The organism is Paraburkholderia sp. BCC1884 (genome assembly GCF_900996225.1).
In the GTDB taxonomy this organism is placed as follows: domain Bacteria; phylum Pseudomonadota; class Gammaproteobacteria; order Burkholderiales; family Burkholderiaceae; genus Paraburkholderia.
In genome coordinates, this window is sequence record NZ_CAAJGL010000068.1 from 284,106 (window position 1) to 341,202 (window position 57,097).

50 protein-coding genes and 2 pseudogenes (2 of these 52 only partly in view) are annotated in these 57,097 nt (G+C 62.2%); 17 read left to right on the forward strand and 35 right to left on the reverse strand.

The genetic code is table 11. The features are described from left to right. From FQ705_RS08210 to FQ705_RS08255, 9 genes are all read right to left on the reverse strand, one after another. On the reverse strand, positions 1 to 92 hold the 5' portion of the coding sequence (locus FQ705_RS08210) for a GNAT family N-acetyltransferase (protein WP_144139433.1). It extends 394 nt beyond the left edge of the window; 92 of the gene's 486 nt are visible here — the first part of the coding sequence; its start codon is at positions 90 to 92; its stop codon lies beyond the left edge, outside the window. Between the two features lie 527 nt (positions 93 to 619). Then, positions 620 to 1,351 carry an Asp/Glu/hydantoin racemase gene (locus FQ705_RS08220; RefSeq protein ID WP_144139436.1) on the reverse strand — a complete coding sequence of 244 codons (732 nt, stop codon included), beginning with the start codon at positions 1,349 to 1,351 and terminating at the stop codon, positions 620 to 622. Between the two features lie 13 nt (positions 1,352 to 1,364). Then, entirely contained in the window at positions 1,365 to 2,750 is a 1,386-nt protein-coding gene (locus FQ705_RS08225; RefSeq protein WP_144139439.1) for an amidohydrolase family protein, read from the reverse strand. Between the two features lie 96 nt (positions 2,751 to 2,846). After that, entirely contained in the window at positions 2,847 to 4,187 is a 1,341-nt protein-coding gene (locus FQ705_RS08230) for a nucleobase:cation symporter-2 family protein (RefSeq protein WP_144139442.1), read from the reverse strand. A gap of 88 nt (positions 4,188 to 4,275) precedes the next feature. Further along, on the reverse strand, positions 4,276 to 5,388 hold the full coding sequence (locus tag FQ705_RS08235; RefSeq protein WP_144139445.1) for a CobW family GTP-binding protein: 1,113 nt from the start codon (positions 5,386 to 5,388) through the stop codon (positions 4,276 to 4,278). 40 nt (positions 5,389 to 5,428) lie between these two features. Beyond that, the gene (locus tag FQ705_RS08240; protein WP_144139448.1) at positions 5,429 to 6,037 is read right to left on the reverse strand and encodes a UbiX family flavin prenyltransferase; all 609 of its coding nucleotides are present in this window, start codon (positions 6,035 to 6,037) and stop codon (positions 5,429 to 5,431) included. Next, positions 6,034 to 7,431 carry a UbiD family decarboxylase gene (locus FQ705_RS08245; RefSeq protein WP_144139451.1) on the reverse strand — a complete coding sequence of 466 codons (1,398 nt, stop codon included), beginning with the start codon at positions 7,429 to 7,431 and terminating at the stop codon, positions 6,034 to 6,036. Before FQ705_RS08245 ends, FQ705_RS08240 begins: the two co-directional genes overlap by 4 nt. Before the next feature lie 108 nt (positions 7,432 to 7,539). Further along, complete coding sequence (locus tag FQ705_RS08250; protein WP_012428924.1) at positions 7,540 to 8,466, reverse strand: amidohydrolase family protein; 927 nt, start codon at positions 8,464 to 8,466, stop codon at positions 7,540 to 7,542. After that, positions 8,466 to 9,422, reverse strand: coding sequence for an amidohydrolase family protein (locus FQ705_RS08255; RefSeq protein ID WP_144139453.1), 957 nt, complete (start codon positions 9,420 to 9,422; stop codon positions 8,466 to 8,468). The genes FQ705_RS08250 and FQ705_RS08255 overlap by 1 nt, the downstream gene beginning before the upstream one ends. A 242-nt stretch (positions 9,423 to 9,664) precedes the next feature. Between FQ705_RS08255 and FQ705_RS08260 the strand changes: the two genes are divergently transcribed. Continuing rightward, positions 9,665 to 10,552 carry a LysR substrate-binding domain-containing protein gene (locus FQ705_RS08260; RefSeq protein WP_144139456.1) on the forward strand — a complete coding sequence of 296 codons (888 nt, stop codon included), beginning with the start codon at positions 9,665 to 9,667 and terminating at the stop codon, positions 10,550 to 10,552. Here the strand turns inward: FQ705_RS08260 and FQ705_RS08265 are convergent. Next, positions 10,549 to 11,445, reverse strand: coding sequence for a LysR substrate-binding domain-containing protein (locus FQ705_RS08265; protein WP_144139459.1), 897 nt, complete (start codon positions 11,443 to 11,445; stop codon positions 10,549 to 10,551). The genes FQ705_RS08260 and FQ705_RS08265 overlap by 4 nt on opposite strands. Before the next feature lie 147 nt (positions 11,446 to 11,592). Between FQ705_RS08265 and FQ705_RS08270 the strand changes: the two genes are divergently transcribed. Together FQ705_RS08270 and FQ705_RS08275 are read left to right on the forward strand one after the other, a co-directional pair. Further along, a complete protein-coding gene (locus tag FQ705_RS08270; protein WP_144139462.1) occupies positions 11,593 to 12,120 on the forward strand; it encodes a (2Fe-2S)-binding protein in 528 nt (175 codons plus the stop codon). After that, a complete protein-coding gene (locus tag FQ705_RS08275; protein ID WP_144139465.1) occupies positions 12,121 to 14,418 on the forward strand; it encodes a xanthine dehydrogenase family protein molybdopterin-binding subunit in 2,298 nt (765 codons plus the stop codon). Here FQ705_RS08275 and FQ705_RS08280 read toward each other — a convergent pair. Beyond that, positions 14,401 to 15,615, reverse strand: a complete 1,215-nt coding sequence (locus FQ705_RS08280) for a mechanosensitive ion channel family protein (protein ID WP_144139468.1) — start codon at positions 15,613 to 15,615, stop codon at positions 14,401 to 14,403. The two genes, FQ705_RS08275 and FQ705_RS08280, sit on opposite strands and share 18 nt — an antisense overlap. A 249-nt stretch (positions 15,616 to 15,864) precedes the next feature. Here FQ705_RS08280 and FQ705_RS08285 point away from each other — a divergent pair, with 249 nt between their 5' ends. Together FQ705_RS08285 and FQ705_RS08290 are read left to right on the forward strand one after the other, a co-directional pair. Continuing rightward, the gene (locus tag FQ705_RS08285) at positions 15,865 to 16,575 is read left to right on the forward strand and encodes an SDR family NAD(P)-dependent oxidoreductase (protein WP_144139471.1); all 711 of its coding nucleotides are present in this window, start codon (positions 15,865 to 15,867) and stop codon (positions 16,573 to 16,575) included. A 68-nt stretch (positions 16,576 to 16,643) separates the two neighbouring features. Beyond that, a complete protein-coding gene (locus FQ705_RS08290) occupies positions 16,644 to 16,880 on the forward strand; it encodes a tautomerase family protein (protein ID WP_144139474.1) in 237 nt (78 codons plus the stop codon). 40 nt (positions 16,881 to 16,920) lie between these two features. Here the strand turns inward: FQ705_RS08290 and FQ705_RS08295 are convergent, their stop codons facing one another. After that, positions 16,921 to 18,021, reverse strand: a complete 1,101-nt coding sequence (locus tag FQ705_RS08295) for an NAD(P)H-dependent flavin oxidoreductase (protein ID WP_144139477.1) — start codon at positions 18,019 to 18,021, stop codon at positions 16,921 to 16,923. A gap of 85 nt (positions 18,022 to 18,106) precedes the next feature. Between FQ705_RS08295 and FQ705_RS08300 the strand changes: the two genes are divergently transcribed. Further along, a complete protein-coding gene (locus FQ705_RS08300; RefSeq protein ID WP_144139480.1) occupies positions 18,107 to 19,018 on the forward strand; it encodes a LysR family transcriptional regulator in 912 nt (303 codons plus the stop codon). 33 nt (positions 19,019 to 19,051) lie between these two features. Here the strand turns inward: FQ705_RS08300 and FQ705_RS08305 are convergent, their stop codons facing one another. After that, complete coding sequence (locus FQ705_RS08305) at positions 19,052 to 20,308, reverse strand: MFS transporter (protein WP_144139482.1); 1,257 nt, start codon at positions 20,306 to 20,308, stop codon at positions 19,052 to 19,054. A gap of 126 nt (positions 20,309 to 20,434) precedes the next feature. Then, a complete protein-coding gene (locus FQ705_RS08310) occupies positions 20,435 to 21,361 on the reverse strand; it encodes a LysR family transcriptional regulator (protein WP_144139485.1) in 927 nt (308 codons plus the stop codon). Between the two features lie 229 nt (positions 21,362 to 21,590). Between FQ705_RS08310 and FQ705_RS08315 the strand changes: the two genes are divergently transcribed. Beyond that, on the forward strand, positions 21,591 to 22,283 hold the full coding sequence (locus FQ705_RS08315; protein ID WP_144139488.1) for an NnrU family protein: 693 nt from the start codon (positions 21,591 to 21,593) through the stop codon (positions 22,281 to 22,283). Between the two features lie 164 nt (positions 22,284 to 22,447). On the opposite strand, the pseudogene FQ705_RS34790 reads toward FQ705_RS08315, so the two are convergent. The 4 genes and pseudogenes from FQ705_RS34790 to FQ705_RS08335 all read right to left on the reverse strand — a co-directional run. Then, a pseudogene (locus FQ705_RS34790) lies at positions 22,448 to 22,781 on the reverse strand (hypothetical protein); the annotation flags it as partial. Between the two features lie 86 nt (positions 22,782 to 22,867). Then, positions 22,868 to 24,382 (reverse strand): DHA2 family efflux MFS transporter permease subunit, encoded by a 1,515-nt coding sequence (locus tag FQ705_RS08325; RefSeq protein ID WP_144139491.1) that lies wholly within the window; start codon positions 24,380 to 24,382, stop codon positions 22,868 to 22,870. Positions 24,383 to 24,501: 119 nt separating this feature from the next. Continuing rightward, on the reverse strand, positions 24,502 to 25,179 hold the full coding sequence (locus FQ705_RS08330) for a glutathione S-transferase family protein (protein WP_144139494.1): 678 nt from the start codon (positions 25,177 to 25,179) through the stop codon (positions 24,502 to 24,504). 94 nt (positions 25,180 to 25,273) lie between these two features. Further along, positions 25,274 to 26,260, reverse strand: coding sequence for a zinc-dependent alcohol dehydrogenase family protein (locus tag FQ705_RS08335; protein WP_144139497.1), 987 nt, complete (start codon positions 26,258 to 26,260; stop codon positions 25,274 to 25,276). A 122-nt stretch (positions 26,261 to 26,382) separates the two neighbouring features. On the opposite strand from FQ705_RS08335, the gene FQ705_RS08340 reads away from it, so the two are divergent. After that, entirely contained in the window at positions 26,383 to 27,237 is an 855-nt protein-coding gene (locus FQ705_RS08340) for a LysR family transcriptional regulator (RefSeq protein WP_144139500.1), read from the forward strand. Between the two features lies 1 nt (position 27,238). On the opposite strand, the gene FQ705_RS08345 is transcribed toward FQ705_RS08340, so the two are convergent. From FQ705_RS08345 to FQ705_RS08380, 8 genes are all read right to left on the reverse strand, one after another. Next, positions 27,239 to 28,876 (reverse strand): AMP-binding protein, encoded by a 1,638-nt coding sequence (locus FQ705_RS08345; protein WP_144142267.1) that lies wholly within the window; start codon positions 28,874 to 28,876, stop codon positions 27,239 to 27,241. 108 nt (positions 28,877 to 28,984) lie between these two features. Beyond that, on the reverse strand, positions 28,985 to 29,380 hold the full coding sequence (locus FQ705_RS08350; RefSeq protein ID WP_144139501.1) for a RidA family protein: 396 nt from the start codon (positions 29,378 to 29,380) through the stop codon (positions 28,985 to 28,987). Further along, complete coding sequence (locus FQ705_RS08355) at positions 29,377 to 29,820, reverse strand: acyl-CoA thioesterase (RefSeq protein ID WP_144139504.1); 444 nt, start codon at positions 29,818 to 29,820, stop codon at positions 29,377 to 29,379. Before FQ705_RS08355 ends, FQ705_RS08350 begins: the two co-directional genes overlap by 4 nt. Continuing rightward, positions 29,817 to 31,031: an acyl-CoA dehydrogenase family protein gene (locus FQ705_RS08360; RefSeq protein WP_144139507.1), complete on the reverse strand. Its 1,215-nt coding sequence runs from the start codon at positions 31,029 to 31,031 to the stop codon at positions 29,817 to 29,819. The genes FQ705_RS08355 and FQ705_RS08360 overlap by 4 nt, the downstream gene beginning before the upstream one ends. A gap of 1 nt (position 31,032) precedes the next feature. Further along, entirely contained in the window at positions 31,033 to 31,884 is an 852-nt protein-coding gene (locus tag FQ705_RS08365; protein WP_144139509.1) for an enoyl-CoA hydratase family protein, read from the reverse strand. Between the two features lie 30 nt (positions 31,885 to 31,914). Further along, positions 31,915 to 32,472, reverse strand: a complete 558-nt coding sequence (locus FQ705_RS08370) for a MarR family winged helix-turn-helix transcriptional regulator (protein ID WP_144139512.1) — start codon at positions 32,470 to 32,472, stop codon at positions 31,915 to 31,917. Further along, complete coding sequence (locus tag FQ705_RS08375) at positions 32,469 to 33,242, reverse strand: SDR family NAD(P)-dependent oxidoreductase (RefSeq protein ID WP_144139515.1); 774 nt, start codon at positions 33,240 to 33,242, stop codon at positions 32,469 to 32,471. The genes FQ705_RS08370 and FQ705_RS08375 overlap by 4 nt, the downstream gene beginning before the upstream one ends. After that, positions 33,239 to 35,611 carry a bifunctional salicylyl-CoA 5-hydroxylase/oxidoreductase gene (locus tag FQ705_RS08380; RefSeq protein WP_144139518.1) on the reverse strand — a complete coding sequence of 791 codons (2,373 nt, stop codon included), beginning with the start codon at positions 35,609 to 35,611 and terminating at the stop codon, positions 33,239 to 33,241. The genes FQ705_RS08375 and FQ705_RS08380 overlap by 4 nt, the downstream gene beginning before the upstream one ends. Positions 35,612 to 35,738: 127 nt before the next feature. Here FQ705_RS08380 and FQ705_RS34440 point away from each other — a divergent pair. Continuing rightward, positions 35,739 to 35,885, forward strand: a pseudogene (locus FQ705_RS34440) (acyclic terpene utilization AtuA family protein); the annotation flags it as partial. 46 nt (positions 35,886 to 35,931) lie between these two features. On the opposite strand, the gene FQ705_RS08390 reads toward FQ705_RS34440, so the two are convergent. Beyond that, positions 35,932 to 36,780 carry an IclR family transcriptional regulator gene (locus tag FQ705_RS08390; RefSeq protein WP_260854415.1) on the reverse strand — a complete coding sequence of 283 codons (849 nt, stop codon included), beginning with the start codon at positions 36,778 to 36,780 and terminating at the stop codon, positions 35,932 to 35,934. Positions 36,781 to 36,921: 141 nt separating this feature from the next. Between FQ705_RS08390 and FQ705_RS08395 the strand changes: the two genes are divergently transcribed. The 3 genes from FQ705_RS08395 to FQ705_RS08405 all read left to right on the forward strand — a co-directional run bounded on the left by FQ705_RS08395 (position 36,922) and on the right by FQ705_RS08405 (position 41,825). Then, a complete protein-coding gene (locus FQ705_RS08395) occupies positions 36,922 to 38,130 on the forward strand; it encodes an acyl-CoA dehydrogenase family protein (RefSeq protein WP_144139521.1) in 1,209 nt (402 codons plus the stop codon). A 59-nt stretch (positions 38,131 to 38,189) separates the two neighbouring features. After that, the gene (locus FQ705_RS08400) at positions 38,190 to 40,343 is read left to right on the forward strand and encodes an acetate--CoA ligase family protein (RefSeq protein ID WP_260854416.1); all 2,154 of its coding nucleotides are present in this window, start codon (positions 38,190 to 38,192) and stop codon (positions 40,341 to 40,343) included. Positions 40,344 to 40,442: 99 nt separating this feature from the next. Then, positions 40,443 to 41,825: an MFS transporter gene (locus tag FQ705_RS08405; protein WP_144139527.1), complete on the forward strand. Its 1,383-nt coding sequence runs from the start codon at positions 40,443 to 40,445 to the stop codon at positions 41,823 to 41,825. 600 nt (positions 41,826 to 42,425) lie between these two features. Here the strand turns inward: FQ705_RS08405 and FQ705_RS08410 are convergent. From FQ705_RS08410 to FQ705_RS08435, 6 genes are all read right to left on the reverse strand, one after another. Then, the gene (locus tag FQ705_RS08410; protein WP_144139530.1) at positions 42,426 to 43,160 is read right to left on the reverse strand and encodes an ABC transporter substrate-binding protein; all 735 of its coding nucleotides are present in this window, start codon (positions 43,158 to 43,160) and stop codon (positions 42,426 to 42,428) included. Between the two features lie 167 nt (positions 43,161 to 43,327). Then, entirely contained in the window at positions 43,328 to 44,491 is a 1,164-nt protein-coding gene (locus FQ705_RS08415) for a porin (RefSeq protein WP_144142271.1), read from the reverse strand. Between the two features lie 144 nt (positions 44,492 to 44,635). Further along, the gene (locus tag FQ705_RS08420; RefSeq protein WP_144139532.1) at positions 44,636 to 45,925 is read right to left on the reverse strand and encodes an erythromycin esterase family protein; all 1,290 of its coding nucleotides are present in this window, start codon (positions 45,923 to 45,925) and stop codon (positions 44,636 to 44,638) included. A gap of 106 nt (positions 45,926 to 46,031) precedes the next feature. Further along, a complete protein-coding gene (locus FQ705_RS08425) occupies positions 46,032 to 46,823 on the reverse strand; it encodes an SDR family NAD(P)-dependent oxidoreductase (RefSeq protein WP_144139535.1) in 792 nt (263 codons plus the stop codon). An 82-nt stretch (positions 46,824 to 46,905) separates the two neighbouring features. Beyond that, on the reverse strand, positions 46,906 to 47,889 hold the full coding sequence (locus tag FQ705_RS08430) for a tripartite tricarboxylate transporter substrate binding protein (RefSeq protein ID WP_144139538.1): 984 nt from the start codon (positions 47,887 to 47,889) through the stop codon (positions 46,906 to 46,908). 13 nt (positions 47,890 to 47,902) lie between these two features. After that, positions 47,903 to 49,414, reverse strand: coding sequence for an MmgE/PrpD family protein (locus FQ705_RS08435; protein ID WP_144139541.1), 1,512 nt, complete (start codon positions 49,412 to 49,414; stop codon positions 47,903 to 47,905). A gap of 311 nt (positions 49,415 to 49,725) precedes the next feature. Here FQ705_RS08435 and FQ705_RS08440 point away from each other — a divergent pair, with 311 nt between their 5' ends. From FQ705_RS08440 to FQ705_RS08450, 3 genes are all read left to right on the forward strand, one after another. After that, positions 49,726 to 50,592 (forward strand): alpha/beta fold hydrolase, encoded by an 867-nt coding sequence (locus FQ705_RS08440; protein ID WP_144139544.1) that lies wholly within the window; start codon positions 49,726 to 49,728, stop codon positions 50,590 to 50,592. A 79-nt stretch (positions 50,593 to 50,671) separates the two neighbouring features. Next, positions 50,672 to 51,139 carry a tripartite tricarboxylate transporter TctB family protein gene (locus tag FQ705_RS08445; RefSeq protein ID WP_144139547.1) on the forward strand — a complete coding sequence of 156 codons (468 nt, stop codon included), beginning with the start codon at positions 50,672 to 50,674 and terminating at the stop codon, positions 51,137 to 51,139. Positions 51,140 to 51,142: 3 nt separating this feature from the next. After that, on the forward strand, positions 51,143 to 52,720 hold the full coding sequence (locus FQ705_RS08450; RefSeq protein WP_144139552.1) for a tripartite tricarboxylate transporter permease: 1,578 nt from the start codon (positions 51,143 to 51,145) through the stop codon (positions 52,718 to 52,720). A gap of 35 nt (positions 52,721 to 52,755) precedes the next feature. On the opposite strand, the gene FQ705_RS08455 is transcribed toward FQ705_RS08450, so the two are convergent. Continuing rightward, complete coding sequence (locus FQ705_RS08455) at positions 52,756 to 53,619, reverse strand: GntR family transcriptional regulator (RefSeq protein WP_144139555.1); 864 nt, start codon at positions 53,617 to 53,619, stop codon at positions 52,756 to 52,758. Between the two features lie 423 nt (positions 53,620 to 54,042). On the opposite strand from FQ705_RS08455, the gene FQ705_RS08460 reads away from it, so the two are divergent. Continuing rightward, positions 54,043 to 54,369 carry a hypothetical protein gene (locus FQ705_RS08460; RefSeq protein WP_144139558.1) on the forward strand — a complete coding sequence of 109 codons (327 nt, stop codon included), beginning with the start codon at positions 54,043 to 54,045 and terminating at the stop codon, positions 54,367 to 54,369. Between the two features lie 694 nt (positions 54,370 to 55,063). Here FQ705_RS08460 and FQ705_RS08465 read toward each other — a convergent pair. Further along, positions 55,064 to 55,951 carry a LysR family transcriptional regulator gene (locus FQ705_RS08465; protein WP_144139561.1) on the reverse strand — a complete coding sequence of 296 codons (888 nt, stop codon included), beginning with the start codon at positions 55,949 to 55,951 and terminating at the stop codon, positions 55,064 to 55,066. 207 nt (positions 55,952 to 56,158) lie between these two features. Here FQ705_RS08465 and FQ705_RS08470 point away from each other — a divergent pair, with 207 nt between their 5' ends. After that, positions 56,159 to 57,097, forward strand: partial view of an amidohydrolase gene (locus tag FQ705_RS08470; protein ID WP_260854417.1) — the 5' portion only. Its footprint extends 366 nt past the window's final position; the window shows 939 of its 1,305 coding nt (coding positions 1-939); its start codon is at positions 56,159 to 56,161; its stop codon lies beyond the right edge, outside the window.

The following is a 57,097-nucleotide window of genomic DNA, read 5'->3' on the forward strand; positions in this document are numbered from 1 at the left end:
TGCTCGGCCTTCTCGTACACCGCGAGTTCGGTGATGAAGCGAAGGATCAACGCGGCGTCGGCGGCAAGGGCGGGGCGAATGCGAATGGTCAAGGTAGGGGCTCGAAACGTGATTGGCGAATCGCAGTCTGGCAAAAGTCTCGCCGCAGGGCAAGCATGGCACGCGTCGCACGCATGTCATGCGTGCAGAGATTGCGACATGCGACACGCCGGCTTTCGTGAGATTCGCTCGCCGCAATTGCTGGCTCGGTCGCTATGGGAAAAGAGCGGTCATTGGGACAGTTCGGCGCCTGTCATCGCGATGAGCCGTCGGGTTCGCTACGCGGCCGGCCCTGCCTGCGGGTAGCGACGCAACGTGGGAGCGTGCCGAGAGCGCTTTGGCGAATGCCGCGTGTTCGGCCGGCATCGAGTTCGACGTGCATGGAGGCGAGGGCGCTTTTTACGGGCCCAAACTGGAGTTTCATCTGACGGACAGTCGCGCGCGAAGTTGGCAATGCGGCACGATCCAACCCGGTTTCATGTTGCCCGAGCGACTCGATGCGGCGTTCGTCAACGATTGGCGGCGCTGCCGCCGGCCATGCCGCCCAGGCAATGACGTATTGCCTGAACCAGGGGCCGCACTATCGCACGCTGTCGAACAGGCGGCCCCAACTGGCGAGCGGCGTCGTATCCACGTCAAGCATCCGCAGCGCCTTCCACAGCACGGTTGCCACGGTGTCGTAGGCGGGGATGTCGGTGGCGATTTCGAAAGCCCGCGCCAGATGCGCCGCTTGCAGATTCGTGCAGAACGTCGTCACGGCATCGGGCCTGGCGAATGCGGTCTCGCGCATCATGACGGCCAACTGCTTATCGGGTACGTCGGCGAAACTGAAATTGTCCTGCAGATTGAGGTGTCGTTCCGCCACACATTCGATCCCGAGTTGCTCGTAGTGACGCACGATCCGCTGTTGAACCTCGTCGACGTAGGGCGACACGAGGCCGAAGCGCCGCACGCCCGTCCTGTCGAAAATTTCGTTGAGCGCCAGCACCGACGTCGTCGCGGGAATTCCCGTCGCTTCGGTGATCTGGCGGCACAGCGCGCGATCGCGCTCGAACCCGAGCCAGCCTGCCGACGTGCCGCTCCAGCCGATGACGTCGACTCGCGCATCGGCCAGTTGACGCGCCGCCGTGAGAATCCGGCCGATGTCGAACTGGCCGAGCGCGCGCTCGGACAGGGCGATTTCCGTCACCGTGAAGCGGGCGAAGTGGGCGCTGACATGCGGCAGTTCGCTCAGCATCGCCGCCGTGATCGGCTCGAGCACGGTGTTGGAGGACGGCGTCAGGATGCCGAGCCGAATCCGTTTGCTTTGCATCGCTCGGCGTCCTTTAGTCGGCAAGCAGCAGCTTCACACCCTCGGCTGCCTGATAGCGGAGTTCTTCGAGATCGAGGCCGGGAATGATGCCGTTGTCCACCACGACCCGGCCGTTCACCACGTTGTAGCGTACGCGTGCAGGCTCGCCCGCTGTCACCGGCGCGACCGCCACATCGTGGAAACCGTTGAAGCGCAGATCGCCGACGTCGTACAGCACGAAGTCCGCCGCCTTGCCGACCTCAAGGGTGCCGACTGCGTCGAGACCGAGCACCCCGGCGCCGCCCGCGCTGCCCCAGTGGATCGTCTCTTCGACGGTGGTCGCCGACGCGCCTTGTGCCGCGCGATGCACGAGCCATGCGAAATGCGCTTCGTTGGTCATGCTGCCGGACTCGTTGGACGCGACACCATCCACGGCCAGCGACATCGGCACGCCCGCGGCCGCCATTTGCGGAGCCGGTGCGATGCCGCTGCCGAGCCGCGCATTGCTGACCGGGCAGTGCGAGCAGCCGCTGCCGGTTTCCGCGAGCATCGCGATCTCGCTCGCCTGCAGATGCACGAGGTGGGCGAACCACACGTCCGGTCCCAGCCATTCGTGATCCGCGACGAACTCGACGGGCAGCTTGTTGAAACGCTCCTTGCAGAAATCGACATAGCGGGTCGTTTCCGACAGATGGGTGTGCAGCCTCAAGCCCATGCGACGCGCGGCCCGCGCCACTTCGGGCAGCAACTCGGGCGGCAGCGAAAAGGTGGGCGTGGTAGGCGCGACGACCACGCGACGCATGGAAGCCGCGCCCGCGTCGTGATAACGCGACTTCAAACGCTCGATGTCGGCGAGCATCTGATCGAGCGTCTCGGGCTTGAGCGCGAGTGTCGAGAAGCCGGGATGATCGCCCGCTGCCTGCAATGCGCCACCCCGGCACAACACGAAACGCAGGCCGAACGAGGCCGCTTCGTCGAACAGCAGGTCGCCGGTTTCGGTGCTGCCTTCGGCATGATAGAGATAGTGATGGTCGGCGCAGGTCGTCACGCCCGACAGCAGCAACTCGGCCATGCCAAGCCGCGCGGCGACGCGCGCCAGGTCGGGCGTGAAGCGTCCGAGGCGCGGATAGGGCACCGCGGCCAGCCATTCCTGCAGGTCCGCGTTGATGCCGGACGGCACTGCCTTCAGCAGGTTCTGGAACAGATGATGATGGGTATTCACCCAGCCCGGATACACCACGCAGGATCGCGCGTCGATCACCCGCTCGTCAGCGCGCGGCGCCAGATTCGGCGCGATGGTTTCGATGCGGCCATGGCGAATTCGCAGATCGACCTGGCCGAGTCTCGCGTGATCGCCTTTGATTCCGCTCATCACCGCGACGGGATTCTTGATCAGCAAGGCTTCAGTTTGCATGCTCATGATTCAGTGTCCTTTCATTTGCTGCGGCGGCGTGCGCGATGCCGCCGTCAATCGCGGCTCAATCGCGGGCCAATCGCGCACGCGCCTCGCGACCGCTTATTCGCGGACCATGTTGTGCGCCGGCACGACGTCTTCTTCATGGGCGCCGTTGAGTACCGCGTTCAGCACGACGGAGACAAGGCAGGCCAGCACGACACCGCTATGCAGAAACGGCTGGGTCCAGTCGGGCATGTGCTTGAAGACCTGCGGCGCCATCACCGGAATCAAGGCCGTCGCGATCGTAAAGCCGACGATCAGCACGTTGTAGCGATTGCGCTCGAAGTCCACCTTCGCCAGCGTCTGTACGCCGGCTGCGACCACCACGCCGAACATGGCGATGCCGGCACCACCGAGCGCCGCAGACGGCGTCGAGGCCACCACCGCGCCGATCTTCGGCACCAGTGCCACCACGCACATCAGCACGCCGCTGATCGCCACGACCCAGCGACTGCGCACGCCGGTGAGGATCACGAGCCCGACGTTCTCCATGAACGCGATGAACGGGAAGGCCGCGAACATGCCGGCAATCGCGCTCGCCAGACCATTGGCGCGCATGCCGCGCACCACGTCTTCCTCGCTCACGTCCTTGTCGACGATGTCACCGATCGCGACGAACAGACCCATCGATTCGACCATCTGCACCACCATCACGACGATCATCGTCAACACCGGCACCACCGAGAACACGGGTGTGCCGAAGTGAAACGGCACGGGCATCGTGAACCACGGCGCCGCGCCCACGCTCGCGAAATTGCCCATGCCGAGCGAGCACGCCAGAACGCCGCCCGCAATCAGACCGATCAGCACCGACAGGTTGCGCAGGAACGGATTGGCGAAGCGGTTGATCGCGAGAATCACGAGAGCGACGAACAAAGTGACGCTGAGAAACGGCAATGCGCCGAACTGCTGTTGTGCGGCTTCGCCGCCGCCGGCCCACTGGTAGGCGACCGGGAACAGTTGCAAGCCGATCACCGTCACGATGCAGCCGGTCACCACGGGCGGGAAGAATCGCCTTAATCGGCCGACCAGCGGCGCGGCAAACATCGTGAAGAGACCCGCGCCGATCACCGCGCCGCACACGCCGGCAAAGCCGACGCCCGGACTCGTGCCGATCGCGATCACCGGTCCCACGCTACTGAAGGCGACGCCTTGCAGGATTGGCAGACGCACACCGAACTTCCAGATGCCGACGGTCTGCAGGATCGTCGAGATACCCGAGCAAAACAACGCGGTGCTGATGAGTACCGTGGTATCCGCCGGCGACATCTTCAGCGCCGACGCGACGATCAGTGGAACCGCGATGGCGCCGATATAAGCCACCAGCATGTGCTGCAAACCGAGCGTGATCATCTGGCGCTTCGGCAGAATCCGATCGACGGGGTGTATGGCGGTGTTCATGACGTGTCTCCTTATCTGGTTTTCGATCGGAGCGCGCCGCGCGGACGTAGCCGCACAGCATCACTTCGCGCGCCGACCGGCTCTCCCGTCAGGCCGCAACCGGCACGGCAAGACAGGCATGGAAGCGGTCGGTCAGCGCGGCGCGATCGAGATCGCGTCCGATGAATACGATGCGGCACGAGCGCGGCTCGCTGCCCCACACCTGGGCCGCGCGCAACTCGATCACGTTGTGCACGCCCTGCAGCACATAGCGGTGCGACTGGCCTTGCACGGCGAGAATGCCCTTCATGCGGAACAGGTTGGCGGCGTCCGAATCGCGAAGCTCGGCGAGCCAGTTCTGCAGGGCGTCGAGGTCGATATCGGCATCGACTTCGATACCGACCGAGGAGACGCTTTCGTCGTGCTGGTGGTCGTCGTGCGCGTCGTCGGAATGAGCGTGTGGCTGGCTGTGATCGTGATCGTTTTCGTGCGATTCGTCGTGATGCTCGTGAGCATGCGCATGCTCTTCTTCGTGGAGGCCGTCGGTCTCGACGAGAATCTGCGAGAACTCATTCGCTCCCACACCGAGAATCCGGTCGAGATCGATCTGTGCATAGCTCGATTCCACGATCTCGGCCGTCGCATTGAGCCCGCGAATGCGTTCGGTTAGCGAGGCGATATCGTCGCGACTCACCAGATCGATCTTGTTGATGACGATCCGGTCTGCGCATACGATCTGGTCGACCGCCTGATTGTCGCTACCGTCGAGTACCAGATCGTCCAGATGCGCAGCGATATGTCTGGCGTCCACCATCGTGACGACGGCATCCAACGTTACCTGTTTTGCGATCGGGTCGTCGAGGAAAAAAGTCTGCGCCACCGGATAGGGATCGGCGAGTCCGCTCGTTTCGACGATGATGTGATCGAGCCGGTCGGGCCGCTCCACGAGCATGCGCACGATTCTCACCAGATCTTCGCGCACCGCGCCGACACAGCACACACAGCCGTTCGTCATTTCGTAAATTTCTTCGGTCGATTCCAGCACGAGGCCACCGTCGATGCCAATTTCGCCGAACTCGTTTTCGATCACCGCGATCTTGCGCCCGTGCTTCTCGCGCAGGATGTAGTTGAGTAGCGTCGTTTTACCGGCGCCAAGAAAGCCGGTCAGCACCGTGACGGGGATTTTCTCGATTTCGTTGTGCGTGGTGTGAATGTGATTCATGGCTCGTCTCCGTTTCTTCGTTCGTACTGCGGTTCGGCTATCAGGCGATATGCGGTGCTGGTGCGTCTGCTCGTGTTTCTGTTTGCACTTCACGCCAGCGTTTGACGGTGCCCGCTTCGAGACCGAACAGATCGAGCACGCGCCCTAGCGTGTGATCGATCATCTGGTCGAGCGAAGCCGGGCGCGCGTAAAACGCCGGGACAGGCGGCGCGACGATCGCGCCCATTTCAGTGACCGCGATCATGTTGCGCAGGTGCGCGAGCGTGTAGGGCGTCTCGCGCGCCAGCAACACCAGCGGACGGCGTTCCTTCAGCGTGACGTCGGCAGCGCGCGAAATCAGGCTCGACGACATACCGCTGGCAACCTCTGCCAGCGTTTTCATCGAACAGGGCGCGACGATCATGCCCAGCGAACGGAACGAGCCGCTGGAAATCGCGGCGGCCATGTCGTCGCAGCGATACGTGACGTCGGCGAGCGCAGCGACGTCGGCGAACTTGTAGTCGGTTTCGTGGGTCATCGTCAGCAAGGCGCTGCGGGAAACGCTGAGATGCGTTTCGATATCGAGTCGGCGCAGCAGTTGCAGCAGACGCACGCCATATGCGAATCCCGACGCGCCGCTTATACCGACTACCATCCGCTGCGCGCTCATCGCCGTACCCCTGCCGCGACGCGGGCCAGAATGTCCGCGGCGCGTTGCGATGCCTGCTCGCTGATTTGCGCGCGGATGCCGTCGAATTGCGAGCCGCGTGTTGCGTCGATGCCCATGCGCGACGTCGTGCCCGCCGCCGAGGAAGACGGATCGAGCGGACTGCCCGGCAAGCCGTCCACGATGAACACATCCTGATGCGGCTGAAAATGCGTGGCGATGGCCCACAGCACTTGCGAGTCGTCGGTGATGTCGATGTCGCTATCCACCGCGACCACGTTCTTCAGATACGGGTCCCAGCCGAGCAGGGCGAGCATGATCTGGCGCGCTTCGCCGTCGCGAGTCTGATTCAGTGCGACGTAGCAGTGAAAGTGCGTGCCGGAGTTGGGATAGTGCAGCGCCGTGACGGAAGGGAAACGCGCCTTCAGCTTCTCGCTCATTTCCGCTTCGCGCGGCAGGCGAGCCAGCGTCAGATGTTCCGCGTACGGACCGCCGACCACGTCGACGAGCCACGCGTCGTTGCGGCGCATCATCGTGTCGACGCGCAACACGTTGTTGGTCGAACGATCCGATGAGTAGCCGGTGAACTCGCCGAATGGGCCTTCTTCGGCGTAAGCGTCGGGATCGATCGTGCCTTCCAGTACGAACTCGGCGGCAGCGGGCACGCCGATTCCATAACGCGGCGTGCGCACGAGCTCCAGCGGCGCGCCGAACAAGCCGCCTGCGATGGCGCGTTCATCGGTGCCGAACGGCACGCGCGCGGCGGCAGCCAGCATGAATAACGGATGCGCACCCACGACCATCGCGACCTTCAGGTTATCGCCGCGCGCCTTGGCGGTTTGCAGCATGCGCCATAGATGGCCGCGCGAATGCAGGCTGGTGGCGAGCGCGTTGCGCGCATGGCGCATCGAGCGGTGATAGCTGAGATTGGCCACACCCGTGACGGGATCTTCGGCGACGATCACCGCGTTGGTGATGTAGGGGCCACGGTCGGTGTCGAAGTGACGGATCATCGGCAACTGCGAAAGATCGACCGCGTCGCCTTCCGTGACCCGGTCGAGCACGGGACCATTCGATACGAACACCGGTGCAAGCGGCGCATTCGCACGCTGTTGATACGCATCGAACAGGCCGGTCGCGTCGACATCGAACAGCCGTCCGATGCGTGAGCGTGACGCGAAGAAATTGGTGGCCAGCGGCGTGGCGATTCCGTCGACCTGTTCGCAGATCAACATGGGATGTTGTCCACGGGTCGCAAGGTCCGCGACTACCGCCGTCACATCCTGATCGGCGGACAGCGGCTGCGATAGCGTCAGCACGTCGTCGGGATACTGCTCGCGATACGCAAGCGCGAAGCGGTGAAAATCCTGCGTGGCGCGGAAGAGGTTATCCGCCATAGTGAACTCCGTCGAAAGCGATAACGAAAGCGGACTGGTCGATGAAGCGAGCCAGCGAGAGGCGAGCGCGGCGTCGACCGCGGCCGCCTCTCCCAACATCAACGAGCCTTAAGCCGGTTGCGTGACGTCATTCACGTAAGTCGCCTTCAGACGCTTTTCCGCTTCGGCCAGGTCCTTCGGCGGTTTGGTCGGTTCGATGCCGACCAGACGGGCGATGTTGTTGCCCATGTAGTCTTCGAGTCCGTCTTCGTCGAGGTTCATGCCTTGCGGCGCCGGGCCGCACAGCATTTCGAGTTCGCGCAGCCACATGCCGGGTTCGTTCGGCGGCGAATCGGTGCCGAACACGATCTTGTTGCGCGGCAGTTCGCGAGCGAATTCGACGATGCGCGACTGATAGCACCAGCCCGATTCGCAGTACACGTTGGGCGTATCCATCGCCATCCAGAAGGCTTCGAACGAATAGTTGCCGCCCGTCTGAATCCCGAAGTGACCGATGATGAAATTCACCATCGGGAATTCGCGGATGATCGGATAGAACTGCGTCGGAATCGTGTACGGTCCATCGCCGGTATGGATCAGCACGACCACACCGAGTTCAGCGCACTTCTTCATCGCCGGACGCAGCCAGTCGAGCGCGCGATCCGGCCGGTAGCCGTGCATGTTCGCGTGCAGCTTGAGCATCTTGAAACCGTACTCCTTCACGTGGAATTCGAGTTCGGCGGCGCCGTTTTCCGGGCCCCAGCGCGGGTTGTACGTGAAGTTGCCGATGAAACGATCCGGGTACTTCTGCGTCAGCTCGGCGATGTACGACATGTAGTCGCGAATACCTTCGCGTCCGCGCCGATTGCCGTCGCGGTAGCCGGTGTTGCCCGGCGGCGGCTGGATGAAACCCATGTCGATACGGCGCGGCTTGCCGTTGATGATGTACGGACCGTCCATCATCTTCAGCAGACGTTCGCCGGTGAACGGCTCGCCGGTATGACGCCATGCTTCGTCGACGAGATTGGTGGGATGCAGATGGGTATCGATGATCATCAGCGTGCTCCTGCGAAGTCGGCTTGGGCGGCGGGTTGCTTCGACGCGCCGGCGTGGTGTTTCAGATAGGCTTGCGCTTCTTCGACGCTTCGCGGCGGCGCGCTCGGTTCGAGACCGATCATGCGGGCGAGATTGTTGCCGAGGTATTCCTCGAGCGTGTCTTCGTCGAGATTCAGGCCTTGCGGCGGTTCGTGGCACAACACTTCGAGCAGACGCAGCCACATGCCGGGCTCGTTCGGCGGCGTGTCGGAACCGTAGAGAATCTTGTGCGTCGGCAGCACCTTGGCGAATTCGACGATCCGCGATTGCAGGCACCAGCTCGACTCGCAATACACGTTCGGCGTATCGAGCGCCATCTGATACGGCTCGAAGCAATACACGCCGCCGGTCTGCACGCCGAAGTGCGCCATGATGAAATTGACCGACGGGAATTCGCGAATCAGCGGATACCACTCGCTCGGAATGCTGTACGGACCGTCACCGGTATGCAGCTTGACGAGCAGACCGAGGTCCGCGCATTTGCGCAAGGCAGGGCGCAGCCAGTCGAGCGCGCGGTCGGGACGGTACGCGTGCATGTTGGCCTGCAACTGCACCATCTTGAAGCCGTGTTCCTTCGCATAGAACTCGATGGCTTCCGCGCCGTTCTCGGGACCGCAACGCGGGTTGTAGACGAAGCAACCGATCAGGCGGTCCGGATACTTCTGCGTCATTTCGACGGTGTACGCCATGTAGTCGTCGATCGACTCGCGGCCCGAACGGTTGCCGTCGGTCCACGTATAGATGGTGTTGCCTTGCGGCGGTTGAATGAAGGCCTTGTCGATACGGCGCGGTTTGCCGTTGATGGTATAGGGACCGTCCATCACCTCGATCAGACGCTCGCCGGAAAATGGCTCGCCGTCATGGCGCCACGCGAGGTCGACCAGGTTGGTCGGGTAACAGCTGGTGTCGATGATCATGTACTCGATCTCCTTGAGAGGAACTGGTGTATCCAGTTGCCGGATCGCGGGCAGGCACATCGATGGAAACGAGCCCTGTTGGGCTAGCCCATGCGGCCCTTTGCAAGGCGCAGTACTTACGCGCCTTCCCCTCGCCGGCATCGAGTGTCACACTGATGTGCACTGCTGCTTGCGATGCAGTCTCACAAGATAAAAACGCTCTGTACAATATTTTTTAACCACGATCTTGATACGTTTGCGATATGGACATCCGGCTGTTGCGTTACTTCGCGGTGCTTGCCGACGAACTGCATTTCGGCCGGGCAGCCGCGCGGCTGCACATTTCGCAGCCGCCGTTGAGTCAGCAGATTCGCATCCTCGAAGAGGAGATGGGCACCGCGTTGTTTACGCGCTCGCAGCATCGTGTGGAGCTCACCGAGGCAGGGAAAACACTTAAGGAGCAGGTGCCGCTGATCTTCGCGCAGTTCGAGCGCGCGATCGACCTGACACGCTGCGCAGGTCGCGGCGAAGTAGGGAGTCTCGAGATCGGCATCATCAGTTCGGCGATGGTCGAGCCGATTCCGCGTGCGTTGCGGGTCTTCGCGCAGCAGCATCCGCAAGTGCGCTGGACGTTGCACGAGATGACCCCGGCCGCGCAGATTCTCGCGCTGAAAGAACGGCGGCTCGACGTATGTTTCTTCCGCGTCTCGCACGAGGACCCCGAGATTCGCAGCGAAGTGGTGATGCGTGAGTCGGCCGTGATCGCGTTGCCGTTAGGACACCGGCTCGCGGCGCGTGAGGCGATCGCGCTGCGCGAGTTGGAAGCGGAGCCTTTCGTGTCGTTCGGTTTGCGTCAATCGCAACTGGCGCGCTTCTTACAGGACTGTTGCGTCGAAGCAGGGTTTACACCGCGGATCGAGCAGGAGGTGGTCGAGGTGCATACGCTGCTGTGCCTCGTGCGCGAGGGCTTGGGGGTTGCATTGCTGCCTTCGTCGGCGCGGCAATTGTCGACCGGCGGGGTTGCGTTCGTGCCGGTCGCTGCGCCGCGACCCGAAGTGTCGCTGCATGCGCGCTATCGCGCGGAGCCGCCTTCTGCCGTGTTGACGCTGTTTCTGGAGACGGTGCGCGAGGTGGCCGCCAGTTTGAGCTAACCTGGCTTGACCGTTTGCGCGACCAGTTCGCGTATCGTTTCGATGAGCGGCGCTACTCGCTCCGCTTTCTCGCGCGGCCACACGGCGTAAAGGTTGTAGTGCGTTGGAATCTCCACTTGCGTCAGTTCGATCAGACGGCCTTCGCGGATCGCATCGGCGGCGAGCAGGCCGCGCGCGAGACCCGCGCCGACTCCCGCGCTGGCGGCGGCGATCAGACCCGCAGCGTTGTCGAACACCGCGATAGCCTCCGGCTCGAGGGCCGCCATGCCTGCAGCGGCGAGCCACGGAATCCACGAACGCTTCGTGTAGCCCAGTAAAGGCAAGGTCAGTAGTTGCTCCGGCGTAAGCGGCGCGCCAAGTCCCGTCGCCGCGAGCAAGCCAGGGGAGCCGACGGCCGTCAAGCGGTCACCGCAGATCAGCGCGTTGTCGAAACCGTCCCATTCTCCATACCCATACCGCAGCGCGATATCCGCGCGTTCGAACGCGCTGCGTTCATGACGCGGCGTCGATAGCACGGTCATCGACGTGCCGGTGAGCGCCGCGAGTAGCGCGGGCAAACGCGCCACCAGCCAGCTTTGGGCAAGTTCGGGGTCGACGTCGAGCGTGATCGACTGCCTGAGCGTGCGCTCCTTCACCGATGACAACGCACGATCGATCTGTTCGAAGCCGTCCGTCAACTGATTGGCGAACAGCGCACCCGCGTCGGTCAGCACCACGCGGCCACCTTCGCGAGTAAACAGCGGCTGCCCGACAAACTCTTCGAGCGTACGGATCTGCTGGCTGATCGCGCTATGCGTGAGGGACAACTGACGCGCCGCGCTTGAAAAACTGCCGCCGCGCGCTGCCTGCAAAAACGCTTGCATCGACTGAATGGAGGGATAGCGCTTCAGCATGGTGTTAGCCAAACTTACGGAGGGTGGAAGAAATCGTCGCTGGCGTCGGACTCAACGGCTTTCAATAATGGCCGCAAGCGCGCGGCTCGCGTCATGCAGTGAGTCAACCCTACGCCGCGCTGCGCAACATAATTCAGGAGACAGCGCATGATCGAGATCGTGGTCAACGACACGCCGCATTCGCTCGACAATGTACCGGAAGACATGCCCTTGTTGTGGGTGTTGCGCGACCGGCTCGCATTGACGGGCACGAAATTCGGCTGCGGTGGCGGCTTTTGCGGCGCGTGCACCGTGCATCTGGAAGGCGAGGCCGTGCGCTCGTGTCTGCTGCCGGTGGCCGCGGTGGCGGGCAAGCGCATCACGACGATCGAAGGTCTGTCCACGGACGGCAGGCATCCCTTGCAACTTGCGTGGGTCGCCGAAGATGTTCCGCAGTGCGGCTACTGTCAGTCAGGTCAGTTGATGCAGGCCGCTGCGTTTCTCAAGGACAAGCCCACCGTCAACGACGACACCATCGCGGCGGCGATGTCGGGCAATATCTGTCGCTGCGGGACGTATGGCCGGATTCGCAAGGCGATCCGTCGCGCTGCGTCCGGCGACCCCGCGCTGGCGGCTTCAGACTCGCCAGCTTGCACCTCCGCCTGCTCCTTTCACGCGTCCCAAGAGGAGGCCTGAATGCGCAACGATAAACAGGTACTAAGCGGCGCTCACGGCGCGGCGCGCCGCCGCTTCATCAAGCAGAGCTCGGCGTTGCTGGCCTCGGGTCTCGCGATCGGTTTTCAGCTACCAGAGGCGCTCGCCAAGGCTGAAAACGGTAGCGGCGATCCCCATCCGCAGCCCGGCGAATTCGAACCCAATGCGTGGGTGCGCGTGCTGCCCGACGACACGATCAAGCTGGTGGTCCATAAGCACGACTCGGGCACCGGCACTCGCACGGCATTGGCAGCGGTCGTCGCTGAAGAGCTGGATGTCGATCCGTTTCGTGTCGAGGTCATCACGCCGGAAAATCCGTTCTACGGCGACTACATTCACCCGCTGTGGAAAGTGTTCTCCACGGGTGGCAGCACGAGCGTGTCATTGGAGTACGAACGCTTGCGGCGGGCCGGCGCCACTGCGCGGTCGATGTTGATCGCCGCCGCAGCACAGCAATGGAACGTCGCGCCGTCGCTTCTGTCGACGGAAAACGGCTTCGTCGTCGATAAGGCGAGCGGCAAGCGTGCTAACTATGGCTCGCTCGCCAGGGACGCGGCGCAATTGCCCGCGCCAAAAGACGTGGCGTTGAAAGACCCGTCCGAGTTCAAATACATCGGCAAGTTGCAGAAGAAGCGCGACGCCGCGCAAAAGGCCCGAGGTGCGTTTCCGTACAGCATCGACGTGAAATTGCCGGGCATGCTGGTGGCCGTCGTCACGCGTGCCCCGGTGATCGACGCACGCGTGCGCAGCGTGGACGCAAAAGACGCGCTGGCAGTGCCGGGCGTTAGGCAGGTCGTGCAGATTCCGGGTCGTCCCGAGATTCTCGGCGGTAATCAGGCCGGTGTCGCCGTGCTGGCCGATGACTATTGGTCGGCGCACAAAGGACAGGCCGCATTGCGTGTCGAGTGGGACGACAGCGTGCTCGAGACCTTCGACAGCGCTACGTTGGCAGCGCGTCAGGCGGCATGGCTCGACGATCCCGCCGCGCGTGTGGTGCCGACGATCCAGAGCGGCGACGCCAAAACGGCATGGCCTGGCGCCGCCCGCGTGATCGAGGCCGCGTATTCGATGCCCTATAAGGCACAGAATCCGCTCGAGCCGGTCAACGTCACGGCGTGGGCCAAAGATGGCGGTATCGAGTATTGGGGCGGCCTGCAGGTGCCGTCCACCGTACAGGAGGCCGCGGAGGTAATCGGCGGTATTCCTGCGAACCGCGTGGTGTTGCATGAGCTGGTTTCGGGGGGCAGCTTTGGCTCGCGCGAGTCGAAGTACTGGCTGTTCGAAGTCACGTGGCTCGCGCTGAAAGCCGGCAAGCCGGTCAAATTGATGAACAGCCGCGAAGATGAAATGCGTGCGCTGTTTTATCACTCGGCGAGCTATCACCGTGCGAAGGCCGCGCTCGATGCTCACGGCAATCTGACCACGCTGCAATTGCGCGCGGTGATGCCGGCTTCGCCGGAGCAGTGGGAGCCCGGCTACTTCGATCGCCCCGACCGGATGGACTACAGCACCACCGAAGCGATCAGCAAGTATGAGTTCGCGTACGGTGCGCCGCATGTCGATATCGGTTGGGTGCGTCACGAGACCGGTGTGCCGACGGGGTGGTATCGAGCGGTGAGTTACATTCCGAACGTCTTTGCCGTCGAGTCATTCATGGATGAAGCCGCGCACGCTGGGCACCGCGATCCCGTCGATTTCCGGCTTGCCCATATGAAGGATCCGCGCCACCAGGCGGTGTTGCGCGAAGCTGCGGCGCGCGCGGGCTGGGGCGAACCGCTGCCGCCCGGCACGGCGCTCGGCATCGCGACGAACCAGGCGTATAGCAGTTACGTGGCGGTGGTTGCGCGGGTCGCGCGCAAGGGCGATGGTGTCGTGATCGAGAAGCTGACCTGCGTGGCGGACTGCGGCCTCGCGGTTTCGCCGGGCGGCGTCGAAGAACAGCTGTACGGCGGTTTGATGTGGGGCTTGGGGCACGCGACGGCCGATCGCATCGACATTCGTCACGGGCAGGTCGAGCAGAAGAATTTCGACACGTATCGCGTGATGCGGATGAGCGATATGCCCGACATCGATATTCAGATCGTGCAGGGCGACGTGACCAAACCGGGCGGCGTGGGCGAGTTGTCGAGCCCTTCGGTCGCGCCGGCGGTGGCGAATGCGGTGTTCAGGCTGACCGGCAAGCGGTTACGCGATACGCCGTTCGATCTTGAGAAAGTGGCAGCGCAGCCTGACCCGACATCATCGAAAGCAACGCACCCGACGCTAGGACTGCGGGGTTGACGGACACTGCGGCTGCCAGCAGCGCAATCCAAACAGCGGCACGAGCCCATAAGCGTGGTCGAGCATATCCGACAGCAGGTTTTCGTACGCTTCCCAGCCTGTTTTGTCGAGGTAAAGGTAGATTTCCAGCGCGACCACAGGCTGGCTGGATTGCAATTGCCGGATCAGCATCGGCATGTCGTGGCGCACGGCGGGATGATCGCGGAAATGCGCCGTCAGATAGAGACGATATAGGCCGAGGTTCGTGTGCCGCCCGGCGTGCCCGGACGCCAACGCGGCGACCGGCAAATCGATCTCGCGACGCAATTGCTCAAGCAGCGCTTCATCGGGAAAGCGCACGGTATCGACGTCGAAATGAATCGCATGCTTGACGCGGCGGCCGCCCGACTCGGTCATGCCGCGCCAGTTCTTCACGCTGTTCGTCAGCAGGACATAGCTCGGCAGCATGACGATCGAGTTGTCGAAGTTCTGCACCTTGATCGTATTCAGCGCAATGTCGATCACCTCGCCGTCGGCGACATAGCCGGGCACTTCGATCCAGTCGCCCACGCGCAGCATGTCGTAAGCGGTGAGCTGGATACTGGCCACGAAACCGAGCAGCGAGTCGCGAAAGATGATGATGAAGAGCGCCGTCATGGCGCTGACGCCGGTGAGGAAGTAAGCCGGCGAGCGCTCCAGCAGCACGGAGACCACGGCGATCAGCGCAATCACGTAGAACAGGATCGTGGCGATTTGCAGGAAGCTCTTGATCGGCCGCTCGTTTGACACGGGGAAGTGACTGTAGCGCTCGCTGACGCTTTCGAGAAACGCCAGTGCGGCGCGCAGCAAGGTGTACACCATGTAGCAGGCCGCGAGCAGCGCCAGCGGATGTCCGAGCGCCGCGATCATGGGGAACGTAAGCGAGGACAGCAGCGGACCGGCCGCATAGAGGATGGCAGCGGGCACGAGCGGCGCGAGGCGGTGGAACACCTTGTGGCGTTCGGCGGCGCGCAGCCATTTATGCTGTTCCTGGCGGGCAAAGCGGCCGACGATCATCAGCATGATCCGGCGCGTGACGTAGTAGCAGATCGCACTCGCGAACAGGATCGCAAGCAGCAGTGCAACGACGATCAGTACCGCGACGAACTCGCTGTCCGTATAGACGTGGAAGTGATGCCAGTCCGGCCCGCCCTCGATACGTAGCGCCTTGTCGAACATAGACTCTCCCGTTGCCGGTGAAGCTCGCACGACGGCTATTGTAGCGGCGTCCCGGCGAACGATCACTTCGCAGAACAGGAACCCGCCGTTCGCGCCGGCAGCGGGCGGGGCGCATTTGTACCTGGCACGCACGACTGTTTCTCCATGACGGGTATTTGTGTTTGGCGCCAATGCGCCTAGATTTCATACCCATCGGCGCCGCTGGCCCGATCAGCATATGAACCTGAACACATTACCCAGAGGTCAATCATGAGCACGTCACAGAAAGTCGTCGTCGTCACCGGTGCATCGCAAGGCATTGGCGCCGAACTGGTCAAAGCGTTCCGCAAGCTCGACTACCGCGTGGTCGCCACCGCGCGGGCCGTGGTGCCTTCGGACGACCCGAACATCGCCACGGTCGCGGGCGATATCGCCGACCCGGCCACCGCGCAGCGCGTGATTGCCGAGGCCCTCGCGCGCTTCGGCCGCGTCGATACACTGGTCAACAACGCGGGTATCTTCATCGCCAAGCCTTTCACGAATTACACCGCCGAAGACTATGCCGCCTTCATCGGCGTGAACGTTTCCGGCTTCTTTTACATCACGCAACTGGCGATTGCCGAGATGGAAAAGCAGGCGAGCGGTCACGTGGTCACCATCACCACTACGCTGGCGGATCGCGCGATCGAGGGCGTGCCTTCGGTGCTGGCGTCGCTGACCAAGGGTGGCCTGAATGCGGCTACGCGGTCGCTGGCCATCGAATATGCGAAGAAAGGCATCCGTGCCAACGCCGTTTCGCCGGGCATCATCAAGTCGCCGATGCATGCACCGGAAACCCATGCCGCGCTCGGCTCGCTGCATCCAATGGGTCATATGGGCGAGATGGGCGATATCGTGGGCGCTGTGCTATATCTGGACAGCGCGCCGTTCGTGACGGGCGAAATCCTGCATGTAGACGGTGGCCAGAGCGCCGGCCACTGAGCAGCGAGCACACCTGGGGCGCCGCTAGCCGGCGCCTGTCAGGTTACGCCACCATCACGGAGAACGACATGCCCATCGTCACCATTCAAGTGACCCGCGAAGGGTCTCAACCCGGCAACGATTCCGTTACCGTTGACGAAAAAGCCCGGCTCATTGCCGGCGTGAGTCAGTTGTTGCTCGACGTATTGCACAAGCCGCTCGAAGCGACCTTCGTGGTGATCGAGGAAGTGGAAAAAGAGAACTGGGGTTGGGGCGGCTTGCCGGTCGACGAATATCGCAAGCAGCGAGCCGCGCGGCCGACGTGAGCGCCGGCCTTATCCGCTCGCTCGCTAACCCACTAACCCGTTAGCCCAGCAACTGCTGCAACTGCTCGATAGTTTCCTTCAGTTCGCGTTCCAGTTGAGCGATCAATGCGGCCGCTGGCAATGACCTCGCCAGCGCCGCCGCCTGTCCGGCCCAGTGCGCGCCATATCCGAACTCGCCCTTCGCTTTCGCCGCGGCGTGCAACGCTTTGGCCGCGTCGTACGCAATGGGATAGGCGGGCCGTTGCGGCGCGTGTGCGTCGTCGCCGAGTTGCGTGAAGCGGTTCACCATGCTTCGCGCCAACCGACCGGAAAGCGCCGCAGTGAAGGTCGTATGGCGAGCCGCGTCGCCGAGAAGCGCGCGCCGGTAGCCCTCGTCGATCGACGTTTCCGCGCAGGCGACAAAGGCCGTACCCATCTGCGCCGCTTGAGCGCCCAGTGCGAGCGCTGCCGCAATGCCCGCGCCGTCCATGATGCCGCCCGCAGCGATCACTGGTAGCGAGCACTTGCGGACCAGCAGACGCGTCAGCGCAAACGTGCCCAGGCGGGCGTCGGCTGCATCCGGGTCGAAACTGCCGCGGTGGCCGCCCGCCTCGATACCTTGCGCGACGATCGCATCGACACCCGCCGCCGCCACCTGCTCGGCTTCGGCCACGCTGGTTGCGCTGGCGAGCAGCTTGATGCCGGCCCGACGCAGTTCCGCGATCACAGCCGCGGAAGGCAGGCCGAAGTGGAAACTGACAATCGCCGGTTTCTCTTCGACAAATACGGCCAGCATGGCCGGGTCCGCAACGAAGCTCGTATAGATCTCCGACAGCGACGCCGGCGGCGTGGCCCCGTACTTCTCGAACAACGGCGCGAGCCAGCTCAACCATTGCTGCTCGATTGCCTGATCGGCGTGTGCCGGGTGATGGCAGAAGACGTTGATGTTGAACGGCTTGTCCGTCAGCGCGCGGGTCTCGCGGATCATCTTGCGGGCGCCCTCGGCGTTCGTCGCACCGACGCCCAGTGAGCCGAGGCCGCCGGCATTGGAGACCGCCGCGGCCAGTGCAGGTGTGCTGACGCCGGCCATCGGCGCCTGGATGATCGGCTTGTCGATTCCCAGCAAACGCAGCAGGGTACGGTGGTCAGTCGGCTTGGTCATGTCGATTCCTCCTCAGAGCGTTTCACACTATAGTCCTGATAGTCCGATTCAGATTTTGAGTCCGCAACGAGGGTGTCGAGCGTCCATGCAGCGTCAATTTGAAGATGTCCTTCTGGGCAGCATCGAACTCTTCTGTCTCGCGGCGGAGCTCGAAAGTTTCACGCTGGCCGCGACTGCCGCGAGCGTGACGCCCGCCGCGGTGAGCCGCACGGTTGCACGTCTCGAGACTCGCCTCGGCGTGCGGCTGTTCGTACGGACGACCCGGCAGATCCGGCTCACCGACGCAGGGCGGCGCTACTTCGAACAATGCCGGCAGGCGCTGGGTCAACTGGCCGATGCCGAGCGCGAAGCCACCGGCCAGCAGACCACACCGACGGGCGTGCTGCGCATCAGCATGCCGACACCGTATGGCCACTATCGCGTCCTGCCGTTGCTTGCGGAGTTTCGCGCGAGTCATCCTGGCATCACGATCGAAACCCATCTGAGCAACCGCAATATCGATTTCGCCGACGAAGGTTTCGACCTGGCCATTCGCGGACGCGCGCCGACCGACTCCGGTCTGATCGCGCGAAAGATCGAGGATGCGGAACTGGTGATCGTCGCGTCGCCGGCGTATCTGCATCGCGCCGGCAAACCGGATACGCCCGACGATCTGCTTCACCACGACTGCATCCAGTATGCGTTGCCGAGTACCGGCCGCAATCTTCCGTGGCTGTTCAATCGCGAAGGCAAGCCGTTCGAGATGACGACGCGCGGCGCGTACGTGTCGTCGGGCGACGTGCTTTCCGGTGTGACCCTGGCGCGTCATGGCGCGGGCCTTTTTCAGACCTATCGCTTCATCGTCGACAAAGACATTGCCGACGGGACACTCGAAGAACTGCTGATTCCTTATGGCGGTTGCTCACGGCCTTTCGTCCTGCTTTATCCGCACGCGCGGCATTTGTCGTCGCGGGTGCGGAGCTTCGTCGACTTCCTGATGGAAAGGCTCGGATCGTAATGATCGACCCTGGCCGGACATACGAGCGGCCGGCTAGCGCCGACGCGCCCATTGAGCGAATGCCGCACAAGTCGCGAGCAGCGCGCCGGTGACGAAGAACACCGAGTGCAGTCCGAAATAAACGCCGATCTGGCCGCCGATCACCGGCCCGATCACCTGACCGCCGAACTGGGCCGATTGCAGATAGCCGAGCATCTGACCGGTCCGGCTTTCGTCCACCGATTGTCGCGCCAGTTTCGCGATGGCCGGCAGCAGACCCGCGAGCGTCATGCCCATCAAGACACGCAAGCCGGCGAGTTGCCACCACTCGGTGACGAACGCTTGCGGCACCATCACGAGCCCGGTCAGCACCAGACAGCCGACGATCACGTTCCAGCTGCCGATACGATCGGCCAGCGCGCCCAACCGTGCGGCTGTCAGGACGCTGCCCAGCGCGGAGCAGGCCATGACGACGCCCGCGATACGCGCCAGATGATCCGGTTGCACGTTCAGACTGCCGATATAGACCGTGATGATCGGCTCGATCGACATATTGGCGAGCAGGACCATCATCGCCGTGACGAGGATCGTGGCCACGACCACGTAATCCGTGCGGCGAGCCGGTGTGGTGGCGGTATTGATGCCTCGGCCTCGCGCGTCGGTGGCCGGATGGAAGTCTTCTTTGACGATGAAGATGGTGAGCAGCGCGGCCACGGCGATCATTGCGCCGCCGGCGAAGAAGGTGCCGCGAATCCCGATCCAGCCCGGCAACAGTCCGCCGACCAGCGGTCCAACGAGGTTGCCCGCCAGCGCGCCGGTCGACAGTATTCCCAAAGCCCAGCCCGCGCGCTCACGCGGCGCCTGGGTGCCGACCATCACCGTGGAAGCCGACGCATAACCGCCTACCAACCCGGCAATCAGACGCAGCCCGACCAGTTCATAGACGTTATGCGCGAGCCCGATCAGCGACATCACCACCGCCATGCCGATGGCCGCGCGAATCAGCATCGGCTTGCGGCCGTAGCGATCGGCGAGACGCCCCCACAGCGGCGCGGTGGCGGCCGTGCCGAGAAAGGTCGCGCCGAACGCCACTCCCGACCACTGAATGACCGCCGACTGCGATTCGACGCCGAGTTGGCGCACGTACAGCGGCAGGAACGGCAACAGCATGCTCAGACTGAGTAGCGTGGTGAACGACCCGATTACGCAGACGGCCAGATTGCGTCGCCAGTAAGTTTCGTTGCGCTCGGTGTATCCGCGCGCAGCGGAACCTGGAAATGGGGCGGATGGAGGGTGGGCAAGCTGATTCATTTCGTCCTCAACGTAGCGAACCGATCGACGACGCGGGGCACGCCGCCGATGATGGGGCTTAGTCTAGATTGAATCGAATAGAGAGAGAATCGATGCCATACGGAAGACATTCTTCCGCCGAGAGGTTCAATTCACGTCGGTGAATTGTCGCAATTGCTCGAAATGAGCGCGTAGGCGCGGTGCCGCGAAGTCGACGAAAGCGCGCACTTTCGGTACCGACAGGCGCCCGTGTGGCGTCAGGAGATTGACCGGCAGCGGCGCGTGCTCGCTGTCGCGCAACACGATCTTGAGCGTCCCGTCTCTGACCTGTTCGGCAATGTGATACGAAAACATTCGCGTGACGCCGTGTCCCGCGAGCGTCGAAGCGATCGCCGCGCGAATCGTGTTGACGAAAAAGCGCGGGGCCAATTGCACGACCTGGGGAATCGTCGAATGACCGGAAGGGGGAAAGCTCCATGAGTCCAGCCCGAAGTGCGTCATCGAGACGATCTGGTGATGAGCGAGATCGGCCGGTGCCTCGATGGCGGGATGCGTGGCCAGATAGTGCGGCGAGGCCGCGATGACGCGCCGCACTTCGCCGATGGGAATGGCGATCAACGTCGAGTCCGTCAGATGCGCGATGCGCAGCGCCACGTCGATCCCTTCGTCGATCAGGCTCACGGGGCGGTCGAGCAGTTGCAGGCGGATCGGCACGGCGGGGTGTCGGTCGATGAATTCGTCGAGGATGGGCCGCAGTGCGTCCTCGCCAGCGGCGACGGGCGCGGTGACGGTGAGCAGACCTCGCGGCGCGGAGCGTTCGTCGGCCACCAGCAGGTCGGCTTCCTCGAGATCGGTCAGGATGCGCCGGCAGGCCGACGCGTAGCGTTCGCCCGCTGCGCTGAGCCGGATCGTCCGGGTCGTGCGGTGCAGGAGCGCCGTGCCCGTGTGCTCTTCGAGGAACGCGATAGCGCGGCTGACTGCCGCCGGGGATCGGCCGAGCTTGCGTCCCGCACCGGCCAGGCTGCCTTCGTCCAGTGCGGCGACGAACACCTTCATTGCGTCGATTCGGTCCATGGGCTCAACGTGTGTTGGTTGCGCGGCTTGCCGACGGGTGCGCCGCAATTCGGCAGGATGGGTCGAGACGCCGGAGAGAGGTGAGCTTTGGGATCGGCGTCGCCTCAACCTGTGGCGCGCCTGTCCGCCGACCAGTGCGCATCGTACCGCGAGCCGGGTCCGCTGGCTGTTGGTGTAGTCTTGGTCGTTGAACATGTCAACCGACAAGGCGACTTGAGGAGACCGGCAAATGGGAACCATCGGTGCAGTCGTGGCGGCGGCCATCGTTTTCGTGGGCAGCCACTTTCTGTTGTCTCATCCGCTGCGCAGGCCCCTGGTTGGCGCGATGGGCGAGTTGGGATTCATGGGCGTCTATTCGGTGGTGGCAATCGCGACGTTCGGCTGGCTGATCGTGGCCTACCTGAAGGCGCCGCTGACGTCGCCGCTTTGGCCGGTAGGAGACGGAATCTGGGCGCTCGTAACCGTGGGCATGCTGATCGCGGCGATCCTCCTGATGGGCTCGCTGATCCGTAACCCCGCACTGCCTACCGGCGGCAAGCCTGGAGCATTGCCGGTGGCGGCGCTCGGCGTGTTTGCCGTGACGCGCCATCCGATGATGTGGTCGTTCGCGCTCTGGGGACTGTGTCACATCGTGGTGTTTCCGGTGGCGAAGAACATCGTGCTGGCGACGGCTATCGTCGTTCTCGCGCTGATCGGTGCCGCGCTGCAGGATCGGAAGAAGGAGCGGCTTCAGCCCGATCTGTGGCCGGCCTGGGAATCGAAGACGAGCTATCTGCCATTCGCGGCGATCGCCGCCGGACGGGCGAGATTCGGCCGCTTTGGGCTGCACACGCTGCTGGGTGGCCTCGTCGTGTGGCTGGTGGCGACCTGGGCTCATCAGCCGCTTGCGGGGTGGGCTGCTGGGGTGTGGCGCTGGTTGTAGGAGACAGCGGGCCTGTCGGTGTCAGGCTGGCTTGAAGTAGCGGAAGTAGCTGGCCGCGTCTCCGGCGGCTCGTGCCTGACCCGCCGCATGAGTGTGCAGAATGTCAGCGCCGCATGCGATACGCGACCGCCCCTTCGTTCGAGCGATTGTATTCGCGTCGTTGAGACGCCGTACGCCACCTCGCCGCGCTGGCCCGGCACCCTGCCGAAGCTCTCATTGAAACGTTGCCACTGCGAAGGAATCGCGGCAGAGGTTTCGCAGGTATAGCGCTCGCTCAGGCCCGCTACGAGAAAGGCATCGCCATCTTCGAAGCGCGGCTGCGCCAGATGAGCAAGAAGAGTTTCGTCCATTTTGATCGGCTCCACGGCCCGTGGCCGCTTCGAACGCACGCGCGAGATGAAAGCGCGACACGCATCCACAACCGGCAATGTCGTCGAGTGTCGACCCGCCGGCAAAGTGGCTTTCGATAAACCAGAGCGCTTTTCCAACCGGGTTTATTGGGGCTCTCATGTCAGCATGGAACCAGCATAGCGAGCCGCGACCCGGAGCATTTGATCGTGCTTGCGGTGTTGCCCACCCGGCGGTCAATAGTTTCCGGTTGCGGTCTGCTTGCCCGGAGCGGGTGAGTGCCCATCCGCCGGCGGCGCAGTGTGGCCACCGTGGGCGTGCTCCTGCGCAGCGCCGCCTGCGCCGCCGGGTTGTCCGGGTCGCAACAGCACGCCACCCAGAATGCCCGCCGCCGCCGCGAAAATTGCGCCGAATAGAAACGCCAGGTGATAGCCGCTATTGAGGGCCGCCGTCGTGCCTTGCGACGCCTGCATCGCGTCGCTGCGCGCAGCGGCCAAACTCGCCAGCACGGCAAGACCGAGCGCGCCACCCATCATGAACGACGTATTGACGATACCGGACGCGAGGCCCGAATCGCTCGGATCGACGTCGCTCATGGCGGCGAGCAGCATGGGATTGAACGCAATGCCGGCGCCGACGCCGAGCAGGATCATGCCCGGCATCACGTCGGGCAGGAAGCTGCCGCCGACCGGCGCGCGAGCGAACAGGGCGAGGCCGCAAGCGGCGATCAGCAGGCCGGCGGCGAGCGGCACACGCAAACCGAAGCGCATCACCACGCGCGCCGACAGGCCGAGAGAAAAGAATCCCATGATGAGGTTGGCGGGCAGGAACGCGAGCCCGACCTGCAACGGCCGATAGCCGAGCACCCGCTGCAGATACAACGCGGAAATGAAGAACCACGCGAACATGGCGGCGGCCCACAACACGCCGACCACGTTCGCGGTGGCGACATTGCGCAGGCGGAACAGACCGAGCGGCATCAACGGATGCTGAACGCGTGCTTCGATCACGAGGAAGGCGGCGAGCAGAACGAGTGCGGCGAACAGCAGGCCGAGTGTTTGCGCGGACGTCCATCCTGCTTCATTGCCGTTCACCACCGCATACACCGCCAGCATGAGCGAAGCGGTGACGGAGATGGCTCCGGCGACATCGAGTCGTTCGCCGTGCGCATGCCCGCGCGCCGATGGCAACAAGGCGATGCACAGCGCGTAAACAGCGATGCCAATCGGCAGATTGACGAGAAAGATCCAGTGCCAGCTGAGCAGGTTGGTGAGCAGACCGCCGAGCAATACGCCGATGCTGCCGCCGCCCGCGCACACGAAACCGTACACGCCCATCGCTTTCGCGCGCTCGCCCGGTTCGGTGAAGAGATTCATGATGAGCGACAGCGACACGGCGGAGACGACGGCGCCGCCCAGGCCTTGGACGGCACGCGCGCACACCAGCAGCACTTGCGAGTTCGCCATGCCGCACGCCAGCGAGGCGAGGGTGAACAGCGTGATACCGCCGAGGAACAGCTTGCGGTGTCCATACAGATCGCCGAGCCGTCCGCCGAGCAGCAGACAGCCGCCGAACGTGAGCATGTACGCATTCACGACCCACACGAGCGAGGTCTCGGTGAAGCCGAGGTCCGCGGCGATGGACGGCAGCGCGACGTTCACGATCGTGGTGTCGAGCACGATCATGAGCACGCCGAGACAAAGAACGAACAGTGCCAGCCAGCGCTGCTTGCCGTGGATGGAATGGGTCATGCGGATGCTCCTTTGCCGCGGGCGATGGGGTAACGACAAGCCGTTGATGGCAATAGGATTTTCAGTCTAGCACCCGCCTATTTGAGCTCACAACTACGAGTTCCTGGGCGCCGCGCGCCTCAGTCTCCGCCGATGATTTCGTACTTGCCGCCGCGCTCCAGCGCACGCTGATACGCCGGCCGCGCGTGGATGCGCTTCAGGAAGGCGGTGATCGCGGGAATCCGGCCTTCCATGCCGCCGCGCGCGGTGGCGGCTTCGAGGGGAAAGCTCATCTGCACGTCGGCGGCCGTGAAGTCGTTGCCGACGAACCAGCCGGTCGCACTCAATTCCTTGTCGATGTAGCCGAGATGCAGTTTCAGTTGCGGATCGATGAAGCTGTCTTGCAACGTCTGCGCGATCTTGCGGGCGATGGGCTTGGCGAAGAACGGCATCGGCGCGCTGGCGATGCGTTGCGCGACCAGTTTCAGCAGCAATGGCGGCATCGCCGAGCCTTCCGCGTAGTGCAGCCAGTAGGTGTAGCGCAACCGCTCCGGCGTGCCCGCAGCCGGAGCAAAACGTCCTTGACCGTATTTCTCCACCAGGTATTCGACGATGGCGCCCGACTCGGCGATGGTCTGGCCGTCGTCGGTAATAACGGGCGATTTGCCGAGCGGATGCACCGCGCGCAACTCCGGCGGCGCGAGCATCGTTTTCGGATCGCGCTCGTAGCGCTTGATCTCGTACGGCACGCCGAGTTCTTCGAGCAGCCATAAGACGCGTTGCGAGCGGGAGTTGTTCAGGTGGTGGACGGTCAGCATGGGTCGGGAAAGGGTGGCCAGTGGAGCGTCACATCATAAGGGTGTTGCGCAGAGGCGGGGCTCTAGTCGCACCGCCTGCCGTGCCCGCTCGCCGTCATGCCACGTCGACCACGACCTTCCCCGCGTTGGTGCCGTCGACGATGGCCTGATACGCGAGTTCTACGGTGCTGAGATCGTAGCTCTGCGAATCCAGTCGCGGTACGAGCTTGCCATCTTCGATCAACTGCGTCGCGACGCGCAGCATGTCGCCGTGATGCTCGCGATGTTTGCCGCCGAGCAGCGGAGACAGCGTAAACACGCCGGAGTATGTCGCCTCACGGAACGACAACGGCGCCAGCGCATGCGTGCCCCAGCCCAATGCGCTCACCACATGGCCGAACTGCTTGACCGCCTTGAACGATGCGTCGAGCGTGGCGCCGCCTACGGTATCGGCGACGAGATCGAAGCCTTCGCCCTGGGTCATCGTTTCAACGTACTCCTCGACCGAGCTGGCGCGACGATCGATCGGCGTCGCACCGTATTGTTCGATCAGGTCCATGTCTTTGGCGCTGACTGTCGCGAAGACCTTACCGCCCATCGCCACCGCCAGTTGCACGGAAATATGACCGACGCCGCCGGCGCCGCCCTGCACGAGCACCGTTTGACCCGCCTGCAACTTCGCGCGGTCGGCAATGCCTTCATATGAAGTGATGAAGCTCAACGGAATTGCCGCCGCCTCTCTCATCGACAGATTCGACGGTTTGAGGGCGAGCAGGCGTGCGTCCACGGCCTGAAACTGGGCGAGCGAGCCCGGCAGTCCAGCCACGCCGCCGGTCATGCCGTAGACGTCGTCGCCGACCTTGAAGCCCGTGACCTCGTCGCCCACGGCCTCGACCGTTCCCGCCATGTCGATGCCCAGCACCAGCGGCAGCGGATGCTTCGCGTGCGCCGCATTGCCGGAGCGAATCTTGGTGTCGAGCGGATTCAACCCGCTGGCCTTGACGCGCACCAGCACCTGGCCCCGCCCTGGATTCGGCATCGGGACTTCAGCGAGTTCCAGCGGGCCGTTGTAACGGTTGAGGACTAGGGCTTGCATGGTCATTACATATCTCCAGTGGGACGTCGGACGGTTTGGTCAATCGGCTTGATTAATAATCGTTCATGCGAGAAAGTATGTAAATTGAAGATTTTGCACATCGTCTAAACAAAAATGCATGGATCAAAATGGACTGGAACGACGTTCGAATTTTTCTGGCAATTGCCCGTGAAGGCACGCTGGGCCGCGCGGCAAAGCGGGTAGGGCAGACCCAGCCGACCATCGGGCGTCGTTTGCGGACGCTGGAGGCGTCGGTCGGACAAACGCTCTTTCAGCGCACTGCGGACGGTTTCGTGCTGACCGAGGAGGGCACCGCCGTGCTGGCCAGCGCCGAGCGCATGGAAGACGAGGCGCACGGCTTCGAGCGCTCGCTGGCAGGCAAGGAGCAGCGGCTTACCGGTCTGTTGCGGATTTCATCGTCGGACTGGTTCGGCGTGCATGTGTTGACACCCGTGGTGGCGGAGTTTCTTCGACAGAATCCGTTGGTGTCGGTCGAGTTGGTGACCGATGCCCGGCAATTGAGCCTCGCGCGCCGCGACGCCGATCTGCTGTTCCGCATCACGCCGTTCGACGAGGCGGACGTAATTCAGCGCAAGTTGATCAAGATGGATTACGCGTTGTATGGCCCGCTGAACATCGTGCCGCCGCAGCGCGGCGATGGCGCGGGCTACGCGTTGGTCACCATGGACAGCGCGTTCGGCTCGCTTCCCGACGTGAGATGGCTGCGTGAGATCTTGCCGCACGCGCATGTGGCCTTCGGCAGCAACAACCGCGAAGCCCAGGCGCGCATGTGCGCGGAACGTGCTGGCCTCGCCGTTCTGCCCTGTCCACTGGGCGACAACACGGCGGGGATCGAACGTATCGACCTCGGCGAAGCGCCGCCGGGTCGTGACGTATGGTTCGGCTACCATCGCGACCTGCGCCGCCTGGGACGATTGCGGGCGTTTCTCGACCTGGTGATCGAGCGGCTCTCGAACGTCTGAACTACATCGTGCGTAACTCGAAGCGTTTGAGCTTGCCGGTTTCGGTGCGCGGCAGCGCGTCGACGAAGACCACCACACGTGGATATTTATACGGCGCCACGCTGTGCTTCACGAAGTCCTGGAGTAGCGCCACCAGTTTGTCGTCCGCGCCATAGCCTGAATTGAGCACGACGAAGGCCTTGACGATCTGGCCGCGCGTGTCGTCCGGCACGCCCACCACGCCGCATTCCGCCACGGCATCGTGTTGCAGCAGCACGCTCTCCACTTCGGGGCCCGAGATGTTGTAGCCGGCAGAAACGATCATGTCGTCGGCGCGTGCCTGATAGAACACGTAGCCGTCTTCGTCGAGATAGACCGAGTCGCCGGGCAGATTCCAGCCGTCGCGCACGAACTTCATTTGCCGCTCGTCGGCGAGATAGCGGCAGCCGGTCGGCCCGCGTACCGCGAGCTTACCGATCACGCCCGGCGCAACGGGCTGCATGGCATCGTCCACGGCCTGCACGAGGTAGCCGGGTATCGCGCGCCCGATCGCGTTCGGACGAATTGCGTCGCCCTGCGACGAGATAAAGATGTGGATCAACTCGGTGCCGCCAATGCCGTCGATCATGTCGATGCCGGTGGCGTCGCGCCATAGGCGGCGGGTCGAATCCGGTAAGGCTTCGCCTGCCGATACCGTGTTCTTCAGGCTCGAGATGTCGTGATGCCCGACGAGCGGCGCCATCTGCCGATAGAAAGTCGGCGCGGTGAACATGATGGTCGCGTGAAAACGTTCGACGGCTTGCAGCAGCGTCTCGGGCGATAGTTTCTCGATCAGGACCGTGGAGGCGCCGACGCGCAACGGAAAGCACAACATGCCGCCGAGCCCGAACGTAAACGCGAGGGGCGGTGTACCGCAAAAAATATCGCTCGACGTGGGCTTGAGCACGTGACGTGGGAACAGATCGCACATCGCAACGACGTCGCGATGAAAGTGCATGCAGCCTTTCGGCGCGCCGGTCGTGCCGCTGGTGAAGGCAATCAGGCAAACGTCGTCGGCGGCGGTGTCGCACGCGGCGAAGTGAGCGGGCTTGTTGATCGCGAGGGTGTCGAGCGAATCGGGGGCGTCGCTATGGAAGAGACGCGTTTGCTTGAGGCCCGCGCAATAGAACTCGTCCCGTGGATCGTTGCAGCGGGCGAGTTCGTCGGTCAGACGCGCGTCGCATAGCGCCGCGCCGACTTGCGCCTTGTCGATGATCTGCTTCAATTCCTTCGCGCGCAGCAGCGGCATGGTCGGCACCAACACCAACCCGACCTTGAGCGCCGCGAGCGCGGTGACCGCCATCTGCAAGGTGTTCGGGCCGCGCAACAGAACGCGGTTACCCGGTTGCAAACCCATTTCGTCGACCAGCACATGGGCGCTGCGATTCACCAGCGCGAGCAAGTCGCCATACGTGTTGGCGTGCGGCGCGCCGTCGACATCGGACCAGATGGCGGGGCGGTCGCGATGACCGGCCTCGAGGGTTCTGTCGAGCAGTTCCGTCGCGCAGTTCATCCGCGCCGGGTAGGCCACGTCCGGGTTGTCGAGCAGAAAGACAGGCCATTGATCCTGCGGCGGAAGGTTGTCGCGCGCGAAGGTATCGACGTGTGCTGACGGTTCCATCATGGTCTCCCGGGCGTTGAGCCGGCTGAAGGCGCTTCGGTTGGCTTGGTGGGCTTTCTCGTGCTGCTTTCGATGCTGCTTTCTTTCGCTTGCGGCCGGGTTCCGGCTTTACTGCGGGATCACGGCGGTCGCTTCGATTTCGACCTTCGCGTCGTCTTCGATGAGCGCGACGACCTGCACCGCGCTCATCGCGATGTCGTAGTCGCCGATCAGTTCGCGAAACGCACGGCCGATGTCCTTCAACGATGCGAGGTACTCGCGTTTATCGGTGACGTACCACGTCATTCGCACGAGATGCTCGGGTGTGCCGCCCGCTTCATGCAGCACGGCGAGCACGTTCCTGAGCGCCTGAACGGCCTGCGCCGCGAAATCGCTGGTCTGGAAGCGCGCCTGTTCGTCCCAGCCGATCTGGCCGGCGATGAACACCTGCGTGCCGCTGGCCGCGACGCCGTTCGCATAGCCGCGCGGTTTGATCCAACCGGCGGGGAGGAGAGCTTTTTTCATGAGCGATGCGCCTCGATGGAGTCGGGCTGGGGGGCGAACCTCGCGAGTGCGCTCGCGATGTCGGTGGGTAGTTCGATGGAGGTATTACTCTCGAGCGATGTCGTCACGAGCACCTGCTTCGCGCGAAAACGCGTTTCGCCGTTGCAATGCCCAACGATCTCGATGCTGATCGAGCGCCGTCCGATTGCCGAGACGTCGAGCGTCAAGGTGATCGTTTCGCCCATCTGGCTCGGCCGCGAAAACTCGCAGTCGAGTTTGACGATCGGCAGGCCGACGCGGCGCTGCGCGATCATGTGCGCGTAGTCGATCTGCAAACCTTCGTTGAACCAGTCTTCGACGAGCGCGTTCGTCATCACCAGATATTGCGGAAAGAAGACGATGCCCGCCGGGTCGCAATGCGAGAACCGAATGCGTACGGGTCTTTCGAAGGACAGGTTCATTGCGCGTTGTCCTTCGCCGCTCGGGCAGCATGTGCTTTCAGCAGATCACGGCCGACGATCAATTGCTGCACTTCGGTCGCACCTTCGTAAATACGCAGTGCCCGGATCTCGCGATACAGCATTTCGACGGCCGCGCCGCTTTGCACGCCCATGCCGCCGTAAAGTTGCACGGCGGCGTCGATCACTTGCTGCGCGCCTTCGCTTGCATGCCACTTCGCCATCGCGGCTTCGCGTGTCACGTTTTCGCCCTGATCACGCAACCAGGCCGCGCGATAGACGAGCAAGGCGCTGCTGTCGATGGTCAAGGCCATCTGCGCGAGCCTCGCCTGAGTCAGCTGGAAATCGCCGAGTGTTTGTCCAAACATCTTGCGTGAAGAAGCGCGCGCCAGGCCCTCGGCCATCGCATGCCGCGCGAAGCCGAGCGATGCCGCCGCCACGGAGGTGCGGAAAATATCCAGCGTGCGCATGGCGAGCTTGAATCCTTCGCCGGCCACGCCGAGCATCTGGCTGCGCGGTACGCGTGCCCCCGCAAAACGCAAACGCGCGAGCGGATGCGGCGCGATCACGTCGATGCGCTCCGCGATCTCGAGTCCCGGCGTGTCCGCGTCCACGATGAACGCACTGATGCCGCGCGCGCCTGGTGCTTCGCCGGTTCTGGCGAACACCACATAGAAATCGGCGATGCCGCCGTTGGAGATCCACGTCTTCTCGCCGTCGAGCACAAAGGCGTCGCCGTCTTCGCGAGCGCTGAGTGCCATCGCGGCCACGTCCGAGCCGGCTTCCGGTTCCGACAGGGCGAATGCGGCGATCGCGGTACCGTTGGCTACGCGCGGCAAATAGCGGGTCTTTTGCTCATGCGTGCCGCCGAGCGAAATGGCGCCGGAGCCAAGGCCTTGCATCGCCAACGCGAAATCCGCGAGACCCGAGTGTCTGGCGAGCGTCTCGCGCAACAGGCAAACGGCGCGTGTGTCGATGGTGTCGCCGTGGCCGCCATAGGCCATGCCGCCTACGCCGTATTTCAGCCAGCCCGCCGCACCGAGTTCGCGCACGAGGCGCTGGCAGGTTGCATCGACGTCCTTGCGCTCGGGTTCCGCATGCGAGAGGTTCGCCTCGCACCAGGCTTCGAGATTCGCAGCGAGTTCGCGGTGGCGCGGCTCGAAGAATGGCCACGCCAGCGGGCTGTGCAGATCGAGAGTGGGATCGATGCTCACCTCAATCTCCTTCGAACACCGGACGCGACTTCGCGGCGAACGCGGTATAAGCGCGTTCGAAATCGCGCGTGCTCATGCAGATCGCCTGCGCTTGCGCCTCGGATTCGATTGCTTCGTCGATGCTCATGCTCCATTCCTGGTGCAGCATCTTCTTGGTGATGCCGTGCGCGAACGTCGGACCGGCGACGAGGTCGGCGGCGAGTTGGTGCGCCTCCTGCACGAGCGTGGCGGGCTCGCATAGGCGGTTATAGAAGCCCCACGCATGGCCTTCTTCACCGCTCGCCGAGCGACCGGTAAAGAGCAATTCCGCGGCGCGTCCCTGGCCGATGATGCGGGGCAGAATCGCGCACGCGCCCATATCGCAGCCCGCCAGACCGACGCGGGAGAACAGGAACGCGAGCTTGCTGCGCGCGGTGCCGAGCCGCATATCGGACGACATCGCGAGGATCGCACCGGCACCGGCGCAGACACCGTCGACGGCGGCGATCACCGGTTGCGGGCAATGACGCATCGCTTTGACGAGATCGCCGGTCATGCGCGTGAAAAGCAGCAGTTCCGGCATGGGCAAATCGATCAGCGGCGCAATGATGTCGTGGACGTCGCCGCCGGAGCAGAAGTTGTCTCCTGCACCGTGGATCACTACCGCTTTGACGTCGGTCGCATAGCTCAGCTGGCGAAACAGATCGCGCAACTCCGCGTACGACTCGAAGGTCAGCGGATTCTTGCGCTCGGGGCGGTTCAGCGTGATCGTCGCGACCTTGTCGGCGACCGACCAGCCGAAATGCTGCGCCTCGTAACCGGCGAGCGTCAGGCGGTTGCCGGCCAGCAGCGCATCGGCGTTGGATCGTGTCATGGCATGTCTCTCGTACGTTGTCGGTGCGAATCAGTCTTTCAGCGTGTCGAGCAGATGCTGCTTGAGCTTGCCGAGACGTTGATGGGTGCGCGATTTCTCATCCAGGCTCAAGCCGCCGAACAGTTCGACCACCCACTGCTCGTGCGCGACCGCCATCCTGTCGAAGGCTTTGCGGCCGGCGACCGTGAGGCACACGCTGATCGAGCGGCGATCGTTCGGATCGGTGTCGCGTGAGACCAGGCCTTCCTTTTCGAGCTGATCCGTAATGCCGGTGATATTGCCGCCCGTGACCATCAAACGCCGCGATAGCTCGGTCATCTTGAGGCCTTGCGGATGACGTTCGAGTTGCGCCATCAAGTCGAAACGCGGCAGCGTGGTGTCGAATTCATTGCGCAGACGCTTGCGCAATTCGGCCTGCACGAGGTTGGTCGTGGTCAGCATGCGCAACCATAAACGCAGCCCCATGTGGCTATCGGCGCCGGTACTCATTTCGAGGTCCACGACGTTCTCCGCAGGTTTGGCGACACCTTTGCGCGGCGGTTTCGTTTCAGCCGCTGCGGGCTTTTTATTGTTGGTCGACTTGCTCACATGACTTCTCCACCAGAGATGGAAATGGATTGCCCCGTGACTGCGTCGGAGCCGGACTGACAGAGCCAGAGCACCGAGTTGGCGACCTGTTCGGGGCTCACGAAGCGCCGTTGCGGATTCGAGCGCAGCAAGGTGTCGCGCGCTTGCTGTTCGGTGCGCGAGGTCTTGCTGGTGATCTGTTCGAGCGAGGCGTGCAGTAACTCGGTTTCCGTGTAGCCGGGGCACACGGCGTTGACGGTGACGCCTTTCGTCGCGACTTCCAGTGCGAGCGAACGCGTGAGACCGATCACGCCATGCTTCGCGGCGCAGTAGGCCGCGACGTAGGCGTAGCCGACCTGGCCCGCCGTGCTCGCGATATTGACGATGCGGCCATAACCGCGTTCGAGCATGCCGGGCAACACGGCGCGCGTGCCGAGAAAAACGCCGGTGAGGTTCACGTCCAGCATGCGTTGCCAGAGGGCGATGTCGGTGTGCGTGAACGGCGCGGCTTGCGCCTGACCGGCATTGTTGATGAGGATGTCCACCGCGCCGGCCTGGTCGAACGCCTGGGCAACCGACGCCTCCTGCGTGACGTCGACGCCGATACAGCGGACCTCACCTAACGCGGCGCATTTTTCCTGCTGCACTGCGAGTCGTTGTGCGTCGCGACCCATCAAGGTGACGCGTGCACCGGCGCGTAGCAGCGCTTCCGCCACGGCCGCACCGATTCCGCTGCCGCCGCCTGTCACGACTGCATGTTGCCCTGCGAGTGTCGAATGGTCCGTGTTCACGTGGTGCCCTCCGCGCGCTGTGCGCGTTCTTGCGGCGAAAGTCCGGCATTGGCGGCGGCCTGGGTGCGTTCGCGTTCGAGATTACGTTCAAGTTGCGATTTCGCGGCGCTATAGGGCTTTGGCCACATCACGTCGAAATAGCCTATTTTTGCGGCTTCGTTCAGTGTCCACGACGGATTGGCCAGGTGCGGACGCGCGATCGCGCATAGGTCCGCACGGCCCGCTGCGATGATGCTGTTGACGTGATCCGCTTCGGAAATCGCGCCGACTGCGATCGTCGCGATGCCCGCCTCGTTGCGCACGCGGTCGGCGAACGGTGTCTGGAACATGCGGCCGTACACGGGCTTTTCCGCCTTGCTGACCTGACCCGACGAGACGTCGATCATGTCGGCGCCCGCTGCCTTGAAGGCTAGCGCGATCTGCACGGCGTCGTCGGGTGTCGTGCCGCCCTCGACCCAGTCGTTTGCCGAGATTCGCACGGAAATCGGCTTGTCCTGCGGCCAGACCGCGCGGATCGCCTTGAAAATCTGCAAGGGATAACGCAGGCAATTTTCCAGCGAGCCGCCGTATTCGTCGGTGCGCTGATTGGTCAGCGGCGAGAGGAAACTGGAGAGGAAATAGCCGTGCGCGCAATGCAGTTCGAGCCAGTCGAAGCCCGCCTCGGCCGACATCTTCGTGGCGCTGACGAACTGCGCTTCAATCTCGCGCAATTCGTCGGGCGTGGCTTCGCGTGAAAGCTGGCTAACGCCGCGCAGATACTGTTGTGGCGATGCCGAGACGAGCGGCCAGTTACCGTCTTCGAGCGGCTGGTCGATGCCTTCCCACGCGACACGCGTCGAGCCTTTTGCGCCGGAATGACCGAGCTGAATGCCGATCTTCGCGTCCGACTGACGATGCACGAGGTCGACGATGCGCTTCCATGCGACCAGGTGCTCCGGCGCGTACATGCCAGGACACGCAGGTGTGATACGCGCTTCGGGCGACACGCAGGTCATTTCCGTCATGACCAGCGCGGCGCCGCCCATGGCGCGAGCACCGAGATGCATCAGATGATAGTCACCCGCGACGCCGTCCACCGCCGAGTATTGCGCCATCGGCGACACCACGACGCGGTTTTTCAAGGTCACGCCGCGCAAGGTGAACGGCGTGAACATGGGCGGCACGGAATGCTGGTCCGGCGTGCGCTGTACGCCCGAGCGCTGAGCGAGCCAGTCTTCGAAGCCTGCAAGATAGCGCGCATCGCGCTCGCGCAGATTTTCGTGCGAGATGCGCTGCGAACGCGTGAGCAGCGAATAGGCGAACTGTTCCGGCTCGAACGACGTGTAACGGTCGACGTGTTCGAACCACTCCGTTGAATTGCGCGCCGCGTTCTGAATGCGCAAGACGTCGATGCTGCGCACGTCGGTGTAATGCTGTAACGCGGCGGCCAGGTCGCCGGGATGCGCGCGCATGCTGTTGGCGAGTTCGATCGAGTCCTCGAGCGCGAGCTTGGTGCCCGAGCCAATCGAGAAGTGCGCGGTGTGCGCGGCGTCGCCCATCAGCACGATCGGCGTTTGTGTGCCGTCGCGATTGGCGCGCCAGTGCACCCATTCTTTGTTGACCACGCGCGGAAAGCGGATCCATTGCGAGGAGCCGCGCAGGTGGGAGGCATTGGAGAGCAGCGGATTGCCGTCCAGATATTTGGCGAACAGCTTTTCGCAGAAGGCGATGCTGTCTTCCTTGCTCATCTCGTCCAGACCGGCGGCGCGCCACACGCGTTCCGGCGTTTCGACGATGAACGTGGAAGTCTGATCGTCGAAGCGATAGGCGTGTGCCTGGAACCAGCCGAATTCGGTTTCTTCGAAGGCGAAGTTAAAGGCGTCGAAAAGTTTTTTGGTGCCGAGCCAGACGAAGCGGCAATCGCGCATGTCGATGGCGGGCTGGTAGGTCGCCTCGTACTTCTGACGAATGGCGCTGTTAGCGCCGTCGCAGGCGACGATCAGGTCGGCTTCGTAGACCGTGTCGTCCGTGACCTGGGTTTCGAACACCAGTTTGACGCCGAGTTCTTCACAGCGCGCTTGCAGGATGTTCAGCAGGCGCTTGCGACCAATCCCGCAGAAGCCGTGGCCCGACGAGCGAATCTGCTCGCCGCGAAAATGAATCTCGATGTCGTCCCAGTGGTTGAAGGCGTCGAGAATCGCGTCGGCGCTGGGGGCGTCGGCGGCGCGCAGGTTGCCGAGCGTCTGGTCGGAGAACACGACGCCCCAGCCGAAAGTGTCGTATGGACGGTTGCGCTCCACTACGGTGACTTCGTAGGTGGGATTCCGGCCCTTCATCAACAGGCCGAAATAAAGGCCGGCCGGGCCGCCGCCGATACAGACGATGCGCATGCTTGTTCCCCAAAGTGGAGGTTGCCTTGGGGTTAATTTAGGCCTCGATAGTTTAGATGTCAAGTAAATATAAAGGGGGGCGGCGGGCGAGCGGCCGCGTGATCGTAGAGAATAAAGTCAGTCAACTCAAGATGAACGCTGCGTACGCAGCGGCGCTGGCGCGGGATATTCTGCCGACCGGATCGAGGTGGCGATCGAACTGGCGGAACACGGTGCGCTCGACTATCCCGTGTTCGAGTGCCTCGCTGAAGGGACGATCGCGTTCGGGCAGCAGACGATTTCATCGAGGTTCGAGTGGCGGAAGCCTCCCGTGAGACGAGCTAAAACATCCCCATCGCGCCTTCCACGCTGCGCACCATCGACATGAGTCGCGGTCCCACGTCGCTTTCCAGTTGTCCCTCTTTGAGTAGATACGACGGCACGCCGCAATTGAACACGAGAATCTCGCCATCGGCGGACGGTTTCATCGGCACGGCGACCGCGTGTACTTCGCGGCGCAAATCGCCGTACGACACGCAAAAGCCGCGCTCCCGAAAGTAGTCAATGCCGCGCAACACACGATCTCGGAACGTGGTCCACTCGTCGGGCGACTTGACCGCGATCTCGTTGAGCAACGCTTCTCGCCGTTCGGCGGGCAACGCGGCCAGGAGTGCGCGGCCCATCGCGGTACGCACGATTGGATAGCTCAATCCGATATCCGGAGGTAGACCCTGCGGCGTGCTGCTACGACTGCTCTCGAGATAGACGACGTTCAGCCGGTCGCGCATTCCGAGCGACACCGAGCCCCGAATGTGATCCGCAAGTTCTCTCATCGACGGTCGCGCGATCTGTCTCACTGCGAGACTCGCGAGCAACGGATAGGCGAGCGACAGCACGGCCGATCCGAGCTGGAACTTGCCGTTCATACGGTTCACGCGCAGGTAGCCGAGCCGGGTCAACGTGTAGGTGAAGCGCGAGATCGTCGCCTTGGTCATGCCGGTGCGCACGGCGAGCTCGGCATTGCCGAGTTGCGAATCGCGCGGCGTGAAGCAGTGCAGGATGTCGAGGCCGCGCGCGAGCGTCGTGGCGAACTGACGGTCGCCGTCGAACTCATCGGGGGTGTAGCGTACCTTCGAATCCATATAGTCGCCTGCTGCCGGCATGATTTCCGGCGCCTCGTTGGGTGACATGCTTCCTCCTTTCAACTCCCTTCATTGTGCGCCGCGTGTTCTGCATATCCAAACTGTGTTCAGCATAGTCGAACAACTCTGCCTGGCGAGATGAAAAAGCCGGATAGTTGTCCATAAATTAGCCTATCACGGAGACAGCAAATGAACAGCAAGAACCCGGATTTCGACGTGATGCTCGCGGACGTCGCGCGTTTCGTGCGCGAAGAAGCGATGCCGCGTGAAAACGAAATCGAGCAGGCGGACGCCATGCCAGAGGATGTCGTGGAACGCATGCGCGCGCTCGGCTATTTTGGCTGGAGCATTCCACAAGAATTTGGCGGAGCCGGCCTCACGACGGAGCAACTTGTGCGCGGCGCATTCGAGCTTTCGCAGGTCTCGGTGGCATTTCGTGCACGGGTTGGCACGAATACCGGCATCGGCTCCGAGGCGCTCGTCGCGGATGGCAGCGAGGCTCAGAAGCAGCGCTATCTACCGCGGCTGGCATCGGGCGCGTTGACCGGCGCATTCGCGTTGACCGAGTCGGACGCGGGCTCCGATGCCACGGCCTTGCGCACCACGGCCCGTCGCGACGGCGATCATTACGTGCTCGACGGCAGCAAATGCTTCATTACAAATGCGCCGATCGCCGATCTCTTCACGGTGATGGCGCGCACAGATCCGTCGATACCCGGCGCGGGGGGGATCTCCGCCTTTCTCGTCGAGCGTGGCACGGCTGGGCTCACGACTAGCGATCCGTACGCGAAGATGGGCCAGGCAGGTTCACCCGTCGGCGACGTGCATTTCAAGGGGTGCCGGGTACCGGCTGCCAATCTGATCGGCGGCTTGGAGGGGCAGGGCTTTCGCACCGCCATGAAGGTATTGAACAAACAGCGCATCCATCTCGCGGCGCTGTGCACGGGCCCGGCGATCCGCATGCTCGACGAAGCTGTCGCTTACACCTCGCGCCGCGAACAGTTCGGCAAGCCGGTGGCGGAATTCCAGCTCGTTCAGGCGCTCATTGCCGAGTGTCAGACGGAAATCTACGCAGCGCGGTCGATGATTCTCGAAACCGCGCGCAAGCGCGATGCCGGCGAGGATGTCGCGCTGGAGGCGTCGATGTGCAAGATGTTTGCCTCCGAGATGTGCGGGCGCGTCGCGGATCGCGCGGTACAGATGTTCGGCGGCCGCGGCTACCTCGCGGGCAATGCGGTGGAGCGGTTCTATCGCGACGTGCGCGCATTCCGCATCTACGAGGGCACCACGCAGATCCATCAGTTGAACATTGCAAAGATCACGCTGCGCCGCGCGGCGCACAAGAACGCTACGCAACACGACGACGGTGTTGCAACGACCGCTGTGTGTGCCGCATGAGCGCCGGTACAAGTCCTCAACGGGTGCTAGATATCGAACGGCTGGTCGCACCGCGGTCCATGGCGATCGTCGGCGCGTCGAACGATCTGAAGTCGATTAGCGGCCAGCCGCTGCGCTTCTTGCTTCAGCATGGCTATCGTGGCGTGGTGTATCCGGTCAATCCGAAATACGCGCAGATCGATGGCGTAGCGTGTTACGAAGACGTCGCGAGCCTGCCGGAGACACCCGATCTCGTGCTCATTCTCGTCGCAGCCCGCCGCGTGCCGGCCGTATTGCGCGAGTGCGGCGAAAAGGGCATTCGTTATGCAATCGTCTACAGTTCCGGCTTCGCCGAAGCAGGGGAGGCCGGCGTCGTCTTGCAGCACGAATGCGCTGATATCGGACGCGCGTTCGGCATCCGCGTGATCGGGCCGAACTGCCAGGGTGTCGTCAGCACCGGCGCGAATCTGTATGCGGGTTTCGGCGCGCCGTTCGGAGTCGTTTACCGCGCGGGCGGACTCTCGCTCATCTCGCAGAGCGGCGGCTTCGGGTGCGCGCTCTTGCTGATGGCCGATGAACTCGGCATCGGTCTGCGCCATTTCATCACGACTGGCAACGAAGCTGACGTAAGCCTGCTCGATCTCGTCGATGCCTGTATCGACGACGAAAAAACGTCGCTGATCGCCACGTACATAGAGGGACTGAAGGACGCACGACGGCTCGTCGAGGTGTCGACGCGCGCGCTCGATGCGGGCAAGCCGCTGCTCGCGTGGAAGGTCGGCAACACGGCCGATGGCGCGAAGGCCGCTGCCTCGCACACGGCGAACCTGGGGGGCGCATCAGCGCTCTATCGCACGGCGTTCCGTCAGTCGGGTGTGATCGAAGTGACGGATGTCGCCGATCTCGGCGACTACGCGAAAGCGTTCGAAGCCAAGCGGCTGCCCCGCGGTAACCGGATCGCGGTCGTCACGCTGTCGGGCGGCGCAGGCATTCTGATCACTGACGCGTGCAGCGAACGCGGCATGACGGTTCCGCCGCTCTCGCCCGCGACGCTCGACGCGCTCAGACCGATCGTGCCCGCCTTCGCATCGCTGGCCAATCCCGTTGACCTGACCGCGGGTATCCTTGCAGAGCCGCAAATCTTCACGGATGCGCTGCAAATCATCGCCGACGATCCGGGGATCGATTCGATCGCGATCATGGCCGCCGCGGCAAGCGGCGATGTCGCGCTCGCGATGGCCGAGGCGATCGTGCGCGTCTATCGAGCGACCGACAAGCCGTTGATGCTGGCCTGGAATGCGCGTCGCGATATGGCGCCGGAAGCGTATCGTGTGATCGAGATGGCGGGTGTGCCGCTCTACACAACGCCCGTACGCTGCGGGCGTGCGTTTGCAATGCTGTCGGACTATGCGCAGGCAAGACGCGCGCGGGTGGCCGCATGCGCTGAACGAGCACCCGCACCTGACCGGCTTCGTGCCGACACGGCGCGAGCGCTCATCGTGCAGAGTTCCGCTGATCTGACCGAGCACGCCGCTCAGCGCTTGCTCGCGCACTACGGCATTGGGACGCCGAAGAGCGCGTTAGCGAAGAACCATCGCGACCTGGGCGACTTCGCGCGAGCGACGGGCTTTCCTCTCGTCGTAAAAGTACAGTCGCCGGACATCCCGCACAAGACAGAAGCCGGCGCCGTCCGGATAGGCATTCGCGATGAAGCGATGCTGGTGAACGCCTTCGACGAGATCGTCGCGAATGCGCGGCGGCACGTTCCGGACGCGCGTATCGAAGGCGTGCTCGTGCAGGAAGAGATACGCGATGCCGTGGAGATGATCGTCGGGATCGACAACGATGCCTCGTTTGGGCCGGCGGTGATGTGCGGACTTGGCGGCATTTATGCCGAAGTGTTGAAAGACGTGGCGTGGCGTCTCGCACCGGTCACGCGCTCGCAGGCGTTTGCGATGATTCGCGAACTGCGGGCCTACGCGATACTCGACGGTGCGCGCGGCAAGCCGCGTTGCGATATCGATGCCCTTGCCGATGCAATCGTCGCGATGTCCGAGATGGCGCTCGATCTGGCGCCCGGGTTGAAGGAATTCGATATCAATCCGCTCTTCGTGCTTACTGCAGGCAAGGGGGTGCGAGCAGGCGATGCGTTTGCGCGTTATTCGTCTCGGGACGAACGCAAGAGGGAATGCGAGGCCGAAGCCGAACCTCACGCGCAGGCAATCGCCGACTGACCGACAGGGCGTCGCGAGGCGGCTGCATCGAGACCGGGCATGGCGTGTTCTGCGCGCCGTCCACTGAACATCGTATTTCGTCTTCCATGTGAGACCATCATGTACAGCTCTTCGATCACCGGTGCGAACGATACGGCCGACTGCACGCCCGCCGAAATCGAGCACATCTATCGTAAGGTGTTTTACCGGCTGATTCCGCTGCTGTTTCTCTGCTATGTGATCAGCTACATCGACCGCGTCAACATCAGCTTCGCCAAGTTGCAGTTCATGCACGAACTTGGCTTTTCGGAGTCGACCTACGGGCTCGGCGCGGGCTTGTTCTTCATCGGCTATGTGCTCTTCGAAGTGCCGAGCAACCTCTGGATGCAGCGTATTGGCGCGCGTCGCACGCTGCTGCGCATCATGTTCGCCTGGGGTCTCGTGTCGAGCCTGATGATGTTCGTGCGCACGCCGACGCAGTTCTACGCGATGCGTTTCTTGCTCGGCGTGACCGAAGCGGGTTTCTTTCCCGGCATGATCTATTATCTGAGTTGCTGGTTTCCGGGCGCGAGACGTGCACGCGTCACCGCGTTCCTGATGATGGCGACTGCGGTCGCGGGGATCGTTGGCGGACCGCTGTCCGGATTCATCATGACGCGCCTCGCCGGCGTCGGCGGAATGCCAGGCTGGCAATGGTTGTTCCTGCTCGAAGGCGTGCCCGCCGTGACGCTCGGTCTCGTCGTTTTCTTCCTCCTCGGCGATACGCCCGCGGAGGTGAGCTGGCTCGACGATCGAGAAAAGTCGCTGATCGCGCGCGAATTGCTGGCCGATGAAAAGTCGAAGCACACTGGCCATCTCGACGGATTGCGAGGCGCGCTCGCCAATCCTCGCGTGTATCTCGCGGCGCTCGTCTACTTCGCGGTGATGATGCCGTTCAACGCGATCGGCTTTTGGGCACCGACGATCATCCGCGATCTCGGTGTGGCGAGCGTGTTCGATATTGGATTGCTTTCGGCGCTTGTGTTCATCGCGGCCGCGTTGGGAACCTATGTCGTCGGGGCGAATTCCGACCGGACCATGGAGCGTCGCTGGCATGTTGCGGGCAGCGCGGCAGTGACGGCGCTCGCGTTTGCGTTGTTGCCGGCGGCGGGACATAACGTGGCAGTCGGCGTCGGACTGCTTGCGCTCGCGGCGGCGTCATCGTATGGCTGCTTCGTCGTGTTCTGGACCATTCCGCAGACGTTCCTGCCCCGCTCGTCGGCGGCCGGGGGAATCGCGATGATCACGAGTCTCGGCGGGACGGGCGGTTTCGTCAGTCCGGCGTTCGTGGGCTGGGTGAAGACCCAGACGGGTAGCGCTCAATATGGCTTGATCGGTCTAGCCGTGGTACTGCTGGCGGGCGTCGTGCTGCTGTTGGTGGCGTTTCCCGCGTCCGGACGCAACCTGGTTGCTTCTGCCACGGGTATTTCGCGAGGTCGAGGGTTCAATCCGACGCAGCGGTAGCCAATGCCGACCTCATCGCGTTTGTGAGGAGTCGGGCCGACGCTACTCAGGATAGAAGCCCGACCCGACCACGACCGGTTGCGCTTTTCCGGACGGCAGAGGAGCTGACTGCGCAAATGTGGTTGACTCGACACCAAGCAAGCCTGCGAGAAACAAGAGGCCAATGAAGAAGGGTTTCGTTTCCATTGCGTTCTCTCCGACCGCTGAGTGCGACGTTCCTGAGCCTCGACGTTTGCCTTTTAACTGCGATACAGCGTGTAGTTACGAGGTTGACGCAATGGATCATGGTACGTTCGGAGCGAAATAATAGAGGTACAGCGTGGACAAGGAGCGCCGGCAAATCGAAGGGCAATCGAAGGGACGCCTCCCGGGCCTTGGGCCGATCGATAGCATGAGTCTGCCGGAGAGCATCAAGGTCGGCTACGCAACATTCGTCGATTACATCCACGCGCCGGCACTGCTTCGCTCAAACACGTCTCGACTGTTCAAGCCGTTCGCCGAAGACAAGCTTAAGATACGACTCGGCGGCGAATACCGGCTGGCCGACGGCGCAAAGGCGCATGCTGATACGGACAGCCGAGCGACTACGGCGGACTGTCTTCAGACGCCTGTGCACGGCGCTACCGATGCACCGGCGACTCCATGGCGGATTAACGCCTGCTGAACAAATCCCGATTCCTTCATCTCCTCGATGAATACCTGAAGGAAATCCACTGCGGCTTCGCCGCGACGTCTCGGCAGACCCATCGCCTGCCGGATAATCATGAATCTGCCGTCGAGCACGCGTAAGCCCGGCCGGACATCGGATTGAAGCTGCTGTCGCACCCCTGCAGCCACTTCGAGACCGTGTCGGAGAAAACTCGTGACGACTTCGGCGGAAGTGGCCACCCGAATAATGTTCGCGTGATGCAATTCGCGCGTTAAATACAGGTCGTAGGCACTTCCTTGTCCGACAGCAATCCGGTTGTCTGGTCTGTCGACCTGCTCGTTGCACCTTATCGGTGAATCGTCGCGCACAAGATAACTCCCCTCGACCAGCACATAGGGTGCGGTAAATGCTATTTCTACTTCACGCAACGGATCGATTGCAAAGAACCCCACATCGACCTGCTCTTCGGCAACCGCCTGCACGGACTTGCCAGCGGCGTCGAAGATTCTCAGTTCCACCGGCACGCCAAGACGTGCGCCAAGCGCGACGGCCAGATCGACTGAAACGCCATAGGGTTGTGCGACGCCCGCTCTCCTGGCCGCGAGCACGGGATTGCCCACGTTAATTGATACCCGTAACGTGCCGGCCGGTGCGAATGCCGCGATGAGTTGCGCGTCCGCTTTCATGCTGAAACTCCCTGTTCGGAACCATGCACTTTTGGTCGCAATGACCCCGTGTCTTGAGGCTCGTCGTGCCAGTTGTCGATGCCGCTAGCCATGTTCTCTCTCTGTGTCGATGATGCGGTGTATTCGATGAAACTTGTCGAGCCGCGAAAAGCCCGCGCTCGAAACGCTCAGAACGTGTGGCAGATGCCGATCCGTACCGCTCCCTGATGATCGGTGGCTGACGGCGTAAGCGTCGTGATCGACGCAACGGCGGTCTTTCCGTTCGACTGCGTGCCGGATGCTTTCTGGTAGACGCCAATGATGTACAGATCGGTTCTCTTCGACAGCAGATAGTGACCGGCCAATCCGACCTGGTTGTATTTCGCTCCACTTTTTCCAGCGATGGAACTCGCGTCAGTGTAGTTGTAAGTCACTCCGGCATAGGCTGCCGGTGTGAACATGTATCTGAAATTCACTTCGAAATCATTCAGGCTAACTGAGCCCGATAGCCCCGCGGGATTGAGCGTATTGGTGATGCCACTCAAACTTCCATATTTGGTGTTGGTATAGAGCATCCCCAGTGTCGCGGAGCCAAACGTATATGCGCCAGCCGCAGCTATGATCTGCTGGGTATGGGCAGACGCGAAGCCGCTGTAAACAGGTGATGTCTCGTTGTCTACGCCGGCCGTCAGGGTCGCGACGCTATTGCCATAGAAAGAGGCGTTCGGATTGCGGATATTAAGGTAGGCGACTGCCAGGTTGAGCGCTGCGCCCACGTAGCCTGCACCCAGCGAGAAAATCTGGTTCTGGGTGAAATCCCCCGCGACGCCGCCAAGCGAATAGACACCTTCAAAAGTAAAGCCGCTGTAGCTCAGACTCTTGTATTTGATCGCATTGTTGGTACGCTGGGTATTGATCGTGTTGTCGAGATCGCCCGGGTGGGAAGTGAGATAGCCGCCCCACAAACTGCCCGAACTGATCGGCGTCATGTAATCCACCACCGAGTCATATTGGCGTCCGAAAGTGAGGGTGCCCCACGGACTGGACAGACCGACGAATGCCTGCCGTCCCCATTCCAGGCCGCCCTGGCCCGCTTTCCCGGTGCCTAGATCGAAGCCGTTCTCCAAAGTGAAAATCGCCTTCATTCCGCCACCCAGGTCTTCCGCTCCACGTAAGCCCCATCGTGAGCCATGCAACTCGCCGCTCGACATCGCATACTGTTGATGGCCACCCGCGTTCGAGGTGAACGTCAGACCCTCATCGATCAGGCCATACAGCGTGACGCTGCTCTGTGCATGAGCGACACCGCACAACGCGCCAAGCGTTGCTATTGAGAGAATCGACTTCTTCATCATGGTCTCCTGACATACAGAATCTGTTTTTGAACATGCTAGTTAATTAGGTATGCTATATCTTTCAGTCAATCCGAATTTGATGATAGGTAGTAAATCCGTGTGCCATGTTTTCCGAGCTTTGCGGGAAACAGACAGACGACGCTAGGTGCGCAGTGGCTCGCTTCGTGTAATCCGGTCGACATAGGCAACGGCATCGAACGATCTGGCGAGCGCGTATTCCGGCTGCGGCTCGAGATGCGAACGCGTGGTGCGAGCAGTCGAGGCCCATGCCGGCGCGCCGCTCAGCGGCAGCATGAATCGCCCTACGCCGACCTCTTCAAGTGCCGCGTCGTTGCTCGCGTCGGCCGACGCCAATTTGCCGGCATCGGTCGCTGGCACGACGGCGAGTCCTGCATCGGAGTCGCCGCCGTGCCGGCCGCGTCCAACGGTGCTGCCAATGGCGACGTACTCATCGCCCAGCCAGTCCGACAGGTAGCCGCCCATGGAAACAATGGGCGGCCCATCGGGGGCGGAGCGAAACGGTTCTCGAGCAATGTGAATGTTGTGAGCAAGAACGATAATTTTGAGCGGACTGTCGGACTGGTCGCGCATCCATACGAGATTCTCCGCGAACGCCAGATCTCGCACGCGATTCGCTTCTGTCAACGAACGGGACCGTACGCTTACGATGCCGTGGGCCTGGAGAATAACGATGACCTGGCGAAGCGCCCATTCGAATTCCGCGGCCGAGGTCCGGAACGAATACGCGCTGCGGTTCTGTTCGAGTTGCGAGATAAGCTCCGTACAGGCGAAGCGAAACTGCTCTTTTTCGGTGGTATTCAGCGCTTCGTAGACGGCGGTCGAGCCCCATACCGCAGATTTTGCCGAGCTGTCGAGCGGGACGGCCAGCAAGGCGTGCTCGACGCTCAGCAGTAGATCGCGATACGGTGGGCGATAGTCGGGCTCGACGCGTCCGAGATACGACAACACCGATCCAATTGCGGCGCCGGGGTAAGCGGGGTCCACGCCAAACGCGCGAATCGGATCCTGTGCTCCACGTGAGGCATTCCATGTGCGCAGCGATTCCATAAGCGCCACTGTCTGCGGATTCAGCCACATCGGCTGACCAAATTTGCGTAGCACCGCAGCCGGCGTATTTTCGGTGTCGCCGCGTAAGTAGGCGTCGACGTCGTTCGAAGCGGGCACGCCGCCCTCAAAAGCAATCGCGTTGAAACCGAAATGATCGACAAGCGCCAGCACCAACTCGTTCTTCATCGTCAGCAACTGGGCGCTGCTATGCCAGCTTTCGCCCAATCCGACAATGCTCGCATTGCCGACGATTACCCGCAGCGGTTCTATGTCGACGGTGCCGGTCGTTGCGCCCGTGTTCAGGAGAGGATGGCACGCGTCACGCGCCCATCGGATGAATTCGTCACGCCCGGAGTCAGCCATTTTGTCCTGCCCAGAAAAAGATCGTGATATCCGGCCGCCGATCGCTCAGGCAGATCGGCGCGCCATTTTTAATTGCGTTCTACAACCTCGACGACTCGCCATGCAATCAGGCGGGAAACGGGAAGCCGAACTTGTGTTGCATCACATATCGTCCACCGTCCACGAGCAACGTGTGGCCGGTGATGAACGACGCATCGTCCGACGCGAGGAAGGCAATCGCTGCCGCGACTTCCTCGGGCTTGCCGAAGCGGCCGAGCGGAATCCCTTCTTCGCGGATTTTCCGTTTTTCGCTGGTGATCGCAGCCGTCAGCGGCGTGTCGATTTGAGCCGGCGCGACGGTATTGATGCGGACCCCGCGCCGTGCCAGTTCAATGGCGAACGTCTGCGTCATCGAGATCACCGCGGCCTTGGCGGAGTTGTAAGCGACCGAGCCTGGTGCGGCTCGCAATGCGTTGATCGACGAGATCGTCACAATGCTGCCCTTGCCCGCGTCGGCCATATGCTGGGCGGCCGCGCGGGCAGGGTAAAACGCTCCCAGCAGATTCACTTCGAGCACCTTGTTCCATTCTTCAGTGGTGGAGTCGAGCACCGACAGCGGTTTGCTGGTGCGAATCCCCGCGCCGCAAACCATCACATCGAGCCGGCCGAACTCGCGGATCGTGGTCTTGACGGCTTCATCCACGGCTGGTTGGGCGCCGACATCGACCGTCAGTGCAATGGCGGTCCCGCCCTGCGCGTTGACTTCCTGCGCGGCGGCCTCCGCCAGTTCCGGACTGAAGTCGGAAATGGCGATGCGGGCGCCTTCGCTGCTTAACCTCAACGCTGTTGCTTTGCCGATACCGCCGCCGCCGCCGGTGATGAACGCGACCTGATCCTGAAATCTTCCTTGATGTGACATGTTGCGGGTCTCCCAAAACGTGACGAGTGATAAATCCGATGAAGCCAGTCGAGTCGATGTGTTGTCCGATGCGCCCGCAACGCTACTGAGCGGGCTTGAGGTTCGATGTCTTGACGATCTGTGCGTATCTGGCGAGGTCGGATTTCATCAACTCGCCGAACTGCGCCGGGGGCGTGGTCAGCACATCCATGCCCTGATCCGAGAGCGCTTTCCTGATGTCGGGCATGGCCTGCACCTTGGCGATGTCGGCGGAGATCCTGTCGACGACCTCCTTCGGCGTATTGGCGGGCGCCAGGATGCCGTACCACTGACGCACGTTGAAATTGGCGAGGCCCGACTCGGTGAACGTGGGAATTTGCGGAGCGGCAGCTAGCCGATGGTCGCCGGAAACGGCGATCGCCCGCAGATTTCCGGCCTTGATATAGGGCAGCACGGCGGGCGCTGCCACGAAGAACAGTTGCACCTGGCCGCCAATCAGATCCGTCAGTGCCGGACCACCGCCTTTATATTGAATCGGAACCATCTTGACGCCGGCCATGCTGTCGAACAGTTCGCCCGCCAGATGGTTCGGATCGCCAAGTCCTCCCGACGCGTAATTGAGTTGCCCCGGTTTTGACTTGGCCAGCGTGATGAATTCCTTCAGCGTATTGGCGGGCACGGAGGGATGCACGACCAGGACGAGTTCGGAACTACTTATCGTTGCAATCGGCGTGAAGTCCTTGATGGCATCGTAAGGTAGCTTCAACAGGCTCGGGATGATGACGTGCGAACTCGACGTCAGCAGTAGCGTGTATCCGTCCGGTGCCGCCTTCGCCACGACTTCCGCGCCGATTATCGTGTTGCCGCCGGGACGGTTGTCCACGATCACCGGCTGTTTCCAGAGCATCGCCAGCTTCTGGCTGAATAACCGCCCGAGAACGTCGTTGCCGCCGCCCGGAGGGAATGGGACGACCAGATGCACGGCGTGAGTCGGATAGGGCGGCTCGGCATGCACGGTGGCCGCCGGAACGATCACCAGCAGACCGATGCAAAGTTGCCACGCGAGTGAGAGACATGACTTGAACATGATTGTCGATTCCTCATCGTGCATCGCGTTGATCGGACAGCAGCGAGGTGAGTTCGCGAATCGAGCCCAGCCGTTCGAGGTTTGCCACCATGTCGATGATCTGTTGCTGACGTTGCGCGGGCAGCACGCCGGTCGTGAGACTGCGGAACTTCGCCTGCACGTCTTCCCGGCCGATTGGCCGGTCCGGCGAACTGCGTGGCTCGATGACCGTGCTCGTCAGTTGCTCGCCGTTGCGTAGCCGTATCCGAACACCGCCCGGAATTTTGCGTGGGAACAGCGACTCGAGTTCGGGATCGATCACCGGCTTGACCCGGTCGGCGAGACGAAGCACGTCGGTGCGACCGATGGTGGTTTCCGCGAAAGAATCCGGATGAGTGGGATCCAGCAGGATCACAGCCGCGCAGGTGTAGGGCAGGCTGTATTGCGCGGCCATGGTCGACTCGGGCCGGTAGACCATATGCGTGTCGATCATGAAGCGCGGGCCGAACGGCTCGATTGTCACAATCTCCTCAGCAGTGAACGGCCGCTCGGCGCGGCAGTTCATCATGGCTTCGATCATCGAATGGAACAGTTTGCAGCACGCGTACAGCTTGATCGACATGCGTTCGATTTCGAAACGTCCATTGGCCTCCTGAGTCATACGTTCAAGATCGCCGCTTCGCCCTGCAAACTGTTTGGCGAACCCGTAACGTCCTTCAATGGCTTCCTTCGGCCCGAGAAAACCGTCTGCTGCCAGTTTCGCGGCGAGGATGCCGCGCTCCGCCGGCAGGCCGGTATGCAAGCGCTTGATCATGGTCCCGGTCGGGTCTTCGGTGAACTGCATGGTGCCGCCGTTCATCGATGCGCCGGAACCGTATGCGCTCACCAGCGTGGCGGCATCCAGGTTGAGCAGAAGACCGGCCGCGGTGACGGCGCCATAGACACCACCCACGCAGGGAGGATGAAAACCGCGGCGAAGCAGATCGTTGCCTAATGCGGCTCCGATGCGACCGTGCACGTCATAGGCCGCAACCACCGCTGTCAGGAAGTCTGTGCCCCGGCGATCCAGCGCCTCAGCCATTGCAAACGCCGCCGGCAAAATTACGCTGCCGGGATGGCTCAACGATTCGTCATGCGTGTCGTCCAACTCGATGGCATGGGCGGCGGCCCCGTTGACCAGAGCCGCGGCACGCGCGGGTACGCGGTGCGAGCCGTAGATGGTGCTCTGCTCGCATCCCCCTTCGCTCAGCACGAAATCGCGGACCTTCATTGTCCATGGGAGCTGGGTGCCGTAAAGCGCGACGCCCAAATGGTCGAGCACGAGATCCTTGGTGCGTTCGATCACACTGGCATTCAACATTTCCCATTTCAGTCCGGCGGCAAAACGCGCGAGCGCCTCGGTCGGTCCTGGCAGCGCGCCTGGCGCGCCATCCTGGTCAGGCCGATCCGTCGTCTGCTTGCCTTGCTGAAGTGACGACACTTGCTGTTCGCCGGCAACAGTTCCTGCCGTTTCCGCCTGCACTGGCAGGCTCTCTTGATGTGACATTCCGCTGCTCCTCCGTCTCTATCGGTCTGTTCTCGCGTGGCCTCTCTCATACGGTTCTTAATTTTTCAATTACGCCGCCTTGTGTCGACACTTTAGTTACGAGATTCGGAGGTGTCAAGATTTCTTATGTGCGCCAAATCTCATAGGGTTCTGCGAACTGGTCGCTATGGGTCGCGTTTTATAAGGGTTTTTACGATGTATCGGCCTACTGATATTCACGACGGCATTAGTAAAGCTTTCTTGACGTCCGAAAAATCAATACCTATAGTGTCGACACTAGTGAAAAATTTTGCGTACACGGCTACGACGCAGTGCACCATCGGCGCGCTGCGCACGCCACCGGTGCAAAACCTTCACGAGCCGAAACCTCGTTCAAACAATCGGGTGCCGACTTGCTGAAAACTGAACGTATCGACATGGGCTGGGGACACCTTGCCTATCGGAGGGCCGGAAGCGGCGTGCCTTGGGTTCTCGTCCATCCCCTCGCGCTCAGCGGTCGGTTGTGGGAGCCTTTCCTCGCGGAGTTGTTGCCGGGCCACGATCTGGTCATGCCGGATCTGCGCGGCCATGGCGAGAGCAACTGGGACGGCAGCGCTTTTTCCATCGGCGACATGGCCGATGATCTTCGCGATCTGCTCGACGTACTTGGCATCGAACGCTGCCACATGCTCGGCATGTCGATGGGCGGCTCCGTCGCGATGACATTTGCGTCCCGGTACCGCACGCGGCTCGATCGTCTGATGTTGTGCGATACGACCGCCTGGTATGGTGAAAACGCAAAAACGACGTGGGACGAACGCGCCCAGGCAGCGCGGAGCAAAACGCGTGGGGAACAGTTGCCATTTCAGACCGTGCGCTGGTTTAGCGACGCTTTTCAGGCGCAACATCAGGAAATCGTGAAGCATGTCTGTGAAATCTTCACCGGCACGAAGCGCGAGGCCCATGCGCAAGCCTGTCTCGCGATGGGGGCGCTCGACATGAGGCAGCGGCTAGCTGAGATCGATGTGCCGACGCTCGTCGTCACAGGCGAAGAGGACTATGCGACGCCACCGTCGATGGGCGAGGCGCTGGCACAGGGGATTCGCGGTGCACGCTTCGAGCTCTGGCCCGCGACGAGACATATGGCCGTGGTGGAAAGCGCCTCGTTGCGTGCCGAGTTGATGAAATTTGCAAGTTGACGAAAATGCGGTGAGCGCCCGCTGACAGGTGGCGAAGCAGCGCGTTGCCCGGCGCTGATGACTAGAAACGGAGACACGCATGTTAAAAGCGGTTACCGGTATTCCCAGAGACTATTTCGCCGGCGGATTGATGTTCCTGCTTGGACTTGGCGCAATCGCTCAGGGCGCGTCCTACACGATCGGCACCCTCACCGATATGGGCCCCGGCTTCTTCCCGGTCGCCCTCGGCACGATGCTTACGCTTGCCGGAATTTCCATCGTCGTTGTCGCGAAACTTTCCGTTGCGCCCCGCACGGAAGAGGCCCGGCCCGCGCCTGAATGGGTCGCCTGGAGTTGCATCCTTGCCGGCATCGCGGCGTTCGTGGTTCTGGGGAAGTACGGCGGCCTCGTACCGGCGACATGCGCGGCAGTATTTATATCCGCGCTCGGCGATCGCCAGAACACCTGGAAAAGCGCGCTTGTTCTCGCCGCGGCAATGGGCGTAATTGCGGCCGTGGTCTTTCGGTGGGCATTGCAATTGCAATTCCCGCTGTTTTCGTGGGGCTAGGCGATGATCGAACAGTCTTTGCTCGACTTGTGGCGCGGCTTTGGTGTCGCACTCGAAGTCCACAATCTGATGTGGTCGTTTTTCGGCGTTCTGATGGGCAACCTGATCGGCGTGTTGCCCGGCATGGGACCGTTGTCGGCGATTTCGGTCCTACTTCCACTCACGTACACCATGCATCCGATCCCGGCCATTCTGATGCTGGCTGGCATCTTCTACGGATCGCAATATGGTGGTGCGATCGGTGCGATCCTGTTGAATCTGCCATGCCATCCCCCGCACGCGGTGACCTGTCTCGACGGCTACCCGCTGACGAAAAAGGGCAAAGGCGGTACCGCGCTCGGCGTGACGATCATCTCGTCGTTTTTCGCAGCGTCGGTCGGTATTCTTATCATGGTTTTCGCGTCGCCGTTGCTGGTCAAGGTGGCTTTCAAATTCGGTCCCGTCGAGCTCTTCTCGATCATGCTGCTCGGCTTGCTGGCCGGCGGCACCATGTCGCGCGGCTCGCCGCTCAAAGGCGTGTCGATGACTGTCTTCGGGTTGCTGCTCGGCGTTGTCGGCACTGATGTGAACTCGGGCGTCATGCGCTTCACGTACGGCATGTTCCAGTTATCGAGCGGCATCGAACTGGTGGCGCTCGCGCTGGGGCTATTCGGCGTGGCGGAATTCTTGCGCAACGTGAACCGCATGCAGGTGACGGGAAGCGGCATCAAGCTTCGACTGCGCGATATGCGTCCGGACAAGGCCGAACTCAAACAGGCATTTTTTCCCATGGTGCGCGGTACGCTGATGGGTGCGCTGTTCGGCGCCATGCCCGGCACAGGGCCCACGATTACGACGTTCCTGGCGTATGCGGTGGAAAAGAAAATATCGAGGACACCGGAGCGTTTCGGACACGGTGCGCTGGAAGGTGTAGCAGCGCCGGAAGCTGCTTCGCACTCGAAGACCCAGGTCGATTTCATTCCGACGATGAGCCTCGGCATTCCCGGCGATCCCGTCATGGCATTGATTCTCGGCGCGTTGCTGATACAGGGCATCCAGCCGGGCCCGCAGCTGATCACGGAGCATGCGGACCTCTTCTGGGGCCTCATTGCCAGCTTCTGGGTCGGCAATGTTTTGCTGGTCGTGCTCAACGTCCCGCTGATCGGTGTCTGGGTGAAATTCCTGCAGGTGCCGTACCGTTATCTGTATCCGACTGCATTATTTTTCATCGCGGTCGGCGTGTATAGCACGAACAACAGTCTGTTCGAAGTGGGCGAGGTGCTGGTATTTGGCGTGGTGGGTGCGGTGCTTCTCGCGCTCGACTTTCCGGTCGCGCCGATCCTGCTCGGCTTCGTGCTGGGTCCGCTTGTCGAGGAGAACTTTCGCCGTTCGCTGCTGCTCTCTCGCGGAGACTTGAGCATATTTCTGTCGCACCCGATCAGTGCCGTGTTCATCGGCATATCGGCGCTTCTCGTTCTCTTGCAAGTCGTCTTTGCGCTTCGCCGTGCAGTGCGCAAGCGTGGCAGGCAAGACACGTCCGGTCCGGTCGCACCACCGGTCGCGAAGGTTGCCGATGCGGCGCAGCTGTTGCGCGGCAAGTGACAATCCGCATAGCGGTGGCGATTCTGCGCTTGCCGCTACGCCCCGATTGCGCTATCGGCGGGCGGCAAGCGTGACGCGTCAACAAAGCCAGACCGCTCGATGGCACGGAGACCCGTCATAATCAGTGCGCGTGTCATGCTCACGGCCGTGACCTTGTCGCGTTCTTCATAAGCGACGAGTAGGCGCCGATGGTCCTGGACTGACCGCTGCAACCGGCCGGGCTGTGCGAGGCTGAAATGGCGGAACTGAAGCGTACGAACACCGAGCGCGCCGATGCTCCGCAGTAGTTCGTCGTTGCCGGCAAGTTGCGCCTCGAGCAACCGGAACCCTACGTTGTGCCAGAAGTAGTTGTCGGTCAACCCTCGCGCGACGTCGTCTTCCAGGGCTGCCTGCCATTTCCAGAGCTCCGCAAGGCGCTCGGTCGGGCAAGTGTCGACGATAAGCTCGCTGACGAGCGAGAACAGACAGGCGCGAAGATCATAGATGTCTTTCACCTGCTTAAGCGTGACGGGGGCAATGTAGGGGCGCCGGCGCAGCGGGACCACGACGATCCCCTGGCGCTCGAGCTCGGCGAGCGCCTCCCGGACTGGAGTGCGACTGGTGCCGAACCGGCGAGCCAGTTCGACGGAGTTCACGCTGTCCCCGGGGGCCAGTCTGCCCTCGACAATGTCGAGCACCACGTCATCGAAGATCTTACGCGCCAGCGGCGGCCTGTCGTCCGCGTTTCGCACGCTCATCAGTACCAGCGCGCGTCGGTCGCGAACCGCGGTTTCGGGGGTCAGCGACCATCCCGATAAGGCGCTGCCTTCGTCTGCAAGCGGCGCAGTAGCGGATCCGGCATCGAGCGGAGACAGCCGCGCCGATGACGGAATCGATGGTTCGAGTTCCGCAGTGTCCATCACTGATCCTGTCTAAATAGTCGAGCGAATAGCGTCAGATGCATAGTGTCGACACTATATGACCTCGTTTACATCCGGTCAAGACAGCCACATTGCGTCGCAGAAGTACTCGCGTGAGGCCGCGCGCGGAAGTAATCAGACAGGCAAGCAATTGAGGCTCACCGCGTCGAACGCTGCCCGACAGGACAGAATCGGACTTGTTGCGAGGGGATACGCTTCAGGAGTTTTTCTCTGGGGACGATGGCAAAGTCTCGGTTAGTCGAGTCTGACTGTCGAGAATTCTTATTGGGCATTAAATCATCGGTATCAGATCATGCGCTGAGGCTACCCGCTAAAGTTTGTTTCAATAATGCCGATAGCCTCGCTGAGCCGTCAAATCAATGAGACTCGAAAATAATTTCATTTAGCTTAATCGGGGAAAAAATGAGTATTGCAAGCGATAGCGCAATAGGTGGTGCCAGCGGCCTGATGTCACTTGGTAAGGCTTTCGGATTCTACGTTGGAGCCATACTGATTTTGATCGCAGGCGCGGCTGTGGCAGGGGCAACCAAGATGCCGATCCTGTATTTCGCCGTATATTTTGTTTGTGGCATCTTCTTGAATCGTACCGTGCTGCGGAATCTGATCACGTTCCATCCGGTTTATAACACGCTACAGAACGTCTTTTCGACCAAGGTCCGCGCGTTGCTGTTCTGGCCAATCTCATACTTGATCCTGATTGGCAAGATTGCAGTCGTCCGCGCAATCTGACCTACGCGCGTTAATGCACGCTCCGGCAGTCTGATTTTCCGACTTGCCGGAGTGACGGCCACTTCAGCGGGTTGCCGTTTATGCGCTGGCGGCGCTGAGTACGACGTAGTCATTCAGTTGGGATGGTATCGAATCGGCTCCCGCTGCTGGACGACCGGCCAGCGTACTACCGCACGTCGCCATAAAAAATAGCTGCTTTTAAGGCCGGAAATGGGATTTTCTCCCAGTCTTTCGCGCGACCGTCGCGCAGACACCGCTGCGCGGTATCAGCCTAACAGTTACCCGTCCCGACCCCCGGCACGTAATGTGAACGAAGGCCCGCGTGTGGGAGCGCGAAATCGCGCTCGCCAAAAATTATCGACGGTTCAACCTCGCTTTGCTGGCGACATCGCTTTGGACGGCATTGTCAGGCCACCGGGTACAGACTGAATGGTTCTGACGGTGTATTGGCATCCTGATCAATTGGCTTTGACATTGGTTTCGGCGAGACTCCAGCATTGCCATATCGCGAAGCGCGCCTTGGCTTCGATTCGGTAACGCTCGTCATCAGAGCGCTGTATCAGGACATGGGGCAATGGGTCGTCAACGGAACGCAACCTCCCGATAATCAGGTTCCCCGGATCGACAACGGCACCCTCGTACGGTCGGAACAGGTCAGCTTTACGGCCATTCCGGGAATCAAATAATCGCCCGATCAAACGTTGATTTCATTGCTGCTCAACGCCGTGCGTAGCCAGATCGCCGCCTTGCCGGATTGCGCCGCGGTGTTCCAGATGAGATCAGTACCCACGGTCCATTCGGTAAACGGATAGGCCTCGAGCCGCAACTCGACCAGTTCGCCCGACGCGAGCTTGTTCGCGATCAGCCTTTTAGGCAGCGTCACCCATCCCAGGCCGTCGCTGGCGGCCTCCAGCAGCATCAGATAACTTTCGACAAACCAGCAACGTGGCGCCTTCAGATACTCGCCCGTTGGCAGTTTGCGCCCATGCTTCACCACGATCTGCCGATAGTCGCTGAGTTGGGCGAAGCTGATGCCGGTCGATTTCGCAAGAGGATGATCGCGATGCACCGCGTGAGTCAGATTGATATGACCCAGCCGGCGAAAGGCGATTTCGCTCGGATATTGCGACTGCGCGAACGTCAACCCGAGCATGACCTCGCCGCACTGAACGGCGTGCAGGATGTCGCCTTGCGACGGATGCTGGATCTCCAGTTCAAGATCGGGAAACTCAGCCTCGAAACGTCTCAGGCTGCCGGCGATCGCAGCGTAGGGAATCGCATCGTCGACGGCTATCACGAGGCGCGGCTCGACGTCGCGGTTCAGATTGTTCGCACGGCCTTGCAACGACGCGCAGTGCAGCAGCACGGCTTCGGCCTCGCACATGAGCGCCTGCCCTTCGGGGGATAGCACGGGATATCGCCCCGAGCGGTCGAACAGCGTCACGCCGAGATCGACTTCCAGATTGATCACCGCCGTACTGACAGCCGACTGGGCTTTGCGTAAGCGCCGCGCGGCTGCGGAAAACGAGCGTTCCTGCGCAGTCGTGACGAAAGCTTCAAGTTGTTCAAAAGAAAAGCGCATGTCGTCTCTATCTAAAAAGCAGATGGGTCCCGATTTTACGGTTCTTTTTGCACCCGCCAAGCTGCGATCGATCTGACGGCGACCACCCGATCGCACGTCTGCCCGCTTAAATGTATGAAGGAACGAGTAATGACACATACCCTGCTGCGCGCCGACTACGTCGCGCCGATGACAGAAGACAACGCGGTCATCGTCGACGGTGCGGTGGTGATCGACGCCACCGGCAAGATTGTTGCGGTTGGTGACGGCGAGACCCTGCAGCGCGAGTATTCCGATGCTTCGGTACGACGTCTTCACGATCGATTGCTGATGCCCGGGCTGATCAACGCCCATTGCCATTCCGGCTTGTTGCGCGGCACGGCAGAGGGTTTGCCGGTGTGGGACTGGCTGCAACAGTTCATCGATCCGATGCACCGCGTACTGAATGCCGAGGAGGCCGAGGCCGCCTCCTGGTTGTGTTACGCCGAGGCGCTGCTATCGGGTAGCACGACGATCGTCGATATGTGGCGCTTCATGGACGGGGGCGCCCGCGCGGCCGAGGAATTGGGAATCCGGGCGGTGCTGGTCCCGTACGTTGCCGAACACCCCGATCACGATTACTTCGAAACGCTGGATACCAATGAGGCCTTGATCCGTCAGTGGCACGGCAGAGCTAACGGCCGTATCCAGACATGGGTTGGACTGGAGCATATGTTCTATGCGGTGCCCGAAGCGTGGAAGCGCGCCGTCGCCATCACTCATGAATATGGCGTCGGGCTGCACACCCATAGCAACGAAAGCCGGTTTGACGTGGAAGAGACGCAGCGGCGCTATGGCGTGCGTCCTGTCGAAGCACTCGAAAAATTCGGTCTGCTCGACGCGCATCGAGTGCTGCTCGCGCATTGCGTGTGGCTGGACGATCGTGAGATCGCGTTGCTCGCGCAGCGCGGCGTGGGCGTGGCGCACAATCCCGTCAGCAATATGAAGCTGGCTAGCGGCGCGGCGCCTGTCGAGGCACTTCTTGCGGCCGGAGTAGCGGTCGCGCTTGGTTCGGACGGCGAGAAGGAAAACAACAATCTCGACATTTTCGAGGAAATGAAAGTCGCCTCACTGCTGGCCAAGCTGTCGAAGCTCGACGCGTCGGCGCTGGACAGTTGGGCCGTCTGC

Bases quoted from the DNA above. Each gene is read 5' to 3' on its own strand.
- FQ705_RS08220 (WP_144139436.1), bottom strand. From the start codon at position 1,351: ATGCAAAGCAAACGGATTCGGCTCGGCATCCTGACGCCGTCCTCCAAC.
- FQ705_RS08225 (WP_144139439.1), bottom strand. From the start codon at position 2,750: ATGAGCATGCAAACTGAAGCCTTGCTGATCAAGAATCCCGTCGCGGTG.
- FQ705_RS08230 (WP_144139442.1), bottom strand. From the start codon at position 4,187: ATGAACACCGCCATACACCCCGTCGATCGGATTCTGCCGAAGCGCCAG.
- FQ705_RS08235 (WP_144139445.1), bottom strand. From the start codon at position 5,388: ATGAATCACATTCACACCACGCACAACGAAATCGAGAAAATCCCCGTC.
- FQ705_RS08240 (WP_144139448.1), bottom strand. From the start codon at position 6,037: ATGAGCGCGCAGCGGATGGTAGTCGGTATAAGCGGCGCGTCGGGATTC.
- FQ705_RS08245 (WP_144139451.1), bottom strand. From the start codon at position 7,431: ATGGCGGATAACCTCTTCCGCGCCACGCAGGATTTTCACCGCTTCGCG.
- FQ705_RS08250 (WP_012428924.1), bottom strand. From the start codon at position 8,466: ATGATCATCGATACCCATCTGCATCCCACCAATCTCGTCGACGAAGCA.
- FQ705_RS08255 (WP_144139453.1), bottom strand. From the start codon at position 9,422: ATGATCATCGACACCAGCTGTTACCCGACCAACCTGGTCGACCTCGCG.
- FQ705_RS08260 (WP_144139456.1), top strand. From the start codon at position 9,665: ATGGACATCCGGCTGTTGCGTTACTTCGCGGTGCTTGCCGACGAACTG.
- FQ705_RS08265 (WP_144139459.1), bottom strand. From the start codon at position 11,445: ATGCTGAAGCGCTATCCCTCCATTCAGTCGATGCAAGCGTTTTTGCAG.
- FQ705_RS08270 (WP_144139462.1), top strand. From the start codon at position 11,593: ATGATCGAGATCGTGGTCAACGACACGCCGCATTCGCTCGACAATGTA.
- FQ705_RS08275 (WP_144139465.1), top strand. From the start codon at position 12,121: ATGCGCAACGATAAACAGGTACTAAGCGGCGCTCACGGCGCGGCGCGC.
- FQ705_RS08280 (WP_144139468.1), bottom strand. From the start codon at position 15,615: ATGTTCGACAAGGCGCTACGTATCGAGGGCGGGCCGGACTGGCATCAC.
- FQ705_RS08285 (WP_144139471.1), top strand. From the start codon at position 15,865: ATGAGCACGTCACAGAAAGTCGTCGTCGTCACCGGTGCATCGCAAGGC.
- FQ705_RS08290 (WP_144139474.1), top strand. From the start codon at position 16,644: ATGCCCATCGTCACCATTCAAGTGACCCGCGAAGGGTCTCAACCCGGC.
- FQ705_RS08295 (WP_144139477.1), bottom strand. From the start codon at position 18,021: ATGACCAAGCCGACTGACCACCGTACCCTGCTGCGTTTGCTGGGAATC.
- FQ705_RS08300 (WP_144139480.1), top strand. From the start codon at position 18,107: ATGCAGCGTCAATTTGAAGATGTCCTTCTGGGCAGCATCGAACTCTTC.
- FQ705_RS08305 (WP_144139482.1), bottom strand. From the start codon at position 20,308: ATGAATCAGCTTGCCCACCCTCCATCCGCCCCATTTCCAGGTTCCGCT.
- FQ705_RS08310 (WP_144139485.1), bottom strand. From the start codon at position 21,361: ATGGACCGAATCGACGCAATGAAGGTGTTCGTCGCCGCACTGGACGAA.
- FQ705_RS08315 (WP_144139488.1), top strand. From the start codon at position 21,591: ATGGGAACCATCGGTGCAGTCGTGGCGGCGGCCATCGTTTTCGTGGGC.
- FQ705_RS08325 (WP_144139491.1), bottom strand. From the start codon at position 24,382: ATGACCCATTCCATCCACGGCAAGCAGCGCTGGCTGGCACTGTTCGTT.
- FQ705_RS08330 (WP_144139494.1), bottom strand. From the start codon at position 25,179: ATGCTGACCGTCCACCACCTGAACAACTCCCGCTCGCAACGCGTCTTA.
- FQ705_RS08335 (WP_144139497.1), bottom strand. From the start codon at position 26,260: ATGACCATGCAAGCCCTAGTCCTCAACCGTTACAACGGCCCGCTGGAA.
- FQ705_RS08340 (WP_144139500.1), top strand. From the start codon at position 26,383: ATGGACTGGAACGACGTTCGAATTTTTCTGGCAATTGCCCGTGAAGGC.
- FQ705_RS08345 (WP_144142267.1), bottom strand. From the start codon at position 28,876: ATGGAACCGTCAGCACACGTCGATACCTTCGCGCGCGACAACCTTCCG.
- FQ705_RS08350 (WP_144139501.1), bottom strand. From the start codon at position 29,380: ATGAAAAAAGCTCTCCTCCCCGCCGGTTGGATCAAACCGCGCGGCTAT.
- FQ705_RS08355 (WP_144139504.1), bottom strand. From the start codon at position 29,820: ATGAACCTGTCCTTCGAAAGACCCGTACGCATTCGGTTCTCGCATTGC.
- FQ705_RS08365 (WP_144139509.1), bottom strand. From the start codon at position 31,884: ATGACACGATCCAACGCCGATGCGCTGCTGGCCGGCAACCGCCTGACG.
- FQ705_RS08380 (WP_144139518.1), bottom strand. From the start codon at position 35,611: ATGCGCATCGTCTGTATCGGCGGCGGCCCGGCCGGCCTTTATTTCGGC.
- FQ705_RS08390 (WP_260854415.1), bottom strand. From the start codon at position 36,780: ATGTCACCCAACGAGGCGCCGGAAATCATGCCGGCAGCAGGCGACTAT.
- FQ705_RS08395 (WP_144139521.1), top strand. From the start codon at position 36,922: ATGAACAGCAAGAACCCGGATTTCGACGTGATGCTCGCGGACGTCGCG.
- FQ705_RS08400 (WP_260854416.1), top strand. From the start codon at position 38,190: ATGGCGATCGTCGGCGCGTCGAACGATCTGAAGTCGATTAGCGGCCAG.
- FQ705_RS08405 (WP_144139527.1), top strand. From the start codon at position 40,443: ATGTACAGCTCTTCGATCACCGGTGCGAACGATACGGCCGACTGCACG.
- FQ705_RS08410 (WP_144139530.1), bottom strand. From the start codon at position 43,160: ATGAAAGCGGACGCGCAACTCATCGCGGCATTCGCACCGGCCGGCACG.
- FQ705_RS08415 (WP_144142271.1), bottom strand. From the start codon at position 44,491: ATGAAGAAGTCGATTCTCTCAATAGCAACGCTTGGCGCGTTGTGCGGT.
- FQ705_RS08420 (WP_144139532.1), bottom strand. From the start codon at position 45,925: ATGGCTGACTCCGGGCGTGACGAATTCATCCGATGGGCGCGTGACGCG.
- FQ705_RS08425 (WP_144139535.1), bottom strand. From the start codon at position 46,823: ATGTCACATCAAGGAAGATTTCAGGATCAGGTCGCGTTCATCACCGGC.
- FQ705_RS08430 (WP_144139538.1), bottom strand. From the start codon at position 47,889: ATGTTCAAGTCATGTCTCTCACTCGCGTGGCAACTTTGCATCGGTCTG.
- FQ705_RS08435 (WP_144139541.1), bottom strand. From the start codon at position 49,414: ATGTCACATCAAGAGAGCCTGCCAGTGCAGGCGGAAACGGCAGGAACT.
- FQ705_RS08445 (WP_144139547.1), top strand. From the start codon at position 50,672: ATGTTAAAAGCGGTTACCGGTATTCCCAGAGACTATTTCGCCGGCGGA.
- FQ705_RS08450 (WP_144139552.1), top strand. From the start codon at position 51,143: ATGATCGAACAGTCTTTGCTCGACTTGTGGCGCGGCTTTGGTGTCGCA.
- FQ705_RS08455 (WP_144139555.1), bottom strand. From the start codon at position 53,619: ATGGACACTGCGGAACTCGAACCATCGATTCCGTCATCGGCGCGGCTG.
- FQ705_RS08460 (WP_144139558.1), top strand. From the start codon at position 54,043: ATGAGTATTGCAAGCGATAGCGCAATAGGTGGTGCCAGCGGCCTGATG.
- FQ705_RS08465 (WP_144139561.1), bottom strand. From the start codon at position 55,951: ATGCGCTTTTCTTTTGAACAACTTGAAGCTTTCGTCACGACTGCGCAG.